At 58.8% G+C, this 44,013-nt stretch carries 35 protein-coding genes, 1 tRNA gene and 1 pseudogene; 18 read left to right on the top strand and 19 right to left on the bottom strand.

The window, feature by feature from the left end; genetic code table 11:
- Both EN851_RS19585 and cysD read right to left on the bottom strand, forming a co-directional pair.
- On the bottom strand, positions 1-334 hold a 334-nt coding region (locus EN851_RS19585), incomplete at its 3' end, for a GTP-binding protein (protein WP_245520776.1).
- Positions 335-336: 2 nt separating this feature from the next.
- Complete coding sequence (cysD, locus tag EN851_RS19580; RefSeq protein WP_127279443.1) at positions 337-1,242, bottom strand: sulfate adenylyltransferase subunit CysD; 906 nt, start codon at positions 1,240-1,242, stop codon at positions 337-339.
- A 481-nt stretch (positions 1,243-1,723) separates the two neighbouring features.
- On the opposite strand from cysD, the gene EN851_RS19575 reads away from it, so the two are divergent.
- Positions 1,724-3,052, top strand: a complete 1,329-nt coding sequence (locus EN851_RS19575) for an O-antigen ligase (RefSeq protein ID WP_127279444.1) — start codon at positions 1,724-1,726, stop codon at positions 3,050-3,052.
- A gap of 17 nt (positions 3,053-3,069) precedes the next feature.
- Entirely contained in the window at positions 3,070-4,017 is a 948-nt protein-coding gene (locus EN851_RS19570) for an NAD-dependent epimerase/dehydratase family protein (protein ID WP_127279445.1), read from the top strand.
- A 42-nt stretch (positions 4,018-4,059) separates the two neighbouring features.
- Here EN851_RS19570 and EN851_RS19565 read toward each other — a convergent pair whose 3' ends face one another.
- From EN851_RS19565 to EN851_RS19545, 4 genes are all read right to left on the bottom strand, one after another.
- Entirely contained in the window at positions 4,060-4,599 is a 540-nt protein-coding gene (locus tag EN851_RS19565) for a sugar transferase (protein WP_135929870.1), read from the bottom strand.
- Between the two features lie 121 nt (positions 4,600-4,720).
- Positions 4,721-5,653 (bottom strand): glycosyltransferase family 2 protein, encoded by a 933-nt coding sequence (locus EN851_RS19560; protein WP_135929869.1) that lies wholly within the window; start codon positions 5,651-5,653, stop codon positions 4,721-4,723.
- Between the two features lie 119 nt (positions 5,654-5,772).
- Complete coding sequence (locus tag EN851_RS19550) at positions 5,773-7,761, bottom strand: nucleoside-diphosphate sugar epimerase/dehydratase (RefSeq protein WP_245520775.1); 1,989 nt, start codon at positions 7,759-7,761, stop codon at positions 5,773-5,775.
- Positions 7,762-8,018: 257 nt separating this feature from the next.
- The gene (locus EN851_RS19545) at positions 8,019-10,169 is read right to left on the bottom strand and encodes a rhamnan synthesis F family protein (protein ID WP_189521892.1); all 2,151 of its coding nucleotides are present in this window, start codon (positions 10,167-10,169) and stop codon (positions 8,019-8,021) included.
- Positions 10,170-10,623: 454 nt separating this feature from the next.
- Here EN851_RS19545 and EN851_RS19540 point away from each other — a divergent pair, with 454 nt between their 5' ends.
- From EN851_RS19540 to EN851_RS19515, 6 genes are all read left to right on the top strand, one after another.
- Complete coding sequence (locus EN851_RS19540; protein WP_245511816.1) at positions 10,624-11,439, top strand: ABC transporter permease; 816 nt, start codon at positions 10,624-10,626, stop codon at positions 11,437-11,439.
- A gap of 4 nt (positions 11,440-11,443) precedes the next feature.
- A complete protein-coding gene (locus EN851_RS19535; RefSeq protein ID WP_135929891.1) occupies positions 11,444-12,187 on the top strand; it encodes an ABC transporter ATP-binding protein in 744 nt (247 codons plus the stop codon).
- A 104-nt stretch (positions 12,188-12,291) separates the two neighbouring features.
- Positions 12,292-13,233, top strand: a complete 942-nt coding sequence (locus EN851_RS19530; RefSeq protein WP_189521891.1) for an NAD-dependent epimerase/dehydratase family protein — start codon at positions 12,292-12,294, stop codon at positions 13,231-13,233.
- Positions 13,234-13,253: 20 nt separating this feature from the next.
- Positions 13,254-16,256, top strand: a complete 3,003-nt coding sequence (locus EN851_RS19525) for a glycosyltransferase (protein ID WP_189521890.1) — start codon at positions 13,254-13,256, stop codon at positions 16,254-16,256.
- Positions 16,257-16,304: 48 nt separating this feature from the next.
- On the top strand, positions 16,305-17,669 hold the full coding sequence (locus EN851_RS19520) for a class I SAM-dependent methyltransferase (RefSeq protein ID WP_135929864.1): 1,365 nt from the start codon (positions 16,305-16,307) through the stop codon (positions 17,667-17,669).
- Positions 17,670-17,850: 181 nt separating this feature from the next.
- On the top strand, positions 17,851-18,579 hold the full coding sequence (locus tag EN851_RS19515; RefSeq protein ID WP_135929863.1) for a hypothetical protein: 729 nt from the start codon (positions 17,851-17,853) through the stop codon (positions 18,577-18,579).
- Positions 18,580-18,581: 2 nt separating this feature from the next.
- Here EN851_RS19515 and rfbD read toward each other — a convergent pair whose 3' ends face one another.
- From rfbD to EN851_RS19480, 7 genes are all read right to left on the bottom strand, one after another.
- Positions 18,582-19,496, bottom strand: a complete 915-nt coding sequence (gene rfbD, locus EN851_RS19510; RefSeq protein WP_135929862.1) for a dTDP-4-dehydrorhamnose reductase — start codon at positions 19,494-19,496, stop codon at positions 18,582-18,584.
- On the bottom strand, positions 19,493-20,563 hold the full coding sequence (gene rfbB / locus EN851_RS19505) for a dTDP-glucose 4,6-dehydratase (RefSeq protein WP_135929890.1): 1,071 nt from the start codon (positions 20,561-20,563) through the stop codon (positions 19,493-19,495). The genes rfbD and rfbB overlap by 4 nt, the downstream gene beginning before the upstream one ends.
- Before the next feature lie 29 nt (positions 20,564-20,592).
- Entirely contained in the window at positions 20,593-21,147 is a 555-nt protein-coding gene (gene rfbC, locus EN851_RS19500) for a dTDP-4-dehydrorhamnose 3,5-epimerase (protein ID WP_127281044.1), read from the bottom strand.
- Position 21,148: 1 nt separating this feature from the next.
- Entirely contained in the window at positions 21,149-22,030 is an 882-nt protein-coding gene (gene rfbA, locus EN851_RS19495; RefSeq protein WP_127281045.1) for a glucose-1-phosphate thymidylyltransferase RfbA, read from the bottom strand.
- 204 nt (positions 22,031-22,234) lie between these two features.
- Positions 22,235-23,047, bottom strand: a complete 813-nt coding sequence (locus tag EN851_RS19490) for a class I SAM-dependent methyltransferase (RefSeq protein WP_135921529.1) — start codon at positions 23,045-23,047, stop codon at positions 22,235-22,237.
- Positions 23,048-23,147: 100 nt separating this feature from the next.
- Positions 23,148-24,179 carry an NAD-dependent epimerase gene (locus tag EN851_RS19485; RefSeq protein ID WP_135929861.1) on the bottom strand — a complete coding sequence of 344 codons (1,032 nt, stop codon included), beginning with the start codon at positions 24,177-24,179 and terminating at the stop codon, positions 23,148-23,150.
- A gap of 95 nt (positions 24,180-24,274) precedes the next feature.
- On the bottom strand, positions 24,275-24,865 hold the full coding sequence (locus tag EN851_RS19480) for a biotin transporter BioY (RefSeq protein ID WP_127281119.1): 591 nt from the start codon (positions 24,863-24,865) through the stop codon (positions 24,275-24,277).
- A gap of 115 nt (positions 24,866-24,980) precedes the next feature.
- Here EN851_RS19480 and EN851_RS19475 point away from each other — a divergent pair, with 115 nt between their 5' ends.
- Positions 24,981-25,889, top strand: a complete 909-nt coding sequence (locus tag EN851_RS19475) for an MBL fold metallo-hydrolase (protein WP_135929860.1) — start codon at positions 24,981-24,983, stop codon at positions 25,887-25,889.
- Between the two features lie 61 nt (positions 25,890-25,950).
- On the opposite strand, the gene EN851_RS19470 is transcribed toward EN851_RS19475, so the two are convergent.
- Both EN851_RS19470 and EN851_RS19465 read right to left on the bottom strand, forming a co-directional pair.
- Positions 25,951-26,736, bottom strand: coding sequence for a DUF1499 domain-containing protein (locus tag EN851_RS19470; RefSeq protein ID WP_135929859.1), 786 nt, complete (start codon positions 26,734-26,736; stop codon positions 25,951-25,953).
- A 78-nt stretch (positions 26,737-26,814) separates the two neighbouring features.
- Complete coding sequence (locus EN851_RS19465; protein WP_135916295.1) at positions 26,815-28,443, bottom strand: fatty-acid--CoA ligase; 1,629 nt, start codon at positions 28,441-28,443, stop codon at positions 26,815-26,817.
- Positions 28,444-28,778: 335 nt separating this feature from the next.
- On the opposite strand from EN851_RS19465, the gene EN851_RS19460 reads away from it, so the two are divergent.
- The gene (locus EN851_RS19460) at positions 28,779-29,132 is read left to right on the top strand and encodes a hypothetical protein (RefSeq protein ID WP_127276173.1); all 354 of its coding nucleotides are present in this window, start codon (positions 28,779-28,781) and stop codon (positions 29,130-29,132) included.
- A 127-nt stretch (positions 29,133-29,259) separates the two neighbouring features.
- Positions 29,260-29,649 carry a DUF427 domain-containing protein gene (locus EN851_RS19455; protein ID WP_135929858.1) on the top strand — a complete coding sequence of 130 codons (390 nt, stop codon included), beginning with the start codon at positions 29,260-29,262 and terminating at the stop codon, positions 29,647-29,649.
- Positions 29,650-29,919: 270 nt separating this feature from the next.
- Here the strand turns inward: EN851_RS19455 and EN851_RS19450 are convergent, their stop codons facing one another.
- From EN851_RS19450 to ppdK, 3 genes are all read right to left on the bottom strand, one after another.
- Positions 29,920-30,660, bottom strand: a complete 741-nt coding sequence (locus tag EN851_RS19450) for a polysaccharide deacetylase family protein (RefSeq protein ID WP_127873138.1) — start codon at positions 30,658-30,660, stop codon at positions 29,920-29,922.
- 156 nt (positions 30,661-30,816) lie between these two features.
- Positions 30,817-31,920 carry a glycosyltransferase family 9 protein gene (locus EN851_RS19445; protein ID WP_135929857.1) on the bottom strand — a complete coding sequence of 368 codons (1,104 nt, stop codon included), beginning with the start codon at positions 31,918-31,920 and terminating at the stop codon, positions 30,817-30,819.
- 118 nt (positions 31,921-32,038) lie between these two features.
- Positions 32,039-34,717 carry a pyruvate, phosphate dikinase gene (gene ppdK / locus EN851_RS19440; protein ID WP_135929856.1) on the bottom strand — a complete coding sequence of 893 codons (2,679 nt, stop codon included), beginning with the start codon at positions 34,715-34,717 and terminating at the stop codon, positions 32,039-32,041.
- 226 nt (positions 34,718-34,943) lie between these two features.
- On the opposite strand from ppdK, the gene EN851_RS19435 reads away from it, so the two are divergent.
- The 6 genes from EN851_RS19435 to EN851_RS19410 all read left to right on the top strand — a co-directional run bounded on the left by EN851_RS19435 (position 34,944) and on the right by EN851_RS19410 (position 41,425).
- The gene (locus tag EN851_RS19435; RefSeq protein WP_127276184.1) at positions 34,944-35,288 is read left to right on the top strand and encodes a VOC family protein; all 345 of its coding nucleotides are present in this window, start codon (positions 34,944-34,946) and stop codon (positions 35,286-35,288) included.
- 127 nt (positions 35,289-35,415) lie between these two features.
- Positions 35,416-35,490: transfer RNA gene (locus tag EN851_RS19430), tRNA-Gln, on the top strand.
- 343 nt (positions 35,491-35,833) lie between these two features.
- On the top strand, positions 35,834-37,282 hold the full coding sequence (locus EN851_RS19425) for a TolC family protein (RefSeq protein WP_127276186.1): 1,449 nt from the start codon (positions 35,834-35,836) through the stop codon (positions 37,280-37,282).
- 39 nt (positions 37,283-37,321) lie between these two features.
- The gene (locus EN851_RS19420) at positions 37,322-39,454 is read left to right on the top strand and encodes a type I secretion system permease/ATPase (RefSeq protein ID WP_135929855.1); all 2,133 of its coding nucleotides are present in this window, start codon (positions 37,322-37,324) and stop codon (positions 39,452-39,454) included.
- Positions 39,455-39,504: 50 nt separating this feature from the next.
- Entirely contained in the window at positions 39,505-40,794 is a 1,290-nt protein-coding gene (locus tag EN851_RS19415) for an HlyD family type I secretion periplasmic adaptor subunit (protein WP_127873135.1), read from the top strand.
- Entirely contained in the window at positions 40,784-41,425 is a 642-nt protein-coding gene (locus EN851_RS19410) for a ribbon-helix-helix domain-containing protein (protein WP_135929854.1), read from the top strand. The genes EN851_RS19415 and EN851_RS19410 overlap by 11 nt, the downstream gene beginning before the upstream one ends.
- On the opposite strand, the gene EN851_RS19405 is transcribed toward EN851_RS19410, so the two are convergent.
- Positions 41,347-42,510: a transglutaminase-like cysteine peptidase gene (locus EN851_RS19405; RefSeq protein ID WP_245520774.1), complete on the bottom strand. Its 1,164-nt coding sequence runs from the start codon at positions 42,508-42,510 to the stop codon at positions 41,347-41,349. The two genes, EN851_RS19410 and EN851_RS19405, sit on opposite strands and share 79 nt — an antisense overlap.
- A 323-nt stretch (positions 42,511-42,833) precedes the next feature.
- On the opposite strand from EN851_RS19405, the pseudogene EN851_RS36375 reads away from it, so the two are divergent.
- A pseudogene (locus EN851_RS36375) lies at positions 42,834-44,013 on the top strand (hypothetical protein); the annotation flags it as partial.

Below are 44,013 nucleotides of genomic sequence, written 5' to 3'. Positions count from 1 at the left end.
CGACGATGAACTTGCGCTTCGGCGTGGCGAAGAAGCGGTAGGCGACGTCGATTGTGATGCCTTGCTCGCGCTCGGCCTCGAGGCCATCAACCAGCAGCGCGAAGTCGATGTCGTCGCCCGTCGTGCCGTGCTTTCGCGAATCACGTTCGAGCGCGGCGAGCTGGTCCTCGAAAATCTGCTTGGTGTCGGACAAAAGCCGACCGATCAACGTCGACTTACCATCATCGACCGAACCGCAGGTCAGGAAGCGCAGCAGCGACTTCTTCTCCTGCGCCGCCAGATAGTCGCGGACGCCGTCCGTTGGAGCGAGGCTCTTTGCCATGATGTGGCGCATGGTCAGAAATACCCCTCGCGCTTCTTCTTCTCCATCGAACCGGCTTCATCGCGGTCGATCAGCCGACCCTGCCGTTCGGACGTGCGTGCCGTCAGCATCTCGCCAACGATGGCTTCGAGTGTGTCGGCGTCGGATTCGATGGCGCCGGTCAGCGGATAACAGCCAAGCGTACGGAACCGCACCAGGCGGTCCTCCACGACCTCGCCGGGGAGCAGCTTCATGCGATCATCGTCCTTGAGGATCAACATGCCATTGCGTTCGACGACCGGCCGCCGCTTGGCGAAATAGAGCGGCACGATCGGAATGTTTTCCTGCAGAATGTACTGCCAGATGTCGAGCTCGGTCCAATTCGACAAGGGGAAGACGCGGATCGATTCACCCTGCGCGATACGCGTGTTGAAAATCTTCCACATTTCGGGCCGCTGGTTCTTCGGATCCCATACATGCTGGGCATTGCGGAAGGAGAAGATGCGCTCCTTGGCGCGCGACTTTTCCTCGTCGCGACGGGCGCCGCCAAAGGCGGCATCGAAGCCGTATTTGTCGAGCGCCTGGCGCAACGCCACGGTCTTCATCACATGGGTGTGGGTGTTCGAACCGTGATCGAACGGATTGATGTTGTCGCGCACGCCGTCTTCGTTGACATGAACCAGAAGGTCAAAACCCAGCTTCTGGGCCATCTGATCGCGAAATGCGATCATCTCGCGAAATTTCCAGGTGGTGTCGACGTGAAGAAAGGGGAATGGCGGCTTGGCCGGATAGAACGCCTTCATCGCCAGATGCATCAGCACCGACGAATCCTTGCCGACGGAATAAAGCATGACCGGCTTGGTGAAGGCAGCCGCGACCTCGCGGAATATGTGGATGGACTCGGCTTCAAGCCGCTGCAGATGCGTAAGCGCTGATATCATGGACCGTGAGCGTTCTCTCGTGCCTTGCAACAGAAGATCCTACGTCAAAACATCGAGCCTTTTACGCCCGGTTCAAGCTTCGCTTCTGGACAAAGTGTTTCGTGCGGGCGTTCTAGCAGATCGTAACGGCCCAGAACAATGCAGGAGGAGCCCGGCAGCGGTTCGTTCGGGAATGAATTTTCCATGCTTGTGGCAAAACCCGGAAATTTCTGCTTGTACGGCCTCCGGTCGGGAAAAGGCAGGAAAAATATTGCCTGTGAGAGAGTTGTGCGGGGACGCTGCAGGAGTCAACGGTCCCCAACTGCCGGATTTCGGCGGCGATCGATCCGGGCGCACTATCGAAACAGCGACCCAGCCGCTATACGCTTTTCGAGAGCGGGCAAGTGCGTGATGGAGCATGGGCAATTTCGAAGCGAGCACATTCGGTTTCACCAAACATGATGTGCCGCATAAAATTTCTCAAGAATAGCAGGTCCGAAAATTGAACCGGCTTTCATTCATAAGGCAGCAGTTCACGCCTTCGCGGATCAATATCTACTTCTCCATTCTCTGTTTCTTTTCTCCCCCGGTCCTGGGGTCGGTGGTCAGCTTCGTGTTCAATGGCGGTGGCCTGTGGTCCGTCCTGTTGATCGCCTTGAAGAGAAGACGCTTCAATGTCGACCGGGCGATGATGGCGCTGACGATCGCGATCTGTGCCTATTGCGCAAGCAACGTCCTGGCGTCCCTCGTCAACCACGCGATCGTCACGGACGCGCGGCATCTTGTTCCGCTGATCACCTTTCTGTTTTTTCCCATCTCCTATTCGACCTGGAGCATTACGCAAAAGACAACGCTCGTCCGCATCATTGTGGTGGCCAGCATGGCTGCCTGTTTTGGAGCGCTGCTGCTGGCGGTCTATCAGCAATATCGGCTTGGCATACGCGCCGAGGGCGGGGCCGGGAATGCGATCGTGTTCGCTGAGGTCCTCTGCCTTGCAGTGGTGACCTGCGTGGCCGCTGCCCTGTCTGGCATAGAGAGATACAGGATCGCCCTTATCTGCGCTGCACTCGGCGGAACGATCGCCATCATCTACTCCGGTACCCGCATCGTCTGGCTGGCACTGCTGATTACCGGTATCGCCGTTCTGCTGATCAACCAGCAGAAGCTGAGAGGGAGAAATGCCGTTCGCGTGCTTTTGCTGCTGGCCGCGATCGCAGCCACGATCGCGGTTTTCGGGTCCCAGACGATAGCGGGGCGTGTCGCATTTCTGCACTCGGACTGGGATGCGCTGACCCATGGTGACCACACGACAGCTTTGGGATCGCGCGTCGCCCTTTGGGATATCGGGCTGAAGGCATTTCGGGAGATGCCATTTTTCGGACATGGCGTGGGTGCCACCCGGCTCTTGATCAAGCAGGGTTTTCAGGATCAGTTCGGGATGGATGAAGGTTTCAATCATTTCCACAACGGCTTCCTGACCGCCTTGGTGCAAGCGGGAATCCTGGGTGCGGTGACGCTGGCGGCGATCTTCGTGGTTGCCGCCAGAAATGCCGCCCGGGTCCTTCGCGACAGCGCCGATCCGGTTGAGCGGTTCGGCGCCACCATGATCGTCGCCCTCGTGATCACCTATCTGACCGCCGGAATGACGGGCATCCTGATCGGCCATGACATTCTGGACTCGGTTTTTATGATCTTCCTGGTGTCGGGAACATATCTTGCCTGTGGCCGCCAAGCTGCGTTGGTGGAAGACCAAGCCCTTCCACCGCTGGTGGAAAGGCAAGCCCTTCCACCAGCGGTGGAAAGCCTGGCCCCCCCGCCAGTCGTCCAGTAACCGGTGCGGGCAAGACAATGAAAGTCCTGGTTACGGGCGCGACGGGCTTCATCGGCCGCCAGGTGGTCCATCGGCTTCGTCAGGCCGGTGTCGAGCTTCGCCTCGCCTCCCGCCAGCCGGAGAGACTTGATGCGGGCTCCGACGCCATGCCGATGCCGGCGTTCGATGCACCTGCCCCGGCTTTCCTGGCGCTGACCAGGGATGTTACGGATATCGTCCATTGCGCGGGTCTGAACAATGACCAGGGCAACGCCACCGAAGGCGACTTTCTGGCAGCCAATGCGCAATTGAGCGCGCGCCTGGCGCATGCCGCCGCCGCGCAGGCAAGCGGACGGTTCATCCATCTTTCCTCGATCCGGGCCGTGATCGGTGCGCGTGCCAGCGCAACGATCGACGAAGACACAGTCCCCGAACCGCAGGACGCCTACGGGCGCTCGAAACGCGAAGCAGAAATTGCCGTATTGGGCGCCTATGCCTCGCACGGCCGTGCCGACGCCGCCATATTGCGGCTGCCTCCGGTCTACGGGATCGGCATGAAAGGGAACCTAGCGACGCTGATGCGGCTCGCCGATACGGCTCTGCCGATGCCGACGGGCGCGCTGACGGCAAACCGCTCGCTGCTGTCATCGCAATCGGCGGCGGGGGCGGTGTGGCATCTGCTTTGCCATTCGCAGCCGCTTCGTCCGATCTATACCGCCAGCGACGTGCCGCCGGTTTCCGTCGCTGCCATCATCGGTGCCTTTCGCCGCGGTTTCGGCAGACCGAAGCGCCTGGTGACAATGCCGGCCGGACCGATGCGGGCGGCCGCCATACTGCTCGGCAAGCGGACGTTCTGGGACAGCCTGACCGCGACCCAGATATGCGACCCTTCGCTCCTTGCCTCGGAAGGCTGGGCGCCTGAAACCGAGACATTGGAGCGGCTGGCCGAGATGGCGCGGCTCCGAAGGCCCCGGCTTCCTGTGTGACCCTGATCCAAGGACCGGCCTCTGCTTCCGGAGCAGGCCTGCTCAGCCGCGATAGAGTGTCCCAAACAGGATGCGAAGGTCGAGCCAGAACGACGCGGTCCTGAGATAGATGGCATCGGTTTCGGCCAGAAGTCGCGGGTTCGACATGTCGATGCCCCTGATCTGCGCCAAACCCGTCATCCCGGGCAGAGCCTGCAAAACCCCCAGCCGGCTACGGAATTCGATCAGTTCCGTCTGGGTCGGCAGGCAGGGACGTGGCCCGACCAGGCTCATTTCGCCGCAAAGGACGTTCCAGAGCTGCGGCAACTCGTCGAGCTTGAATTTCCGCAAGCTCTTTCCAACCGATGTCACGGCGCTCGCGGGGGTTTCATGCGAGGGCAAGGATGGCGTTCCCTCGTACATCGTCCTTAATTTGTGGCAGCGAAAAAGCGCGCCTTCGCGGCCAATCCGCGTTTGGGAAAAAATCACCGGACCGGGCGATGATGCGCGGACGGCAAGAATGGCGAGCAACAGGATGGGAGAGGTTGCCACCAGCAGCGCAGCCGCACCGGCGAGATCGAAGATTTTCTTGGCTGTCGTCATGAGTGGCCGATAGAACTCCCTGCCAGGGCTTCACGCGGCACCACGAGCGAAGCCCATCAATCCGGTCGACGTAGCATGAGGTCGCCTTGCTGACCAAGCGCGCCAAGCGGTCTCCCGATATTCAGATACGGCCCAGCACAAAGGCGAGATAGAGCCCAAGGCTCCCGGCAAAAGTCTGTCGATAGACGCCGCTTTTGCGCAGCGCGCCCAGGCGTTGGAAAAGGCTACCTTGCCGACCGTTCGCGAATAGGTCGAGGCACGCCAGTGCGTCCTTCGTAAGGAGATCGCGATTGACGGCGAGGCCGGCAAGATTGAGATCGGTCCAGTCCGCGAACTGGCCCTTGAACAGGCGGCCGAGCCGCGAGATCCGTGCCCGCCACGATACATTGGCGCCGACCAGATTCGCCGCATGCTGGCGGTAGCGTACCAGTGGCCGCGGATCGTAGCGGACGACACCGCCGGCACCAGTGACAATCAGATAGGCCCACCAATCGTGGCTGACGAAGCCGGTCCGGGCGGAGGCCCTGGCCAACAGATCGCGCGCGGCGCGGTTGAGCAGGATGGTGTTGCCGCCGGCAATGCTCTGGACGAGCGCGTTGCGGAAGGACGGCGGACGGCTGAACAGCGGCGAATGGCCGACCAGACTCCCGGTTTCGGTCATGGTCGCGGTTCGCGAGCAGGACATCAGCGGTTGCGCCGCGTCAAATGGCTGCATCCAGCCAAGGGCGCTTTCCAGCCTGTCGGGCTCCCAGACATCGTCCTGGTCGCTGAAGGCGTAGCAATCCGCATCGATGCGCGGGTCGAGGATCATCGACCGGAAATTGGCGGCAAAGCCCTGCCGCGGCCCTTCCACCAGATTTATCCGGCCTTTTGTCCAACGGGGCTTCCAGGCTTCGATGATGGCAACCGTGCCATCGACGGAGCCGTCGTCGGATATCCACAGGTCGATCAGAGGATGGGACTGCGCGAGCAGCGATTGCAGTTGCTCGTCGATGAAGGCGGCGCCATCCTTCGTGGCCATCAGGACGGCAATGCGCAAATCTGTCTTACTCACTGATGTCAAACGCCTTACCGCGCGAGGAAAACCGCAACGCACTTTTCCTGGAATTGCTCGTCTCTTGTTTTCACGCAATTCCGGACAGAAAACCGCTGCGCACTTTTCCTGGAATTGCTTTAGCTCGCCTGCCCGGCCGTCTTCGGGACCGCGTCGTGCTGCGCGTTCGCCCTTGTCTTCGTCGTGCGGTCGAGATCGGCCAGGATGGTGAGCGAGGCCGCCTTGTCCTGGCTCTTCATGGATTGCTGCAGCGCTGCAAGCGCTGCCTGGACATCCGACCACTGCGCGACATCGGTGCTCAGGCCAAAAATCTTGGCGATGCTGAGCTCGACCAGTTCCTCGTCTTCGCCGTGAAGGGTCTCGTGGAGCTTTTCACCCGGCCGGATGCCCGTGAAGCGGATCGGGATGTCCGTATAGGGGCTTTTTCCCGCCATGCGGATCATCGTTTCGGCCACTTCGAGGATCGGCACGGGCTTGCCCATGTCGAGCATGTAGACGGCGTAGTCCTGGCCGGCCGGCCGCGACGCGGCATCGGCCGCCGACATGATGACGAGATCGACGGCCTCGGCGACCGTCATGAAATAGCGTGTCATGCGTCGGTCGGTTATGGTGACCGGCCCGCCGGCCTCGATCTGGGCCTGGAATATGGTCGCCACCGAGCCATTGCTGCCGAAGACGTTGCCGAAGCGCACCGCGATGAACTTGGTGGCGGGGCGGCGCCCGCCCGGTTCGCCGGCCGGTGTCCCATGCAAGGCGCTGACGATCTGTTCGGCGGCCCGCTTGGTCATGCCAAGCACGGACGTCGGATCGACGGCCTTGTCGCTCGAGACCATGACGAATTGCGCCACGCCGCACCTGGCGGCGACTTCGGCGCAGACAAGCGTGCCGAAGACATTGGTCTGGATGGCCGATTCCCAGTTCTCCTCCAGCAGCGGAACGTGCTTCAACGCGGCGGCATGGAAGAGGATGTCCGGTTTGAACTCGGTGACGACACGCGTCATCTGGCGCCGGTCCGCGACATCGACGATGCGGACCTTGAGGCGGTCATGGTGCTTCTCGTCGATATACTGGCTCAACTGGAAGATGCCGAATTCGGAATTGTCGGCGACCAGCACGGCGTCGGCCCCAAGCTCCAGCGACCGCTTGACCAGCGTTCGGCCGATGGAGCCGGCGCCTCCCGTGACCAGGACGCGCTTGCCGCCGACGAAGGCACCGATGCGCTCGATGTCGGACGGCACCGTCGGGCGGCGCAGGATCGTCTCCATCTCGACGGCATCGAGAACGAGCTTTCCCTCCTGGCCCAGCTGCGAAAGCCCCGCGAACTGCACGACCCCGATGTCGCCGTGACGCGCGACGCGGACAAGCTCCGAATATTCCTCGATCTCATGCTCGGCGCCGCTGCCGAAGATCAGGAGATCGAGGCTCTTGGTGCCGGTCGCATAATCCTCCAGCACATCGATCAGGCGCGGCCGGGTCGCCACCACGGGAACCCCTTGAATGCGCGTGCCGAGCGGTGCGCCGTGCTCGGTGGCCATGATGCCGACGATGGAATGGCCGGCGGGCTGCGCCGTGCGCGTGAAACGAATGATCAGGTCGGCCTCGCTCAGCCGCCCGACGAACAGGGCCTGTTTGGCGCGCGCTGTTTCGGCCTTGCCGTTCAGAACGCCCCAGCTCGCGCCGTCGCGTAGGAAGCGGTAGAACAGCCGGGGCGCCGAGATGATGGTGAAGGAGACGAGCAAAAAGACGATGAACTGGCGCTCGTTGAGGCCCGCGACAGGCTGGAAGAAGCGCACGACCAGCGAGACTGCGTAGAGCACGAATGTCAGGATCGCGCAGCTCTTCAGGATGTTGAAGAAATCAGGCGTCGAGGCGAAGCGCCAGACCGTGGTGTAGAGGCCGCAATATCTGAACAGAAGATGGCTGATGAGAACGATGCCGGCCCAGGTGACAAGGCCCTCCGTGGAGAGCGCCCCGAACGAAAGATCCGACCGCGACAGGACAAGGCTGAGCGCCACGGCGACCAGGACCATGACCACGTCCTGGACCATGATGAAGGCGCGCCGCACCTGTGGCCTGAGCCCGAACACAGCTTCCAGGGAAGTATTCATTAGGCAGTACTAAACTCCAGGCTGTCGGCATGACTACCCGCAAAGTGTCAGCACGAGAACCATTCGTGACCGTCACACTTCCAAGTAGCATTTCCGGCCCCCGCCTGCTGTATCGCATACTGCGGGCCGCGGGGCATAGCCAGATGTTTTTTTGGGGGAGAGTCGTCACCAAGCCCTTTGGCATCTGGTGCCGATGTCCACTAGACGATCTGCGTAGGTTCACGTAGCTGCTGTTAATTTCCTAGTGGAATCACCAGCTACCCTGCAGTTCCATCCTTAAGAAGCGCTGCAATCTTCCTAGGATCATATTTTGTTCCAACGAATGGAAGCTCACGGATTTCGGTTTGCGCCATCGTGATACCAACGTTTTCTTCTGCCATCGATACGGCCTGTCCCACGGCCCTGGCAACGGAGTCCGGCGTAACAAAGTCAAGGCCCAGTAGATTACCGCTTCGGTCGGAAATCCTCTTTGTGTCATAGTTGTTCGATACAGTAATTAAGCCGGCGTGAGCCATCTCTAACGGCGGATAGCTAGGATGTGGCGAAATCATCAGAGATACTCCAACGCTTGCACGGCTTAGGTATTCTGCATACGCTTCAAGCGTAACTTTCCCAGGAACAGCACCATTCTGCACCGGCCACATCTTGCTTTCGTCAAAGTCCTCCCCCAAGAACACGACTCGCCATTTGCTCGCCTCGATCGGATTTCTTTGCTGCCACAGAGAAAGCCCATCTACAATTATTTCGAAGCAATTTCTGGCCGCTGCCGGCCTACCGTAACAGAGAATGATCCTCTCCTTCGGGACCATCCTTATCCTATTCCTAATCGTATCGTTTACGCGAAACGGAACCACGATTTGATCGGCGCGACCAAATCTATGATTTATAAATGAGGAAAGCTCTTCCGAATTGACAAGAGGGATGACACTTTCGTCCAGGTCATAAGTCGATTCGGCAATCGCCCAACGTGAGGACCACTGCACAAAATTCGACTCGTAATCCTGCATGAAGTATAGTGCCCTAGCTCGTCGCCCAAAAGCCTTCTTCTGGAACCGTGCAATGGACGAGATTCTTAGATATTCGGACCACCAAGCAGTCGACATGTAGAAGTCATCTTTACGGATGTCCAGCCGGCGCCTTCGATCGAATGCCTCAAAAATAACAGCGGGGCCATCGCTCGAATTTAACGCGTATTCTCGGAGTCCATGTAGGTGGCCCTCTTCCACGGGCGAATCGAGGACGATAATTCTCTTATCGAAGTCGACCAACTCAAGACAAATCTCATCGAATATTTTTATGGCTGTCGATATTCCTCCAAAAATGTGCCGGGGATCTATCGTGGGCAGCAGCAAGTTGATTCTCGGCTTGAGCTTATTGGACTTCGATATCCTTAGTGGGCGGAGTTCGCCATATTGTCGGCCCATTAAGAGATCTGATCGTCCTGGCTCTTCAAAAAGGGGCAGGTATACCTTTTCTACGATGCTGGGATCTTCAGCCTTTTCGACCTTGAGAAGCGCTCCCGACCGAGCTGAACCAACTCCAACACCGGTCTGCACTTTGAACCAATGAAACCCAGCGCATTCTGCAAAATGCAAATAGCTGCGTTCTATCGCATGCGCCAATGTACCGTCTACCTGCCCAGCCTCGCTTGGGAAGTCTTCGAATGTCAGGCCCAGATCGAGGAGCGGCGCCAAAGCCGCAGACCGGCCCCAGAACATAGAGCCTGAAGGAAATTCCAGGACGCTATCTTTGCTGAGCTCCCAATGGGCCCGCCCCAGAAGAGCCTTTGCCGTTTCAAAATCAAACCCCCAATTGAGCATTTCACGTATCGGATAAAAATGCTGAGGGTATACCACGCCAAGTTTTTCGTCGGATGTGAAAAGTAGTAGAATAGATCTAACTATCTCCTTAGATCCAATAAGATTTTGAATCAAATATTCACGCCACCCATCTAATGACGACAGATGCGGAGATTTCTTCGTGTGCAAATGAAGGAAGAATTCATGCTTTTTGTATACATCGCTGAACCCAACAATCTTCGGCGCAATATCCCGGCCTCTGTTTTCAAAAACGCGGACCTCCGCGCCTCCAATTCCACACTCTGTACAGATGCCCTGTATCGATTTTCGTTTTTCATCATCTGTTGTTGACACATAAAGACGAAACCCTGATTCGATATTTTTAAGCTGCAGCAGAATTTCTTTAAAAACATCTGTATAATATACATGAATAATTACCGCGATGTCGTTCTGCACCACTGCGTTAGGGGCGACCGGCAACGGTATCTGAAGGGCAATATCGCTCTCTGGCAAAGGGCGCCGGGCGCTCACGGCGCCGTCATTGCTGAAAAAGGAAAACGAGGAGGTACGAGAACGCCTTTCCGCGACAAAGCGACGCGTCTTCACCACGGCGGACCGCACCCCTTCAGTCCTAACGACAAAGACACCGTGCCTTACCAATGAGAGCGCTCTGCGCATTTTTGTACCTTCTCATGGACGTTAACCTGGATGTCGTGTGGATAGTCCTTCACGACGGCATGGGCCAACTAAGCACTCGGCTAGCGTGCAATTGATGGCGCGACGCCGCTCCAGCCGGCCTCACCGATCCCCGATGACAGCCAACGCAGCCGACAAAATCGCTTTGCCATACAGTTTCGCTGCCGAATGCAGCATTCCATCCGCAAGATCAAGGGCCGACATGGGATTTACGGGTTGATCACCACCGAAACCGCAGCATGTTGCCGTAATCGCCGCGCGTGCGGCGCAGTGCACATTGGTCGCGGGGTCTAGCTGGCGGTTTGGCTTCCTAATCCTGGTCAAATGATCTATTCGCTGCTCGCTGAACATCGAAATGAGGACTCCCTTGGTTCGAGCGACCAAAATCAAGTCAACGACCCAAAATGCACTGCGTGACATTGCCGAAGCGCTGGAAAAGCATCATCTTGCCACGACATTCGCATGGCAGGATATAGCCCAGCGCTACCGTAGATCACGTGTTGGGGCCTTTTGGCTGACGATCAACATGGGTGTGCTGATTGGCGCTTTGGGCGTTGTGTTTGGAACCCTGTTTAGAACGCCTATGCAGGAGTACCTCCCGTTCATCTGCAGCGGAATGATCGCATGGGGGTTCATCTCCTCCTGCCTGAATGAGGGTTGCACGAGTTTCATTAGCGCCGAGGGAATCATTCTCCAGGTGCGAATGCCATTGTTCACACACGTGTTAAGAACGATGTTGAGGAATGCGATCATTTTCGCTCACAATCTGCTCATTTTCCCTGTTCTGATTGTCCTTGTAGGAGCGCCAGTTTCTGCAGCCATTCCGCTGGCCGTTCCGGGGTTTCTTTTGGTCGTACTCAATCTGCTGTGGATGATGTTAATTCTTGGCCTTGTGTGCGCAAGATATCGCGACCTTACTCAGGTATTGCAAAATCTTTTACAGGTTCTGTTCTACGTTACGCCAATTATGTGGCAGCCGAAAACCCTTCCGGAAGGTGCCTCTCGTTATCTATTCGATCTCAACCCATTTTACCATTTGATGACGATCGTGCGCGAACCGTTGCTAGGCCAGGAGCCAGCGGCATTGAGCTGGGGGGTTGCCCTTGTCATGTCGGCGCTTGGTTGGATTTTTGCCATCTGGTTTTTTGATCGGTATCGTCGACGCGTTCCCTATTGGCTTTGAAAAAATGTCTCACGTCTGTCTCAACAACGTCTCCGTTGCATTTCCCGTCTACAATGCGGCGAGTCGATCTTTCAAAAACCGCGTCCTGAGCGTTGCAACGGGGGGAGCCATCGAGCGCCATCACGACGGAAACATCGTCGTGAAGGGTTTGGAGAACATCAATCTCGAGATCAAAGAAGGGGAGCGAGTCGGTCTCATTGGACACAATGGCTCGGGTAAAACCACGCTGCTGCGTGTCCTTTCCGGAATTTATTCGCCGACCTCTGGGAACGCCGCCGTTGACGGCGAGTGCGTGTCGCTCATCAATATCAGTCTTGGCATAGACCCCGAGGCGACCGGTCGGGAAAACATTCGCTTGCGCGCCGCGATGATGGGACTCACCCCATCTGAATTGCGAGAAAGGTTGGATGAAATAACTGAGTTTTCCGGGCTTGGGGATTTTCTCGATATGCCTTTCCGTACATACTCATCTGGCATGCAACTGAGATTGGCGTTCGCAACCTCAACCTCGATTCGGCCGGAGATTCTCATCATGGATGAGTGGCTTTCGACCGGCGATGAAGACTTTAAGGAGCGCGCTAATCGCCGATTGCGAGAGATTGTAAGTTCGACAAAGATTCTGGTTCTGGCGAGTCATTCCAGAGAATTGCTGCTCCAGAACTGCAGTCGGATTGTTTGGCTGGAGCATGGCAGAATTCGGCTGGATGGAGCAGCTCAAGATGTTGCGACACAATACTTCGGAAACTGAGCAGATATCGAACGCGAGAATCTTACCTAGACACTACATTACCCCAGCACGATCAGTAGTTCTATGTACAAGCTATCCGTAGGAAACTAAATGGAAATAGATCAGTGACGTCTTTTGTAAACGGAAAGGTTTGCGCGGTTGTTGGCGCAGGCGGATTTCTCGGCACTAATCTTTGCCTAAGACTCAACGAACTGGGTGCTAAGGTACGAGCCATTGGCCGCAGGGCAGCTTTTCCTAAGGCACTGGAACAGGTGGAGTGGCGTCAGGGCGATATTTCTGATCAGTCCGTCCTTGCTAACACCTTATTTGACGTTGACGTCGTTTTTCACTTGGCAAATTCAAATACTCCGCATGCGTCCAATTTTAATAAGACAATAGACGTAAAGACAAGTCTTTTACCTACACTGAATCTGCTTGAGCAATGTAAAGAATTCAATATTGGAAGAATTATATTCGCTTCGTCTGGCGGCACCGTGTATGGTCTTCCATTAACGCTTCCAATGGCTGAAGATCACCCGGAGAACCCGATAACGTCCTACGGGATCAACAAACTTGCGTCCGAAAAATACTTTTCTCTATATGAGCGCCTCCATCAAGTGGACTATCGGATAGCGCGGTTGGCAAATCCTTTTGGCCCATTCCAAACCGCCGAAAAGAACCAAGGTGTCATCGCCGCATTCGCAAAGAAAATGCTGCTGGACGAGACAATTGAAATTTGGGGGGACGGAAATGTTGTTCGTGATTTCCTCTATGTCTCGGATGCTATCGAAGCGATGATTCTGCTCGCTGGGCACACGGGCGGCGATCGCATCTTCAATATAGGATCCGGCTTGGGGCACAGCTTGAAAGACGTACTTCAAGCGCTAGAAACGAATATAGGAAAGAAGCCACAGGTGCAATATCGTCCAGGCCGGGTTGATGATGCGCCCGCTGTGGTTCTCGATATCTCTAGAGCACAGACGATTCTACGATGGCGTCCTGAAGTGGACTTTCAGGAAGGCGTTGGGCACACCGTCGAATGGCTAACTAAAGACCTTGAAATCTGATGCGTGGCTTGAAGAACTCGATGAATAAGTTGTTCAATTTTTCTAATCGCGACATTGAAGTCGCTCCATTCGTCGGGGACGATATTACTCCAGATGTTACTATTGCCACGCTCGGTGCGAATTTTGGCTGCCATTCCGCAGCTCGACGCGTCTGCGAAATTTTTGGCGACACAGCTAAGTCAACCGTGATTTGGCAAGCTGATGTGTACCATCACGCGCGGCGGCTAGCTGAAGCGCATAATATTTCGAATATTATCGACATTGGATGCGGAAATGGAGATAAGCTAGCTCATTATTTTCCAAGGGAGTCGTTTAATACGATTGGCGTTGATTTTCTCAGTTCACTGTTAGTCGCGAAAGGGAGGCACCTGGATCGCAGTTGGGTCGAGTGCGATATCACCCAATACACAGACATACGCCAAGTTTTCGAATCGCTTTCGGAACATCTACCCGCGGTCATCATCTTGAGTGACGTAATCGAGCATCTTGTGGATGTGAGACCTTTGGTTAGTGGAATGCGAACCTTGATGCGGCGCAATGAGCGAAGCCGCTTGGTTGTGTCGACGCCAGACCGATCAAGATTGGAAAAAACCGAAATCGAAGACCTGCCGAACAACCGCGCTCACGTAAGAGAATGGAATCTGGAGGAGCTTATCGCGTTTTTCATTTCTGCCGGTTTTTGTGTTGATCGCTGTGGCTGGACAAGAATGAACCAGTTTGACGAGTCGTTCTCTACGTCATATCTAGAGCTTTCATTTTCGACCACGCATTATCTTGACTGGCTCCTTGATGCTGGGTTGATCTATCACAAGCGCGAACCGCACCACATACTTATAACGTCGGAATTTCAGGGAGTTGGTGCTTCGGGCGGAATAGGCACGGTTGTCGAACAACAGCGACAGGCGTATGGGCCCGAAACTACCTTAGTAGTCTACGTGGGCCCACATACCCGGTTGCACAGCCTACATCGCAGAAAGCAGCTGACTACTCCGAGGCACCTATTTGCCGACGACTCCACTTTAAGACTGCCTACAGAAGATTTGGCTCTTGAGGCCATCCTACAACTGTTATTCTTCTTTCCTGACTTAGAGACTGTTCAGTATCAGGAATATCAGGGAATCGGCCTTCGGGTTGCCCAAGCGGGGCGGGCCGCGCTCTTCCCACCACAATTGAGAACGGTCGTCCATTGCCACGGAGCGGTGCACTATCTTGAGAATGGAATGCAGACGTGGATCGGAGCTTCGGCCGATCTCAGTGCGGTTCGTGAGAAGATAGCGATAGAACATTCCGACACGATCGTTTTCCCCAGCAAATTCCTGAAAAGGCTATACGAAGAGGCTGGGATAGCGTCCTTGCATCAGGACATCCGAGTGATTGGATATCCCTATAGCTTTTCGGCTGTCGACCATAGCGTGATCGGCTCAGTTGATAAGCTTGTATTCGTCGGCAAACGGATAAGCATGAAAGGCTTTCACCTTTTCTTGCAGACGATTGTTTCGTCGTCTGCTGAGCTTCTCGAAGCGGGAGTGAGATCTATCGTGATCATCGGCCCGAAGGCTGGAGAAGAAGGGCTGGCGTCACCCTTACTGGATCAGGTTCGAGCGCACTTTTTCGTGGATGAACATACCGATTTTCATCGTGACGATTTGCTTTTGTTCGCGAATGAACACGCTCGAAGTGCGCTGTTCGTCCTACCTTACCTAGCCGACAATCAACCACTTACGGTATTTGACATAATTGATGCTGGAGCGCTGCCGATATTGATGGATGCAGGCGGAGTTCCAGAGATGCTTCCGCATCAATGGGCAGCGCATGTCCTTTCCAAACCTACCTCAGAGGCGCTCAGCCACCGAATTCTTCATGTTGTTAATACCACGTCCAAGAAAAGAACGACACTTGCGCAGAGATTAAAGGCCGGCGTTATCCAGCATCAAGCGGATGTTAGACGTTCTCTGTCGGACGTATGCCGGCCGAAGAGTAAGGGAACACAAGGGAGCCAAGGACTGTTAACGACTACCGTGGTGATTCCATATTTCAATACCGACATTCGGTACATTAAAGATTTAACCTGGTCGCTTGAGAACCAGAGCCTGCCGCCAGATAAGGTGATTTTTGTCGATGACTGTTCCGACAAAAGCAATTACGAGGCACTGTTGGCATTTCTCAAAAAAGAGGTCAAACTTGATTGGTCAATTATTAGGCACAAGACAAATAAAGGATTGGCCGGAGCTAGGAATTCTGCCCTTGCGGCAGCCAATACGGCTTTGTTAATTAATGTCGATTCAGACGATATTCCTTTGAATAACTTTATCAGGGACTTGGCCGACTGTTTTAATAACAATCCTAACGCTGCAGCTGCTGTTCCTTTCTTGCAGGCCTTTGAAGATGGAACGAAGTTTGAGCTCCAACGATCAGAGAGTTACGTCTACCGGCCGCTCGGAGACGGCCTTATTGCAGCCCTAACGGACAATATTCTTGGCCATGCCAACTCTGGATTCCGCGTCGACCGGATCAGAGCGATGGGTGGCTGGGATGACACGGATAAGTCAAAATATGAAGACTGGGCGCTTTATATGCGGCTGATCTCGAGGGGGGAGCAGATCGCGATTGTTCCGCGCGTTGGCTGCCTATACAGGATTCGCAGCTCATCGATGGTCAGAACCTATGCAACGTGGCCTGGGCTTCGCCGTATTGCCCGTAATATTCAGGGCATCCCGCGATTCGACGCCTTTCGTATTGAAGCCCAAGCGTACGGCTACCTTAACGAAAGAAATCAACGAGAAGCTCTCAGTTCGGAGCTCAACTCTCTTAACGCACAAGTTGCCGCCCTGAACCAGGAGCGCGACTTCCTGCTTGGCACACTGGCGGCTCATCGTACGAGGAGAGCCGTCCGGATCACAGACGCTGTCGCACTGAGAATCGGCCGGTTTCCGATGCTTTCCAAGGCCATTCTGGGTGGTTTTAGGATCGCGTGTAGCATTGGAGCAAAGTGTCTGCGCGCGACAGGCAGGCGCAGGCGTTGAGTCGTTATAGGGCCAGTGTCTGACGGATATTAATCGAGAAGATTGTCTATGTATAAGTTGTTTGACCAGTCACAGTTCTTTCGCGGCTCGAAGTGGGACTTCGATATAGCTCGCGCGAACAAAACCGCTTTGGAGAAATACCAGTCATTTTATTCTGCTATGGAACTCTCAGGCTTGCCGCCATATGATCTGGATCGCATAACCACTGCGATTTTTTACTTGCGCACGATGCTCATCCGGCATGGAATGATCGGCCAAGATAAAACCGCCGTTGAGATTGGCTGCGGCACTGGCAATAAATCTCTATCTATCAACGATCTATTCGGGCGATATATTGGTATCGATCTTCTAAAAGATCAGATACACGAGGCAAATCGGCGGGCAAGAAGTCTACGACAAGAGAATTTGTTTTTTGTGGCCGAGAATGCAGTTCGGGTCCTAAACAATCCAAGTGCGTTTGGAATTCCCGATGAAATCGACTTGTTGGTTCTATATGCGGTCATTGAGCACTTGACCCCTACCGAACGCGCGGACGTCCTTGCTTTGGCCGACGATGTCATTGGACGCGGCGGCCACGTATTGATCATGGAATCGCCCAATAGATTACTGCCATTTGACTCCCATACGACCGAAGCACATTTTTTTAATTGGTTACCTGATAGATTGGCGTTTGAATTCGCGAAGACAGAAGCAAAACGAAGCGAGATCGTTGCCGAGTTTGACAGTTGGTCCGGGGAACGATCAACGGAGCAACTTTACCGGATCGGACGCGGCGTCAGCTTCCATGACCTAGAGCAGGTATTTTCGTCGGACCTGGTTGATTATAGCTTTCCGATGCATTCGTTTTGCTGCGAAACACTTAATATGGAACCGATTCAGCACCAAGAGATAAATCTGCTAGGCTATCTGTCACGCAACGTTCCAGGGAAGCCTAATGCTAGCTTTGCAAGAGCATGGATTGACACGATCATAGGTGGACATGGGTCGGAAACATCAGACGTTCGATATCTATCGCCTTTTTGGCCTCTATGGCTGGTCCATGAGGAGCCCCCGATCTTTTGGCAATCTCCTTCAAAAACACTTTCAAGCCAGTCTGCCCAGTGGGAAGCCGAACCGAATATTGAAGGCGCTTCCGAAATCGCCTTCTGCTTCACAGGCGAAACAGCGGAGATTGCCATAGAGATCAAGGATTGTACGTCAGACCGGTTTGAGCTTGTAAATTTGACCAAGGCAAGACCGACGCGTTGGCACAATTCGTTTTCCGTCGCCTACAAAGTGGACAAGCCACTCACACACATCCGGGTTCGCTGCCTGAGTGGATCGGTTCAGTTTAACGGCGCCTTCGTCTCAGTGAAAAGCCAGAGACCCACTCGTCGACGTCCTCCCGCATTTAGACATTCTGAAAGCCGGTGATGAGTAACGCGTTAAGCGCACCCCAACGCTTACCTACTCCGGCCGTCGAACGGACATAGCCAGATATTGGAACTCTTCAGTTGAGCGCAGGTTTGAAATTATTAGAGGCAACGACGCAAACAGCGTCCTAGGATACCAGCTCTGAATATGGTAGCCTAATTGGCTTGGAACGAAAGACAAAATGCGGGACAGATTCTTCATCCTTTTCGAAGCTAGGAGCGGATCATCGCACTTGGTTTCTCTGCTCAATTCGTCACCGAACGTGATCTGTTATTCGGAGATATTTGCAGGCCAGTCACTCGACGTATGTGATCAGCTGCTTCATGCGCTAGAAGCCGAAGCCCCGCTCCACAATCTAAATCCTTGGGTTTTGGATGACTATGGATCTGTGGATCCAGAAAAGGAAGCGATGTGCGTTGGTTTCAAGGCCAAACCTTACGATCTGCCCAGCAGCCGGACGCTGGACAAGCTTGAAGAGATGGGATTTAAGCTAATTCTTTTGACCAGAAGAAATATCATCAAGCAAGCAGTGTCCCGATCGACAGGGCTTAAGCTTTGGAACAAGATCGGCCTCTATAACGCTCCCGTAGGCGGAGATACGATCTCTTCGATTACCATTGACCCTTTGGAAATAATTGAAATTGCAGAGATATGCGACGAGGTCAGGACTAACCTATTATCCACCCTAGATCGCTGGAAGAATCAGACCCTACAAATAGAGTACGAAGACCTTCTATATAGGGAAGATTTTGTCTTAAAAAACTTAGCGCGCTTCTTATCGATTCCAGAGTTCCAATCATTCAGCAAGACGACGAAGAATACTCTGGATGACCTTTCAATGGCCCTGGATAACTACGATGAACTTGTGAAGGTTCTGAAAAACCACAAGTTTGAGATGTATTTAAAGTAGCTTTAAATACCAAAAACCGACCTTGATGCGCTATCTGGCTCGCAAATGTTGCGCACCACCTCTTCCGTCGACTCCCGCCAGTCCGGCGCCGTCCATGCGAACACATCAGCGAATTTCGCGCTCGATAGCCGGGAATTGGCGGGGCGGCGCGCCTTGGTCGGGTAGTCCATCGTCGTGATATCCCGTACCCGCGCCCAGGGACCACCAGACTTCAAGCTTGTGTCGAGGATATGACGGGCAAAGCCGCTCCAGTTGGTCTCGCCCGTGCCGGCCAAATGATAGGTGCCGAACGCGGCTACGTCGTTGTCGCGGTGCAGCGTGGTGGCCGCATGCAGGATCGCGTCGGCGATATCCAGTGCGGATGTGGGATTTCCCCATTGATCTGATACCACCGAAATCTCGTCGCGGTCGGCGGCGAGCCTCAGCATGGTTTTCACGAAATTCTTTCCGAACGGGCTGTAGACCCAGGCGGTGCGCAGGATCAGGTGGCGCGGATTGGCGGCGGCCACCGCCTGCTCGCCGGCGAGCTTGGAGGCACCGTAGACACCGAGCGGCGCCGTCGGGTCGGCTTCGACATAGGCGTGGGGAGCGCTGCCGTCGAAGACATAATCGGTCGAAAGATGGATGATTGGAACGCCGAGCCGCGCCGCGGCCTCGGCCACCTTGCCGGCGCCGGTCGCGTTCACCGCAAAGGCCAGATCGGGCTCGTCCTCGGCCTGGTCGACGGCCGTGTAAGCGGCGGCCGACACGACGATGTCAGGCTTGGCGGCGGTGATGGCATCGATGACGGTATCGGGTCTTGCCAGGTCGAGCTCCGGGCGGCCGATGGCGACGACCTCGACGCCCGCGCGCGCCTGGCCGGCCTCGAGCAGGCTCGCCGCGACCTGGCCGTTGCGTCCGGTGACGAGGAGCCTCACGCGCCCACCTTGCGCGCTTCGCCCAGTCTTTCGCCGGCATAGCGCTGCTCGCGGATCGGTCCCCACCACCATTTGTTGTCGAGGAACCAATCCACGGTCCTGGCAAGGCCGCTGTCGAAATTCTCCCTGGGCGTCCAGCCGAGTTCGCGGCTTATCTTGGTGGCATCGATGGCGTAGCGGCGGTCGTGGCCGGGACGGTCGGTGACGAAGGAGATCAGCTCGCGATAGCGCCTGCCGCCGGCGCGCGGACGCCTGGTGTCGAGCAGGTCGCAGATCGTCTCGACGACGGCGAGGTTGGTGCGTTCCGAATTGCCGCCGACATTGTAGCTCTCGCCCGGATGCCCCTTCGTGGCGACGAGTTCCAGGGCGCGCGCGTGATCCTCGACGAACAGCCAGTCGCGCACATTGGCGCCAGCGCCGTAGACCGGCAGCGGCTTTTCATCGAGCGCGTTGAGGATGACGAGCGGGATCAGCTTCTCGGGGAAATGATAGGGGCCGTAATTGTTCGAACAGTTGGAAAGCACGACCGGCAGGCCGTAGGTCTCGTGCCAGGCGCGCACCAGATGGTCAGAAGCCGCTTTCGAGGCGGAATAGGGCGAGGACGGCGCATAGGGCGTCTCCTCGACGAACATGCCGCCGTCGAAAGGCAGATCGCCGAACACCTCGTCGGTGGAGACGTGATGGAAGCGGAAGCGGCTTTTCCTGTCGTCGGACAGGCCGCGCCAGTATTCGAGCGCGGCGTTGAGGATCTTGTAGGTGCCGACGATGTTGGTCTCGATGAAGGCGCCCGGCCCATCGATCGAGCGGTCGACATGGCTCTCGGCGGCAAGGTTCATGACGATGTCGATATCGTCGCGGCGCAGTATGTCGAGCACCGCCCTTTCGTCACAGATATCGGCCTGGGCGAAGCTGTAATTGTGGGCATTCTCGATCGGCCGCAGCGAGGCCAGGTTGCCCGCATAGGTGAGCTTGTCGAGATTGGTCACCCGGTAGGCCGGATTGGCGCACAGATGCCGGCATACCGCCGAACCGATGAAGCCGGCACCGCCCGTCACCAGAAAATTCATCCCGCCGTCCTTATGCACCACATGCTCCATCAGGCGAACACCTCGGCCGTAGCCAGCGTCGGCGCCTTGAGGTCCTTGTCCGAAAGCTGGAACCCGTCGGCCAGCGACGGCCATTCTATGCCGATGGCGGGATCGTCGAAACGGATCGACCGATCATGCTCGGGCGAATAGGTGTCGGTCACCTTGTACAGCACCTCGGTGTCGGGCACGAGCGTGACGAAGCCATGCGCGAAGCCCTTCGGCACCAGGATCTGGTTGCCTTTTTCGGCCGACACTTCGAGGGCGACCCATTTTCCGAAGGTTTTCGAGGCGCGGCGGATATCGACAGCGATGTCGAGAATGCTGCCGCGGATGACCCGCAGCAGCTTGTCCTGGGCACGCGGCGCAAGCTGGTAGTGAAGCCCGCGCAGGACGCCCGGGGCAGCGGAATAGGAATGGTTGTCCTGCACGAAAGTCAGGTCGATGCCGGCCTGCGAAAAGCGCTCGGCATTGTAGGTTTCCATGAAGAAACCGCGTGCGTCGCCATGGCGCTTCGGGACGATTTCCAGCACCCCGTCGATGCCCAGGGATCTCACCTCCAGCATCTTAACCCTCCGAAAGATCGACGACGCGCCGGCGCAGATAGGCGGCGTACTCGTTCTTTCCCAGCCGGCTTGCGCGATCCAGCACCATGTCCGCCGTCAGCCATCCCTGTTCGAAGGCGATTTCCTCTGGACAGGCGACCTTGATGCCCTGGCGATGCTCGATCGTACGCACGAAGGACGAGGCTTCGTGCAGGCTGTCATGCGTACCGGTGTCGAGCCAGGCATAGCCGCGTCCCAGCCGGTGAACATGGAGCTGGCCGCGCTCGAGATAGACATTGTTGATGGCCGTGATCTCGATCTCGCCGCGCGCCGAAGGACGGATGGTCGGGGCGATGTCGACGACGTTATTGTCGTAGAAATAGAGACCGGTGACGGCCCAGTTGGACTTCGGCTTTTGCGGCTTTTCCTCGATCGTCAGCGCGGTTCCGGTCGCCTTGTCGAAAGACACCACGCCATAGCGTTCGGGATCCTCGACATGGTAGGCGAACACCGAGGCGCCCCTCTGGCGCGATGCCGCGACGCGGCAAAGCTGCGATAGCCCGTCGCCAAAATAGATGTTGTCGCCCAGGATCATCGACACGCTGTCCTTGCCGATGAAATCGCGGCCGATGATGAAGGCTTCCGCGAGTCCATTGGGCTGCGGCTGCTCGGCGTAAGACAGGGCCAGCCCGAACTCCGACCCGTCGCCGAGCAAACCACGAAAAGCCGGCAGATCACGGGGCGTCGAAATGATCAGAATCTCTCGTATTCCCGCGAGCATCAGCACGCTCAGCGGATAATAGATCATCGGCTTGTCGTAAATGGGAAGAATTTGCTTAGAGACTGCTAATGTTAGTGGATAAAGACGCGTTCCACTGCCTCCAGCAAGGATAATTCCTTTCAAGAAGCTCTCCTCGACATGCCAAAGCCCCCCGGCCCTGTGTGCCTGTGCTTAGGTTTCATGCATTGGCTTGTCAATGCGGCATACGACAAACGCGTCGGCCATGTTGGATAGCGGCCATCAAGGCCGAGGCCTGACCACTGATCGCACTTTCCGTCTTGTCGAGGACGGGGCAGCGGCCATTGCGCAGGGTGGACGTTCCACCATTCAGGCCGCGGCCATGATCACATGTGCCTGGATTTTGGCGGCAACTTCGCCGCTGCCATGTCTGTCGGCAATGGCTGATGCCGCGTAGTCGGTCGCGGCGTCCAGTTTTCCAGCGTCCCTGGCCACGATTTCGGTGCGAAGGACGGTGCCCTGACAATAAGCGACGGCCGGAAGCCGTGGCGAGGATGCGCGGCTTTGCTCGGCTCTGGTCTCGATCGCGACATCGGAGAAACCCGCGTCTTCAAGGTCGCGACGGATCAGCGCCTTGTCGTGATAGCCGTGCGGCGTGCGTGCCAGGAAGCGCGGCGGATCGTCGGGAAAAATCCGCGCGAGGGCATTGGTCACGTCATCGGCGAACACATTCTCCTCGATGCGATCCCATACGTTGAACAGGAACCGGCCTCCCGGCTTCAGGACCCGCCTGGCTTCGCGGTAGGCGGAGGCGCGGTTTGGAAAGAACATCGCACCGAACTGACAACAGACCAGATCGAAGGCCGCATCCTCGAACGGCAGCGCCATCGCATCCGCCTGGCGCCATGTGATGCGGCTGTCGGGTGTCTGTCGCGAGGCGGCGTAGTCGAGCATCGGCTGGTTCAGGTCGGTCACGACATAGCTTGCGCCAGGGGCCAGTCTTGGCGCCAATGCGCGGGTGACGACCCCGGTGCCAGCGGCGATTTCCAGGACAGCCCCCGGCGACAGGGCCGCGGCTCGGCGCGCGATATCCGCGGCGAACGGCTCGAAAATCAAAGGCACCATGTAACGGTCGTAGTTTTCAGGAATCGAGCCGGCGAACAGTTTGTCCGTTTCCAACATGGCAATCCCCACCGTCTGATGACTTGGGGAGACTAGCACATATTTTTGTTCCTGGCCTTTTTCGACCGCGAGGCGGTCTAGGTGGCCAAGAGCGCGTTCATCACGCTTGACGCTGCCCAAAATAACCCAGGTACCATTCGACGAACCGCCCTACCCCCTCGGTGACGGAGGTCCGGGGGCGGTAGCCGACCGCCGCTTGCAGTGCCGAAGTGTCGGCGAAGGTGTCGGGCACGTCGCCGGCCTGCAGCGGCAGGAGTTCGATCACGGCCTTGCGGCCAAGCGCGTTTTCCAGCGCCTCGACATAGGCGGTCAGCTTCACCGGATTGTTGTTGCCGATGTTGAAGATGCGCCAGGGCGCGCTGCTGGTCGCCGAATCCGGATGGCTGGAATCCCAGGCCGGGTTGGCCGCGGCGGGGCTGTCGCTGGCGCGGATCACGCCTTCGGCGATGTCCTCGACATAGGTGAAGTCGCGCGTGTGGTTGCCGTTGTTGAACAGCTTGATCGGCTCGCCGGCCAGGATGCTCCTGGTGAACAGGAACAGCGCCATGTCCGGGCGCCCCCAGGGACCGTACACGGTGAAGAAACGCAGCCCCGTGGTGGGCAGGCCGAACAGATGGCTGTAGCTGTGCGCCATCAGTTCGTTGGCGCGCTTGGTGGCGGCGTAGAACTGCAAGGGATGGTCGGCCGGGCGATGCTCGGAAAACGGCATGTCGGTGTTGGCGCCATAGACACTGGAGGTGCTGGCATAGGTCAGGTGCCCGACACGGCTGCCGCGGCAGGCCTCGAGCATGTTGGTGAAAGCAACGATGTTGCTTTCGACATAGGCGTGTGGGTTTTCCAGGCTGTAGCGCACGCCTGCCTGCGCGGCCAGGTGGATCACCCGGTCGAAGGCGTGGTCGGCAAAGCAGCCGTCGACCACGCTGCGGTCGGCGAGATTGCCATGGATGAAATGATAGCCGGCATTGGTGCCGCGACCCGCCTCGGCCAGCAGCCGCAGCCGCGCCTCCTTGATCTCAGGGTCGTAGTAGTCGTTGATGCTGTCGATGCCGACAACCTCGTCACCGCGCTCCAGGAGCCGCCTGGCGACATGATAGCCTATGAAGCCGGCAGCGCCGGTGACCAGAACCTTCATCAGAAACGCCCGTCCGTGACATGGCTGGGAAACAGGCCCGAGCTCATCGCAGGCCAAGCTCCGGCCCGAAGTGATCCGGGCCGGATGTTCTCAAATCAGGAGCGCTTCAGCAATGACCAGACGGCCGGCACGAGGCTGGCCGCGAGAGCCACCTTGATCAGGTCGCCGACGATGAACGGCACGACGCCGAACTGCCAGGATTTTTCCGGGCCGATGAGCAGCGCCAGCCAGGCAAAACCCATTGCCATCATCACCACTTCGGCAACCAGCATGGCGTTGAAGAGCTTGATCGGATGACGGTCCCAGCCGCGGTCGGCGGCCCAGCCGACAATCGCCGCCATGACCACGAAGCCGGCGAGATAGCCGCCGGTCGAACCGAGCATATAGGCGATGCCGACGCCTTTTTCCGGCGTGCCCTGGAAGACCGGGAAGCCCATCGCGCCTTCCGCCATGTAGAGCAGCAAAGTGGCGACGCCGAGCCGCATGCCGAAGGCGGCGGCGATCAGGAAGACGGCGAGCGTCTGCATCGAGATATCGACAGGCCCGAGCACTACCCTGGTCTTGGCCGAAAGGGTCAACAGCAGTGTCCCGGCAATCGCCAGGAAAAACTGCGTCGCCAGCCGCGCGGCACCATCTTGCGGCAAGGCCAGAAAAACAAGCGGGCGCGTCGTCGTTGCGGTTGTCATGATCTTCCCCAATTCAATCTTGGCGCGAACCAGAAATCGCGGTCTTGCGTTTTCCTATATTGGCTTGCGTGCTATGCGGCAATCGGTTTTGCCGTTCCGGGAACAATGTGCCGACATGGCTCTCAAATTCGATACCAGCTTCGACCCCGCTTATGGCCAAGGCGTAAGCGTGGCCCCCGACGTGCAACGTGTCACCGCCCGCAATCCCAGTCCCTTCACCTTTCATGGCACCAACAGCTATGTGGTGGGACGTGACACGCTGGCGGTGATCGATCCCGGGCCGGATGACGAGGGGCATCTGCGGACCTTGCTCGACGTGATCGCCGGACGGCCGGTCAGCCACATCTTCGTCAGCCACACGCATCGCGACCATTCCCCGCTGGCCGCCCGGTTGAAGGAGCGCACCGGCGCCCAGGTGCTGGCGGAGGGACCGCACCGGCCGGCGAGACCCTTGCATATCGGCGAAACCAATGCGCTCGACGCCAGCGCCGACACCGCTTTCATCCCCGACATCGCGTTGCCGGACGGCGAACTGGTCAGCGGCGACGGCTGGACGATCCGAACGGTGCTGACGCCCGGCCACACCGCCAATCACGCGGCATTCGCGCTGGAAGGCACCGGAATCCTGTTTTCAGCCGATCATGTCATGAGCTGGGCAACCTCCATCGTCGCGCCGCCGGACGGGGCAATGGCCGATTACATGGCATCGCTCGACCGGCTGATCGAGCGCGGCGATCGCCTGCTGCTGCCTGGCCATGGCGGACCAGTGACTGCGCCGCGCGCTTACATGCGCGGACTGAAGACGCATCGCAAGATGCGCGAACGGGCCATACTGGAGCGGATGAGAGCCGGCGACAGGACAATTCCAGACATAGTCAGGGCGATCTACAGGGATATCGATCCACGGCTGCACGGCGCCGCCGGCCTGTCGGTGCTTGCCCATCTGGAGGATTTGGTGGCGCGCGGCGTCGTGGCGACAAACGCCGCCCCAGCCATAGATGGCATTTTCACGCCGGGCCGATAGGTCTGCCCCACCCAAGCGTTCACCCTACCGTCGTCGCAGGCGCGAATTCGCGCGGAAATGGCTACTCGGCCGGCGCCGCGCCGACCTGGCCGGCGACTTCCTGATCCAGTTCCGCCAGGAAATCGGTGATGCGCGCGGCATTGTCGCCAAGGTCATGGCGGCCGTAACGCGAGGCCGAGCGCATGTCGACGATGACCGTGTCGCCGTCATCCATGACGCGAATGGCGACGTCGGCGGGAAGGCCGAGAACGAAGCTCGAGGCAATGGCGGTGATGGTCACCTCTGTCTGTCCGGCGAGTTCGGGATAAGGCTCCGAAAGGTCCCAGCCGCGCCGGTCGAGCACGGTTTCAACGGCGTTGACGATGGTCTCAAATGGCAGGTCGTAGCTGCGTGCGGTGACCAATGGATAGCTGTCGGTCTGCAAACTCTGCTCACCCGGCGTCGGCGGGGACAGCACGTTCATTTCCTTGGTCCGGTCACCGACATCGAGCGCGGGCGGTTCATCGAAATCGGTCGAGATGTCCCGCAGCGGCGGATAGATCGTCGCCCAGTAGGCGGCAACGCCATAGGGGGTAAGCACCAGCAGCGCCAGCACGGCGCCGACGGTGAGATCGCGGCCACCACGGTCACCAAAATTCCACAGCCTCGCAAAGGCCAGGCCGGCAAGCAACAGCGCCAGCGCCGCCAGCAGGGCGACAATGCCCAACACCCACAGGAACACCGGCGTTTGAACGAGGCCGAAGCGATGGCCGACAAAGTTCGTCAGCAAAAGCACCGCCGAAAAGGCGGCCGTGCGCCGCGACCAGCTGGCAGCCTTCGACGTTTGCCGTTCGGGAATGCTAACCATTATTCTCTGCTGCCCCAACCCGGACGGAGGTTTAGTGCCTTTTTGCGGCGGCTTGAAGCCGAAACACGCAACATCCCCTCAATCCGTCGGCAAGCGATAGTCCCTGAACTGCTGACGCAAGGTGATCTTCTGGATCTTGCCGGTGGCGGTGTGCGGTATCTCACCGACGAAAGCGACGTCGTCCGGCATCCACCATTTGGCCACCTTGCCATCCATGAAATCGAGAATCTCGGCCTTGGTCGGTTCCTTGCCCGGCTTGGCGACTACGACCAGCAAGGGCCGCTCGCCCCATTTCGAATGCTGGACGCCGATGGCCGCCGCTTCCGCTACATCGGGGTGGCCGACGGCCAGATTCTCCAGGTCGATGGTCGAAATCCATTCGCCGCCGGACTTGATGACGTCCTTGGCGCGGTCGGTGATCTGCATGTAGCCCCCGGCATCGATATGAGCGACGTCTCCGGTATCGAACCAGCCATCCTCATCGAACTGCTCCGCGCCCACACCGCCATAATAGGCGCGAGCGACTGCCGGACCGCGTACCTTGAGCCGGCCAAACGTCTTGCCGTCCCAGGGCTGCGCGTTGTCGTCGTCGTCGGTCACCTTCATTTCGACGCCGAAGGGCGGGTAACCCTGCTTGCTCTGGACGTCGAGCCGAGCCTCGCCGTCAAGGTCTGCATAGTCCGGCTTCAAGGTGCACAGCGTGCCGAGCGGCGACATTTCGGTCATGCCCCAGGCGTGGATGACCTGGACACCGTAATTGTTCTGGAACTTCGTCATGATCGCGCGCGGGCACGACGAGCCGCCGATCACGACCTTGTTGAGATGGGGAAGTGTCTTGCCGGTCTCCTCCAGATATTGGAGCAACATCATCCACACGGTCGGCACGGCGGCGCTGAATGTGACCTTCTCCTGGTCGAGCAACTCATAGATCGAGGCACCGTCCATCTTGCAGCCAGGCATGACCAGCTTGGAGCCCATCATCGGGCCGCTCTGGCCAAGGCCCCAGGCATTGGCGTGGAACATCGGCACCACCGGCAGGATCGTGTCGCGCGCCGACAGGCCCATGGCGTCGGGCATGGCCGCGATCATGGCATGAAGCACGTTCGAGCGATGGCTGTAGACGACGCCCTTGGGGTCACCCGTCGTGCCGGACGTATAGCACATGCCGGCGGCGGTGCCTTCGTCGAAGGTCTTCCAGGTGAAGTCGCCATCGACCTCATCGAGCCAGTCCTCGTAGGCTACGACACCGGGCAAGGTCGTTTGCGGCATGTGCGCCTTGTCGGTGAGCACGATCACCTTCTTCAGCGATTTGACGGCACCAGCGATCTTCTCGAGCAACGGGATGAAGGTGATGTCGACGAAAACGGCCTTGTCCTCGGCGTGGTTCATGATCCAGACGATCTGTTCTGGAAACAGGCGCGGATTGAGGGTGTGGTAGATAGCGCCGATGCCCATGGTGCCATACCAGGCCTCGATGTGGCGGGCGGTGTTCCAGGCCAGCGTCGCGATGCGGTCGCCCAAGGCAAAACCGTCGCGCTCCAAGCGCTGGGCGACCTTGAGGGAACGACGATGGATGTCGGCGTAGGTGGTGCGCACGATCGGCCCCTCGATCGAACGCGACACGATCTCGCGCACACCATGCTGCCTTTCAGCGTTGTCGATCAGCTTGTGGCACAGCAGCGGCCATTCCTGCATCAATCCCAGCATGCCGTTCCCTCCCTCACGCTTTTCGCCCCCGAGCTTTTCGCTTCACCCTTTTGATCGCATTGTGAAGCGAACCCGGGAATTGTCCAGCCATCCAGGAGCGCAGCGGACGAAATTCGGAGTTCGACCCGTATTGGCAAACGATTGAATCCGGACGCTTTTTGAGTCCATTTGGCTGGTCCTGCCGCCAGTCGAATGTCAGGGGCTTCAAATACGTTTGCATCGAGGTAAACTCCGGTGATCGGACCGACAGCAAAAAGCGCCACAATCCGGCCATCGTCGGTGTTAAGTTTCGTTAACGGGCAAAGGGGTGCGATTGGCGACTGAAAGAGGTTCGCATGGACACGCTCGACGATAAGGTTCTCGAGAGTACACTTGCCGAAAGCCTGGCCGATCTGGTGCCGGACGAAAAGACTGTTTCCGAAGACGAGTTCGTCGAAGTTGTCGGCGGCGCGCTCGAAGCGGTCGGCGGCACGCTGCTGTTCAAGATGTGCGTCCAGAACGAAGGGGAAGGCCAGCACGTCGCGGCGGCATCCGTCGGCGATGGCGGCAATCGCCAGTTCCTCCTGCTCACCTTGCCAACCGGCGGCGGGGCGCTGAAAGTCGAGACCATTTCGAGAAGCAGCAACCCGGTGGCGGGCATCGCGGCCGCCTATGCCGGGCTGATGGACGCCTTCAAAACCGCCGCCTGAATTTCCGCGGCAACCCGAAGGCTATCTTGCGCCACGCACGAGCGCATGGCGTCTGTTTTGTTTGCGACTACGGGCTTGCGCAATCCGGCCGTCCACCACACTTAAGGTCGGGGCAAGAGGAACCAGCATGGACAAGATCGCCAACCCGGCACCCGGCTTTCAGCGCAATCCCGACAAGATCATCACGATAGAGCCCTATTCCAGCACCGTCACGGTCCGCGCCGGCGATACGGTCATCGCTTCGTCCGCGAAGGCGAAGGTGCTGACGGAGGCCCCTTACCCCGCCGCCTTCTACATTCCGTTCGCCGACATCGATTTCGACAAGCTCAGCCGAACGGACCACTCGACCCACTGCCCCTACAAGGGTGACGCCAGCTATTGGAGCGTGCTGCCGGCGGGCGAAGCGGGCAAGGATGCGATGTGGGCCTACCGCCAACCGTTCGACGAGATGACCGACATCCGCGACCACGGCGCGTTCTACGCCAGCAAGGTCACCATCGAAGCCAAGCCGGACTGAACGCTTCAGCCCGAAGGCACTTGAGAGTGCATTGAGGTTCAGATCCGACCCTCGCCGCCGACGAGAGGGCTGGCACCCTCTCCCGGCGGTCCGTTCTCGACCCTTCGGCAACGAAAGTCATAAGACAAGCAATTCCAGGAAAAGTGCGCAGCGGTTTTCCCGGGAGAAGCGCGTAGCGCTTCCCCTCGGGAATTGCGTAAAAACAAGAAGTTAGAGCGGGTCAGACATTCTATCGAACACTGAACCGCTCTCGATCGGTTTTGAACCGTTCTACTCGGTGGTGCCGTGATTGCCCGTCCCATCGGCGTCGTCGAGCCGCACGAAGGTCATGCCCTTGTCCTTGAGCGCCAGCAGGCCCTGGACAACGCCCTCGCCTGCGGCATGGGTCGGCTGGTTGATATGAGCGATGATGACGTCGCCATCCTTGGCCGCGGCGATACGCTTGGCCGTCTCCTTGGCGCCGAGCAGCGAGCCGCCATCGCCATTGATCGAGAAGCCGGCAATCTTGAAGCCGAGCTTGCGGATCATTGCAATGGCCGAGGGGCTATATTCGGCGGTTGCGCCGCGGAACCATTTCGGCGCCGGCTCGCCGGTCCCGGCAAGTGCGGCGGCGCCCGACTCGACCTCGGCCGCTACCGCTTCGGGACTGCCGGCGCTGCGTATGCCATAGATTTTCTGTGGCGTGTCGACCGCCGGAACATGGCGGCCGCCGTGATTTTCCAGTTCGAACAGGTCGGGATGTGCCCGCATGATCGCGACGGCCTCGGCGTTGCGCTTCAGCCAGATGCCGGTGACGAAAATGGTGGCCGGTATCCTGTTGTCCACCAGCGCCGAGAGAATGCGCGTGTCGGTCTTGCCGCCGCAGGCATCGAGCGTGAGCGCGACGCGACCGGTTCCGCTTGCAGCCGGCTTGATGTGCAGCGTGGGTTCGACCAGCGGCGCGGCATGGGCGCTGGATAGCAGCGCTATCGACATGGCGATCATGCAGAGATTTTTTTGCAGCAGACGCATCGAACCCGAATTCCTGACCGGCGATTTCAAGCCGGTAACCCAAAACCCGCATGAAGGCGGAAATCGGGACGATGGATAGCAGAAAAACGCCTGGCGCGGCAATTTGACCGACTGAGAACGAGCTGTTGGACGACAGCCTTGCCGATCGATCACCGCTCAGACAGCGCGTTCCTGTTTCATCTCGGTGCGCGCCAGAACCTCGCGCGCCGCTTCGACGACCGGCTTCACCTCCAGGCGCCAAACGCAGCACGCCTTGCTGGGGTCGGTCCGGCGGCACAGATCCTTGGCCACGCAATCACATGGCATTGACGGCCGAAGCGCGATGCTGGGCACGCCGACAGGTCCCCAGCGCGACGGATTGGTCAGGCCGAAAAGGCCGACAACCGGGGTACCCGCGGCAGCGGCCATGTGCATCGGGCCGCTTTCGTTGCCAAGAAACATCCGGGCCTGTTCCAGGACCGCCAGCAGGCTCTCGAGCGACAGCTCTCCAACCAGGTCGACCACCTGCGTCGCCGTCCCGGCGACGATCCGCGCGGCGGTTTCACGTTCGTCTGGCCCCCCGACCAGGACGACACCCAGTCCGGTTTCGGCCGCGATCTCGTCAATCGCCTCCGCGAACCGTTCGGGCTGCCATTGCCGGCCCTTGAAACTGGCGCCCGCATGCACGGCGATGAAGGCGTTCGGGTGGATATGGTGCCTGCCCAGGAGCGCCAGGGCTTTCTCGGCCTCGAATGGCAGCGGCTTGATGCTCGGTACCGTGGCGTGCAGATCGATGCCGAGTGCTTCAAGAGGGGAGAGATAGCGATAGACAAAATGCTGGCCGCCAAACCCGAATGGCTTGGCAAACACATTGGCGGGCTGCCGCTCCAACAGCTTCAGCGGCCTCTCGGAAGGATTGTAGCCGACGCGTGTCCTGGCGTTGACGAACCCGCTGACAAGCCGAGAGGTCTTGGAATCGGTCAGGTCGATCGTCAGGTCGAAGCGAAAGCCACGCAGCGCCCGCACCACGGCATAGAGCTCTTTTGCGCGTTGCAGTAGGGTACCCCGCATGCTGGCCCGCCTGAACGCAACCACCTCGGAAGCGATGCCATGCGCAACCACGAAGCTCTCGAAATGTGCTTCGCAGAGGAACACGATCCTGGCGCCGGGGAATTCGAGCCGCAGGTTCCTGGCGAGTGTCGAGGCGAGGACGATATCGCCTACGAACTTCGTTTGAATGATCAGGATCGAGCGGATCGGAGCGGGTGATATCTGCAACATCTGTTTCCGGAAGCAATTGGCGGTCATCCGTAAATTGGTCGAGAACAGTGTCGAGATTACGCTATGTCGCCAGCACGTTCACGTGAATTTTCCTACAAACCTTAAGCTCCGTACCAGTCTATCCACGCCCCGTCTTCGCCGCATGCACCGCGGCCTGCGCGGCCGCCAGCCTGGCGATCGGCACGCGGTAGGGCGAGCAGGAGACGTAGTCGAGCCCGACCTCCTCGCAGAAGCGGATCGACGAGGGATCACCGCCATGCTCGCCGCAAATGCCAAGCTTGATGCCGGGCCGCGTCGCCCTGCCCTTTTGCGCCGCCATGCGTACCAGTTCACCGACACCGTCAATGTCGAGCGAGACGAACGGATCCTGCTCGATGATGCCCTTCTGGCGGTAGGTTTCCAGGAAGGACGCCGCATCGTCGCGCGAGATGCCGAAGGTGGTCTGGGTGAGGTCGTTGGTGCCGAAGGAGAAGAACTCGGCCGACTCGGCGATGACATGGGCGCGGATCGCCGCGCGGGGGAGCTCAATCATGGTTCCAGTGAGGTAGTCGATCTTGACGCCGCTCTCATCCATGACGCTCTTGGCGACCGCATCGATGCGCGCCTTCACATAATCGAGTTCCTTCACCAGGCCGACCAGCGGCACCATGATCTCGGGCACCACCAGCGCGCCGGCTTTCTTGCCGGCCTCGACAGCGGCCTCGAAAATGGCGCGCGCCTGCATCTCGGCGATCTCCGGGTAAGAGACGGCGAGCCGACAGCCGCGATGGCCGAGCATCGGATTGAATTCGTGCAGCGCCTCGGTGCGCTGCCGGAGCTTGTCGGGCGACACGTTCATGGCGACCGCGACCTCGGCGAGTTCGGCTTCGGTCTTGGGCAGGAATTCGTGCAGCGGCGGATCGAGCAGGCGGATCGTCACCGGCAGGCCGGCCATGATTTCGAACAGTTCCAGAAAATCCGAGCGCTGCATGGGCAGAAGCTTGGCCAGCGCGGCGCGCCTGTCCTTCTCGGTGTCGGCCAGGATCATCTCGCGCATGGCGACGATGCGCGCGCCGTCGAAGAACATGTGTTCGGTCCGGCAAAGCCCGATGCCTTCGGCGCCGAAGGAGCGCGCCATGCGGGCATCGAGAGGCGTTTCGGCGTTGGTGCGCACCTTCATGCGGCGAACCGCGTCCGCCCACTCCATGATGGCCGCGAAATCGCCTGACAATTCCGGCTGCAGCATCGCCACGGAGCCCTTGAGCACCTGGCCGTTACCGCCGTCGATGGTGATGATGTCGCCCTTGCGGAAGGTCTGGCCCATCGAGAGCAGCGTGCCGGCCCTGTAGTCGACGCGCAGCGAGCCGGCGCCGGACACACAAGGCTTGCCCATGCCGCGCGCGACAACCGCCGCGTGGCTGGTCATGCCGCCGCGCGTGGTCAGGATACCTTCGGCCGCGTGCATGCCGTGGATATCTTCCGGACTGGTCTCTATGCGCACCAGGATCGCCTTGCGCCCTTGCGTCTTCAGGTCCTCGGCATCGCCGGAGGAAAAGACGATCTCACCGGTGGCGGCCCCGGGGGACGCCGGCAGGCCGACGCCAATGACGTCGCGCGCGGCTTTCGGGTCGATGGTCGGGTGCAGCAACTGGTCAAGCGAAGCCGGATCAATGCGCGCGACCGCTTCCTCCTTGGTGATCAGTCCGTCCCTGGCCATTTCGACGGCAATCCTGAGCGCCGCCTTGGCGGTACGCTTGCCGGAACGGGTCTGCAGCATCCACAACTTGCCGCGCTCGATGGTGAATTCGAGATCCTGCATGTCGCGATAGTGCTTTTCCAGGCTGTCGGAAATGGTGACGAACGACTGGAAGGCGTCCGGCATCAGCTTCTGCAGTGACGGCTTGTCGGAACCCGCCGCGATGCGCGCCGCCTCGGTGATGTTCTGCGGCGTGCGGATGCCGGCAACGACATCCTCGCCCTGCGCGTTGACCAGGAACTCGCCATAGAGCTGCTTTTCGCCGGTCGACGGGTTGCGGGTGAAGGCAACGCCGGTGGCCGAGGTCTCGCCCATATTGCCGAACACCATGGCCTGAACATTGACCGCCGTGCCCCAGCTTTCGGGAATATCGTGCAGGCGCCGGTAGGTGATGGCGCGGTTGTTCATCCAGCTCGAAAACACCGCGCCGATCGCGCCCCAGAGCTGCTCGTGCGGATCCTGCGGGAACGGCCGGCCGAGCTCTTCCTCGACCTTGGCTTTGTAGAGCGCGATGACGCCTTGCCATTCGATGGCCGTCAGCTCGGTGTCGAGTTCATGGCCGAGGCTGGCTTTCTGGTCTTCCAGGATTTCCTCGAACACCTCGTGATCGAGGCCCATGACGACATCGGAATACATCTGGATGAAACGGCGGTAGCTGTCATAGGCAAAGCGCGCATCGCCGGAATCGGAGGCCAGGGCCTCGACCGTCTCGTCGTTCAATCCGAGATTGAGCACCGTGTCCATCATGCCGGGCATCGACGCCCGGGCGCCGGAACGCACCGAAACCAGGAGCAGCTTCGAAGGGTCGCCGAACCGGCGGCCGGTCAGCCGGCCGATATGGTCGAGCGCGACAGCGACGTCGGCTTCCAATCCCGCCGGGTAGGTACGGCCATTGGCATAGTAGGCATTGCAGACCTCGGTGGTGATGGTAAAGCCCGGCGGCACCGGCAGGCCCAGGCTGCACATCTCGGCCAGATTGGCGCCCTTGCCGCCCAGCAGATTCTTGTCGCCGGCACGGCCTTCCGCCGCACCATCGCCAAAGGTGAAAACCCATTTGGTCATGCTTTGCTCTCCGGTTGCAGGAGATTGGAAAGATTGGCGAAACGGAAAGCTCCGCCCGTGTCCGACTTTGGAGCGATATGATGCTGCAGTGCGAAAGGCAAGCGCCGGCCAAAGCCGTCGGGTCGCTACAATCGATTAAGAAAAAGCCATGCCCCCGGATGCGTCAAAAAGACTTGCCACCTCAATGTTCGATGTCTAGAACATAAAGGGAACAAAGAGATGTCCCATGAAACGGCCTGGAAAACTGGACTATCTGGAAATGCCGGCGACCGGCGGCACGCTGGACCGGCTGAAGGGCTTCTACAGCGCTGCCTTTGGATGGTCGTTCACCGACTATGGACCAACCTATTCGGCCTTTGCCGAGGGGCTGGAAGGAGGTTTTCAGGCTGATGCAGGGGAAGCGCCGGCCAAGCCGCTGCCTGTGCTTTACAGTGAGAATCTGGAAGAAACCCTTCGCGCGGTCGAAAGCGCCGGCGGAACGATCGTCAAGCCGATATTCCCATTCCCCGGCGGCCGACGCTTCCACTTCGTCGACCCAGCCGGCAACGAGTTGGCCGTGTGGTCCGTATAGTCCGTTTGTGGATCATCTGGAGGCAATCGCACTGCTGGTCAGGCGAGTGCCTTCGCGGCTGCTCATAAGCATTGTGCTTTTCGGCTGCTCTGCTAATAACGCGCCGCACAGCGACTCTGACGGCTATTGGGGCGTCGCCAAGTGGTAAGGCATCGGTTTTTGGTACCGACATTCCCAGGTTCGAATCCTGGCGCCCCAGCCAAGCGCAGCACGCACCGAATCGGCCCTGCTCAAAAACGCCGCGCCAAGCGCACTTTATTTGCGGGCATGCGTACTCATCAGGATATTGTCAGAACAAGCGTCCTGTTGGCCATCTCCGTATCCTGTCTCGGTGTTTCAAGTTTCAATACCGGCACTTGGTCCCCACCAGCGTCTCAAATGTGTGCCATTTTTGCTACATTCTTTGGCCGTCTGTCTGGATTCTGTGATTTAGTCACAGCTTAATAATGAAACGCTCACGGTAATTTGCAAGATAGTCAACAAGGCCAGGCGCCAAGCCCGGCTGGGGCGCTCTTAACAAAGCGCGGGGAAACGTGGGTGGGAAAATGAAGACGACAGGTCTGTCGACCAAGGTCATGAGCGTTGGTCTCTTGATGACGGCTACCATGCTGAGTTGCTGGAGCGCGCATGCACTGACACTCAAGGAGGCCATGGCGGTTGCGGTGGAATCCAATCCGGAAATCGGCCAGGCCATCGAAAACCGTGAGGCGATCGAGTTCGAACTGAGACAGGCAAAAGGGCTTTATCTCCCAAGCGTCGATGTCGAGGCATCCGCTGGTGCTCGCCGTCTGGACAACTCCTCCCGCCGCGCGCTCTCCATCGAGCACGACGCGCTTTATCCCGCGGAGACCGACCTGACAGTTTCGCAAACGCTTTATGATAGTGGCGCAAGGCGAGCCGAACTCAACCGTCAGGCCTCGCGGGTCGATGGCGCCTCGTTCCGCGTGCTGGAGCGATCCGAGTTCATCGGGCTGTCGGTTGTCCAGGATTACCTGGAATACATGCTTCAGGCCTCGATCGTGGCAGAGGCAAAGAAGAATCTGGGCTTTCACCAAGCGATTCTCCACGACATCAGGGAAGGCATAGCAGGCGGCGGGTTGAACGAAGCCGACCGGCAACAGGCGGAGGAGCGCTTGTTCGCGGCCAAGGCCCGCATGCAGGAAGCCGCCGAGGAACTCGAGGCCTCGAGGATCCGCTTCTTCAAGACCGTTGGGAAACCGCTGACCAATGCATCGCGGCCTGGCGATGTTTCCTCTGCGCTGCCAAGGTCGCTGGACGACGCACTGGGCATTGCGCGGGAGAACAATCCGCGCGTCCACATGGCCAATAGCGATATTTCCGCCGCCGCCTCGCAGGTTGACGCCGCGCGGGCGAAATACGGCCCTTCGGTCGTCGCCGAAGGCGTTGCCCGGGCCGGATACGACATTGACGGCGACAATGGAGACACGTCCGATCTGCAAGCACGGGTGGTGCTGCGGTGGAATCTGTACCGGGGCGGCATCGACAAAGCCAATGAGCAGGAGCAGATCCGCCGCGCCAGCGAGCAGCGGCTTGGGCTGCATCAGGTTCTGCGGGAGATCGAAGAAGCCGTTCGCACGTCGTGGGATCGCCGCTTCCGGCAAGCCGATCTGGCAAAGACCCTGAAGCTGCAAGCCGCTACCAACGAGAAGCTGGTTGCTTCTTATCGCGAGCAGTTCAAGGTCGGACAGCGCTCGCTGCTCGATGTGCTGGATGCGCAGAATACGCGGTTCAACACAGCGACGCTGGCGGACACCGCGTCCTACGCATCGCTCTTTGCGCAATATCGGCTTCTGGCAGCGACCGGGCAGTTGCTGAAAACGATGGACATCCATCCGCCGAAGCAGGCCACGGCCTACGCCAAAGATGAATTTGCGGTTCCGGAGACCGCGGACACCGAAACCTATGCACGGACCCCGTCGGAACAGACGAACGATATACCCTTCGACATCCTTGCCCCGGTCAGGAAGAAGTGAGCCGGTGTAAGGGAGGTTGAGGGTCCTGGCGGGCGGATCGTGAATCAGCAGCCACATATTCTGTCGCCCAAGGAGGCGTTCAAGGCCTGCTTTTCGGCGATTGCGGCCTATCTCGGCAGGCCGAGTGCGGAGACCGTGCTGTTTGCCGGGGTGCCGATTTCGGACACGCGCATCGAGGTCACCGAGATCCGGCATCTTGCCGAACGCATCGGTCTCGAGACCCACGAATTCAATCATCGCGACTTCCTGCGCGGTCGCGTCGATCTTCCGGCAATTATCTTCCGTGTCAGCCAGTTGCCGATCGCCCTGCTGGCCGAAATCGATGGCGACGGGTATCTCACGGCGCCGCAGGAAGACGGGCGCACGACTATCGGCAAATCCGAGCTGGCCGCAAGTTACATCAGTGGCGGCGTATCGTTCTCGATCACCTATGCCAACGCCACCGAAGGCATGAAGGTCGGGTCGGCGCAGCAGATCGAACGGCGCCATTGGCTGACGGGAACGATGGGCGCTTTCTGGCGCACCTATTCGAAGGTCGTGCTGTCGGCGATTTTCATCAACCTGCTGGCCATCGCCTCGCCGATCTTCACCATGAACGTCTATGACCGTATATTGCCGAACAAGGCGATATCGACGCTCTGGGTGCTGGCGATCGGAATCGGTGCCGTCATTCTCTTCGACCTGCTTCTGAAGACGGCCCGGGCCTCGCTGATCGACTATGCCGGGCGCAAGGCGGACCTGCGGATATCGTATCTGCTGTTCGAGAAGGTGCTGAATTCATCCTTGTCCGCGCGCCCTGGTTCGACCGGCGAATATGCCAACCGTGTCACTCAATATGAGTTCGTCAGGGAGTTTTTCACCTCCAACACCATCAGCGTCTTCATCGACACGGCCTTTGTCTTCATCTTCCTGCTGGTCATCTACGCGATCGGCGATTGGTTGGTCATCATACCGGCCCTGGCATTTGTGGCGTCGGTAATCGTCGGCCTCGTCACGCAACATCGCATCGGCAAACGGGTCGCCGCCTCGATGAACGAAGCATCCCAGCGTCAGGCCTTGCTGGTCGAGTCCATCTCCACGCTGGAAACAATCAAGTCGCTGCGCGCCGAAGCCTATTTGCTGAGGAAGTGGGGCGAGCATTCGAAGAATGCAGCCAACACCTCCGAGAAGATCAAGCAGCTCTCGGCCGCGGCCGGCAACATCACCCAGGCCATCCAGCAGCTTGTGACGGTCGCCCTTGTCGTGGCCGGAGCCTATGCCTTTTCGGAAGGGCATGTATCGACAGGAGCCATTATCGGAACGGTGATGCTGGCGAGCCGGGCCGTGGCTCCGCTCGGCCAGATCGCGATCACCTTGTCGAGATTTCGCCAGGCCATGCTCTCCTTGAGAATGGTGAATTCCATCATGTCCCAACCGGAGGACCGGCCGGACACGGTGGGCTTTGTCAATCGCCCGATCCGCAATGGAGCGATGACGTTCAAGAATGTCGGCTTCGTCTATCCCGGATCGGAAAACGAGGTTCTGTCCGGCCTGAACTTCTCGGTGAAACCGGGCGAACGGATCGGCATCATCGGCCGCATCGGGTCGGGCAAGACGACGATGGGACGCCTGATCGGCAGGCTTTTCCTGCCGAGCTCGGGCGAGCTGCTGCTGGATGGCATCGACATCCGCCAGTATCACCCGTCGGAGGTGCGCGCCGCCGTCGGCATCGTCGCGCAAGCTGGCGATCTGTTTTCGGGCACCGTGAAGGAGAACCTGCTCATGGCATCTCCGGAGGCGACCGACGAGCAGATCATCGAAGCCGCAAAAGCCGCCGGCGTCGACGAGTTCGTCTCTCGCCATCCACGCGGCTACGACATGAATGTCGGCGAGCGAGGCACCAATCTTTCCGGCGGGCAGAGACAGACGGTGGCGATTGCCCGGCTGCTTTTGACCAAGCCGAAGATCGTCTTTCTGGATGAACCGTCCGGCTCGATGGACCTGGCTTCGGAACGACAGCTGATCAAGCAACTGAAGACAGCTTTTGACCGCAACACGACGCTGATCGTCTCGACGCATCGCTTCAGCATGCTCGAACTGGCCGATCGCCTTATTGTTGTCGAACAAGGAAAGATCGTTGCTGACGGGCCAAAAGAACAAGTCATTCAGGCGCTGCAGAGAACCAATTCCTGAATGAACAAATTATATCGGGCTAAACCCGATATAATAACGGGGCGTAGGAAATGCTTGCCAGAGAAGACCGCCCGCCGCTTTTCGCGACGGCGTCCATATTCATCATAGCGGCGCTCTTCGTCGCCTTTGTCGCTTGGTCATCATTCGCCGAGGTCGACGAGATCGCGCGTGGCGATGGCAAGGTCATACCGGCCTCCAAGACCCAGGTCATCCAGGCCAGCGAGCCGGGCGTCGTTCAGGAAATCGCCGTGAAGGTGGGGCAGGTCGTCAGGAAGAACGACCTTATCATTCGTCTCGACAATACTTTGAACACGTCCAGCCTCGGCGAACAGCAAGCCAAGGCGCGAGCCCTGCAGACACGCATCGCCAGGCTCAAATACGAACAGAGCGGCAGCATCAGCGGATCGTTTCCATGTCCGCAGGACATTCAGGCGGTGGCGCCGGAAATCTGCGACAACGAGCAAAATCTCCTCGTTGCCCGACGCGAAAACTTCGACAACAAGCTGTCGGTGCTCAAGTCGCGCCTCGACCAGCGCGAAAAGGAACTCGACGAAGCGAACGCCAATCTCGACCGATTGACAAAAAACCTGGCCGTGAGCGACCAACAGGCGACGCTGGTCGAGGCGATGGTCAAGAAGGGTCTGATGGCAAGGACCGAGCAGCTCAAGGTCGAGCAGGAGCAAACCGAACTCAACGGCCAATTGAACCTGGCCGGCGAGACGATAAAGAAAGCCAAGTCGGCGATCACCGAGGCGCAGCTCCAGGTCGAGGAACTCGGGCTGCAACTGAAGCAGGAAGCACTCGATGACCTGACGCAGGCCTTGGCCGATCTTTCGGTGGTGGACGAAACCATTCGCGGCGCGACCGACAAGGTCGCGCGAACGGATATCCGCTCGCCGGTGGACGGTATCGTCAACACGATGGAACTGAACACCGTCGGCGCCTTCGTCCAGCCCGGTACTGTCGTAGCCGGCATCGTGCCTACTTCCGAGACATTGCTGGTAGAAGCACGTGTTTCGCCCCGCGATGTCGCCTTTATCCGCCCCGATCAGGATGCCTTGATAAAAGTCACGGCTTACGACTTCTCGATCTTTGGCGGCATCGAAGGCAAGGTTTCCAACATTACCGCGGACAGCCTGGTCGATCAGAAGACGGGCGAACCCTATTATCAGGTGCGTGTTGCAACCGAGAAATCGACACTGGTGCGAGACGGAAAGGCATATTCGATCATCCCCGGCATGATCTGTTCCGTGGATATCAAGACCGGGCGCAAGACGATCCTGAGCTACCTGCTGAAGCCGATCAACAAGGCACGTCAGGAGGCAATGAGTGAGCGATAACGCCATCTCTCCCCGGACCTTGAAAGACCGTTTGCTTCTGCCGCTCCCGACAGAAGATTTCGAGCTCGAGTTCCGCGTCGTGGCGCGCGGCGGCGTAAGGCGCGGCATCCGTCTTGAGCGGGCTTTCTGGGTTTCGCTGAAGCAGATGGCCGAGAGCCGCAAATGCACGATCGGCATGCTGGTCGACGAGATCGCCGAAAGTCACGCGGAAAAAGGAAACCTGACCTCGGCAATTCGGGTCGCCTGCATACGCGAATCGGGGAACGAGAACCTGAACCTGCGCAAGCTTGCGTCGATCAGGACGGTAACCGCCATTCTGCTTGCCTGTCCGTCGCCGGCTTTCGCCTTGGCATCGACGAAGAAGATCGTGACGTTCAATGCGTCGTTCCAGCAACTGGTCAAACGGCAGTTGCCGACAGCATTCGACCAGGACACGCGGCAGGACCTGAAGCTGGCGCTGGATCTCAACGTGGCGGATATATTCGCGCGCCTTGACACCAATGGCGACGTTGCCGTTGCGAGCGGATTTGTGATCGGTGCCGGCGAGCGCCGCTACCGGGGCCAGCTGAACGTGGTGCGCGCGCCGGTGCAGGACCTGGAATTGCTGATGGCTTTTGTCTTCAACGGATAGAGCGGCTCATCCTTTCGCGGAAACCGTTCCATCTCCTTGTTTTCACGGCAATTCCCAATGGCAAAGCGCTGCGCACTTTTCCCGGAATTGCTCTCGGCATTGAACCGGGACAGGAAGCGACCACCTTGCCTTTGCTTGACTTCCAGCAGCGCGCCTTCGCCAGGCGCGACGGTTTCGAAACCGCCCTTGACGTCGGCCATCTGCGCGGCCCCCGGTTTGGACCCGTGGATCCATGCCCGGTCGGTGCTGAACGAATACAGTGGCTGATAGTCCGGGAGCGCGCTGTCCTTGAGCACCGTGTTGTTGAGACTGTCGAGAATGTAAGCGCCGCCTGCAGTGCTCACCGAAAGCACGGCGTGGAAGAAACCTCGCTTGCGGTCCTGGAGAACGACGAGCGACATGCTGCGTGCCGGAATGCCGGCCCTTAGCAACGCCGTCATCTTGAGGATGGCGAAGTCCTCGCAGTCACCGGCGCGATTGGCGAGGATTTCCGAAGGTTTCGCCCAGTAGTCGAGCTTGCCGTAAACGACGCTGTCCTTCTTGTAGGCGATCAGGTGGTTGATGCCGCTGTTGATGAATGACAGTTTTTCGACAAAGCCCTTGCCTTGGGCGGCCGAGACCATGGCCGCGAAGGCCGGGCTCTTGTGGTCACAGGGACTGCCCGCGGTGCAACCGGTTATGGCCTGGTAGACCGGTGCCCAGCGCGCCGAAACGGGAAAATTGCGCATGGACAATGCAACCGACCCGAACACGCCCGGGATAATCGACGCAGTCTGCATCGGGTCGACCCCCCTGCCTTCTTGCGCGGTCGAGGCGCTGGAGCCGTCTTGCGCTGGAACGGGACTGTAGCCGTTCAGGACAAGGCTGATCTGGTAGGGGGCGGCCGGCTGCCAGGGCTGGTACCTTTGCAGCGAAATACCGCCGAGACCATGCGGCGCCTGGACCGTCCCAAGCAGCGCTGTTTCGGGCAGGAAATCCCTGACGACCGGCCCGGCAAGGGCTGGTTGCGCCGAGCCGGCCATCCCCACTGCCAGCAGAAGCAGCTTGAGCTTGCTCTTCCCCGGAGCATTCTTTTGTTTTTTCATGACGCCCACCTTTGACCGTGGACGCTACCAATCTTGTCTCAAATTACTGGAAAGGAAGGTGGATAACTTTCCTGTATAATCGTTTTGCTAATTTGAGTAAAATTTTACACGTATTTATACTTCTTTTTACCGGATTGTTCGCATCGCTCGCGGCGAAGCGCCATGCGTCCAAGACAACATATAACTGATTATATGTTCACAGTTTACCAAGCGTAAAAAAAGTTATCGCAGGCATATCCAAATATATAGAATGGATTGATGGACCGTTGCAAAGTCGAGGCGCCACCTGTCTCTTTCCGGGAAATGCCGGAGGGGTTTAAGCTATGGCGACCAGTATTGAATTGGACAACGTTTCGAACTCGTGGGACGAGCATTCCGTCTCCAACGATCACCAGGACCTGACAGCGCCGATCCAGTTGGTGGCGCAGGCCGCACCGGCCGAGCAGGCGGCGGCACCGGCCCAAACGGCGCCGGCTTCGGCCGAACCCGTGCCCGTCGATGTCGGCGGCGGTGCGTCAGCGGCTGCTCCGCCAGCGGCAAATGCCCCACACGAATACGTCGCCGACGCAAGCAACGTCGTCAGACTTCCCGCCAATGTCTCGATCGACAACATCAAGGTCGACGGGCACAACCTCGTGCTCGAGCAGGCGGACGGCTCGGTCATCGTCATCAAGGACGGCGCCCTGAATGTGCCGACCTTCATCATCGGCGAAGTCGAAGTGCCGCGCGTGGCCTTGATCGCCGCGCTGGAAGCGAGCCATGTCGATGTCGCGTTTGGCACGGATGGTTCCATCTCGGCGGGCCCGGGAGGTTCGGCCTCGAGCGCCGGCGGCAATTTCGAACAGCCTGCCGGCGGGATCGGCGACGGCTTCGGCCTGTCGGCATTGCTGCCGCCGACGGACCTGCATTTTGGGCAGCTGGATCATCGCGAGCTGTTTCCTTCCTTGGTCGACAGGGGCGTCTCCGTGGTGGCCATGTCCCTGACCGACCCTGGCCAGGCGGCCAGCGAAACCGGCCTCGATGGCGGCTCGCAACAATCGCCGGGCAGCGACGCACCAAGCAACTCCGAAACCTCCGGCGTCGGCACGATCAGCATCGACGCACCCGATGGCATCGGCTCGATCGTCATCAACGGCACCACCGTGACCGGCGTTAACCAGCAAATCGCGGGCGAGTTCGGCTACATCACGATCCTGTCGTTCGATCCTGGCACAGGTGCCATCCAGTATGACTACACGGTCACCGAGTCGGTTACCCATCCCGTTCACACGACCGGATACGACGCCAACGACACGGTTCCCGACACTTTCAGCATCACCGTCACGGATGTCGACGGCGACACCGCGAGCACGACCTTTGCCGTTGCCATCATCGATGACGTGCCGACGGCGGTTGCCGACACGGACAGTGTCACGGAAGGCGGCACGGCGAGCGGCAACGTGATTACCGGCGTCGGCAGCGACGGCAATGCGGCCGGCGCCGACACCAAGGGTGCCGACGGCG

The organism is Mesorhizobium sp. M8A.F.Ca.ET.208.01.1.1, from assembly GCF_004791315.1.
Lineage (GTDB): Bacteria > Pseudomonadota > Alphaproteobacteria > Rhizobiales > Rhizobiaceae > Mesorhizobium.
The sequence above is the reverse complement of the archived record's forward strand: the minus strand, read 5'-3'. Positions and strand labels throughout refer to the sequence as shown.

Coding starts and splice junctions, on each gene's coding strand:
- EN851_RS19515 (WP_135929863.1), top strand. CDS start 17,851: ATGCGGGACAGATTCTTCATCCTTTTCGAAGCTAGGAGCGGATCATCG.
- rfbC (WP_127281044.1), bottom strand. CDS start 21,147: ATGCTGGAGGTGAGATCCCTGGGCATCGACGGGGTGCTGGAAATCGTC.
- EN851_RS19565 (WP_135929870.1), bottom strand. CDS start 4,599: ATGACGACAGCCAAGAAAATCTTCGATCTCGCCGGTGCGGCTGCGCTG.
- EN851_RS19450 (WP_127873138.1), bottom strand. CDS start 30,660: ATGCGTCTGCTGCAAAAAAATCTCTGCATGATCGCCATGTCGATAGCG.
- EN851_RS19455 (WP_135929858.1), top strand. CDS start 29,260: ATGGACAAGATCGCCAACCCGGCACCCGGCTTTCAGCGCAATCCCGAC.
- rfbB (WP_135929890.1), bottom strand. CDS start 20,563: ATGAATTTTCTGGTGACGGGCGGTGCCGGCTTCATCGGTTCGGCGGTA.
- ppdK (WP_135929856.1), bottom strand. CDS start 34,717: ATGACCAAATGGGTTTTCACCTTTGGCGATGGTGCGGCGGAAGGCCGT.
- EN851_RS19405 (WP_245520774.1), bottom strand. CDS start 42,510: ATGAAAAAACAAAAGAATGCTCCGGGGAAGAGCAAGCTCAAGCTGCTT.
- EN851_RS19445 (WP_135929857.1), bottom strand. CDS start 31,920: ATGTTGCAGATATCACCCGCTCCGATCCGCTCGATCCTGATCATTCAA.
- EN851_RS19550 (WP_245520775.1), bottom strand. CDS start 7,761: ATGAATACTTCCCTGGAAGCTGTGTTCGGGCTCAGGCCACAGGTGCGG.
- cysD (WP_127279443.1), bottom strand. CDS start 1,242: ATGATATCAGCGCTTACGCATCTGCAGCGGCTTGAAGCCGAGTCCATC.
- EN851_RS19490 (WP_135921529.1), bottom strand. CDS start 23,047: ATGTTGGAAACGGACAAACTGTTCGCCGGCTCGATTCCTGAAAACTAC.
- EN851_RS19460 (WP_127276173.1), top strand. CDS start 28,779: ATGGACACGCTCGACGATAAGGTTCTCGAGAGTACACTTGCCGAAAGC.
- EN851_RS19470 (WP_135929859.1), bottom strand. CDS start 26,736: ATGGTTAGCATTCCCGAACGGCAAACGTCGAAGGCTGCCAGCTGGTCG.
- EN851_RS19535 (WP_135929891.1), top strand. CDS start 11,444: ATGTCTCACGTCTGTCTCAACAACGTCTCCGTTGCATTTCCCGTCTAC.
- EN851_RS19435 (WP_127276184.1), top strand. CDS start 34,944: ATGAAACGGCCTGGAAAACTGGACTATCTGGAAATGCCGGCGACCGGC.
- EN851_RS19425 (WP_127276186.1), top strand. CDS start 35,834: ATGAAGACGACAGGTCTGTCGACCAAGGTCATGAGCGTTGGTCTCTTG.
- EN851_RS19570 (WP_127279445.1), top strand. CDS start 3,070: ATGAAAGTCCTGGTTACGGGCGCGACGGGCTTCATCGGCCGCCAGGTG.
- EN851_RS19485 (WP_135929861.1), bottom strand. CDS start 24,179: ATGAAGGTTCTGGTCACCGGCGCTGCCGGCTTCATAGGCTATCATGTC.
- EN851_RS19415 (WP_127873135.1), top strand. CDS start 39,505: ATGCTTGCCAGAGAAGACCGCCCGCCGCTTTTCGCGACGGCGTCCATA.
- EN851_RS19475 (WP_135929860.1), top strand. CDS start 24,981: ATGGCTCTCAAATTCGATACCAGCTTCGACCCCGCTTATGGCCAAGGC.
- EN851_RS19525 (WP_189521890.1), top strand. CDS start 13,254: ATGAATAAGTTGTTCAATTTTTCTAATCGCGACATTGAAGTCGCTCCA.
- EN851_RS19480 (WP_127281119.1), bottom strand. CDS start 24,865: ATGACAACCGCAACGACGACGCGCCCGCTTGTTTTTCTGGCCTTGCCG.
- EN851_RS19465 (WP_135916295.1), bottom strand. CDS start 28,443: ATGCTGGGATTGATGCAGGAATGGCCGCTGCTGTGCCACAAGCTGATC.
- EN851_RS19520 (WP_135929864.1), top strand. CDS start 16,305: ATGTATAAGTTGTTTGACCAGTCACAGTTCTTTCGCGGCTCGAAGTGG.